The sequence below is a fragment of the Pseudomonas sp. B34(2017) genome, assembly GCF_002112915.1.
Lineage (GTDB): Bacteria > Pseudomonadota > Gammaproteobacteria > Pseudomonadales > Pseudomonadaceae > Aquipseudomonas > Aquipseudomonas pharyngis.
The window spans coordinates 509,702-564,156 of sequence record NZ_NEJA01000003.1; the positions used below are offsets into that span (position 1 = coordinate 509,702).

Sequence of the window (54,455 nt, forward strand, 5' to 3'; positions counted from 1 at the left end):
CACCGATGTAGCTGTACAGGTCCAGCACGCGTTTGCCTTTGGCGTAAGGGGCCAGGCGCGCGCGGTTCATGCGGTGATCGTAGAACCAGCCGGTTTTCTGACCTTGAACCACTGGCGCTTCGAATTTCACGCCGTTCTCTTCCAGAGCCACCCACTCCGGCACCACGCCGAATACGGTTTCGGTGTAACGCTCGAGGCCTTCGGCATCGCGGGCGGCGGAGTCGTTCTTGAACAGGATGCCGCTTGGCTTGAGCACTTGGGTCAGCGCCGCGATCACGTCATCTTTATGGGTTTCCATGGTCGCCGAGGCGAGCTGGACCACGAGGATGTCGCCGAAACGGTCGACCACCAGGCCTGGCAGCAGATCGGAATCGCCGTAGACCAGACGATAGAACGGCTTGTCGAACAGGCGCTCGCGCAGCGACAGGGCCACGTTCAAGCGATGCACCAGCAGCGACTTGTCCAGCGCCAGCTTGATGTCGCGCGACAGCAGGCGCGCGCAGATCAGGTTGTTCGGGCTCATCGCAACGATGCCCAGCGGCTTGCCGCCGGCGGCTTCGAGAATCGCCTGGTCGCCGGCCTTGAAGCCGTGCAACGGGGTCGCGGCCACGTCGATTTCGTTGCTGTAGATCCACAGGTGACCGGCGCGCAGGCGACGGTCGGCGTTGGCTTTGAGGCGCAAGCTAGGCAGGGACATGACGTCGCTCCGGAAAAAAGAGCGGGAGTATACCGTGTTGCGCCTTATGCCGGGTCTGGCGTGCGATGAAACGCGGCAGACCTCGCCACGAGCAGGCCCGCCCCGCGTCTGTGGGCCTGAGCCCTATGCCGACAGCGCGTCGATCAGTGCGCCGCTGAACGCCGGAATATCGTCCGGTTGGCGGCTGCTGATCAGGTTGCCGTCCTTGACCACCTCCTGATCGACCCAGTTTGCTCCCGCGTTGACCAGATCGTCCTTGACCGTCTTGTAGCTGGTCATGGTCTTGCCATTGACCAGTCCTGCCGAAATCAGCAGCCAGCTGCCATGGCAGATCACCGCGATCGGTTTGCCGGCGGAGGTGCCGGTCTTGACCAGGTGCTGGGCGTCCTGGTCGATGCGGATGGTGTCAGAATTCTGCACACCGCCAGGGAGTACCACGGCGTCGTATTGATCGATGCTAGCGCCCTGGAAGGTCTGGTCGACCTTGAAGTCGCCCGCCGGTTTGTCATGGTTCCAGCCTTTGACCTTGCCGGCTTCGGCAGAAAGGATGTCGACCTGCGCGCCAGCCTGCTCCAGTGCCTGTTTCGGGCCGGTCAGCTCGACCTGCTCGAATCCATCGGTTACCAGAAAAGCGACGCGCTTGCCGCTGAGAGAAGTGGCCATCGATAAGCTCCTGAGTCTGTTGAAATGACTGCCCGAGGCAGACAGTGATCTGTTCCGGGCGCTACAGATTCCGAAGGCTTGTGAAGAATGAAAGTTCCAGGGAATTGCCCACTGGTGTGTTGTCGGTAGGTTTTTAGGGGTTAGAATCGCCGCCTGTCCCAGAGTGTGTACTTATGTCCCAAGAGCTGACCACCGAACAGATTCAACAGTCCCTGCAGGGCATCAGTGTGCCCGCGCAGCCGCAGATCATGGTGGATCTGCAAATGGAGCAGTACATGCCCGACCCGGACCTTGAGACGATCGCCAAGCTGATCTCCCAGGATCCCGGCCTGTCCGGCTCGCTGCTGAAAATCGTCAATTCGCCCTATTACGGCCTGAGCAACAAGATCACTTCGATCAAGCGCGCGGTGAACCTGCTGGGCAGCCGCTCGATCATCAATCTGATCAACGCGATGTCGATCAAGGGCGAGATGAACGACGACACCATCGTCACCCTCAACCGTTTCTGGGACACCGCCCAGGACGTGGCCATGACCTGCCTGACCCTGGCCAAACGCGTCGGCACCGAGGCGAGCGACGAGGCTTATGCCTTGGGCCTGTTCCATGACTGCGGCGTGCCGCTGATGCTTCAGCGTTTCCCGGACTACATGACGACGCTCGAAACGGCTTACGCCAACGCGGGTGCCGAGCGCCGGGTCGTGGACACCGAGAACGATGTCTACAACACCAATCACTCGGTGGTCGGTTATTACACCGCCAAGTCCTGGCGCTTGCCGGAGCATGTCAGCGCGGCCATCGCCAACCACCACAATGCCCTGGCGATCTTCAGCGACGAGACTTCGCGTAACAGTCAGATGAAAAACCTGCTGGCGATCCTGAAAATGGCCGAGCACATCTGCGCGTCGTACCGGGTGCTGGGCAACCAGACCGAAGACTTCGAATGGCAGGCTGTCGGCCCGCTGGTGCTCGAATACATCGGCCTCTCGGATTACGACTTCGAAACGTTGAAGCAGACCATCCGCGAACTTGGCGCGCACTGATTTAAAAAGACCCTTGATTCGAGACACTCATGCCTGAATTGCCGGAAGTCGAAACCACCCGCCGCGGTATTGCCCCGCACCTGGAAGGCCAGCGTGTCAGCCGGGTGATCGTGCGTGACCGGCGTTTGCGCTGGCCGATTCCCGAAGACCTTGATGTGCGGCTGTCCGGGCAGCGCATCGTGCTGGTCGAGCGGCGCGCCAAGTATCTGTTGATCAACGCCGAAGTCGGCACGCTGATCAGCCACTTGGGCATGTCGGGAAACCTGCGGCTGGTTGAGGTCGGGATGCCGGCGGCCAAGCATGAGCATGTCGATATCGAACTGGAGTCGGGCCTGGCCCTGCGCTACACCGATCCGCGGCGCTTCGGGGCGATGCTCTGGAGCAACGATCCGCTCAATCACGAATTGCTGATCCGTCTGGGTCCGGAGCCGTTGACCGATCTGTTCGATGGCGAGCGGCTGTATCAGTTGTCGCGCGGGCGATCGATGGCGGTCAAGCCGTTCATCATGGACAACGCGGTGGTGGTGGGGGTCGGCAATATCTACGCGACCGAAGCGCTGTTCGCCGCCGGCATCGATCCGCGCCGCGAAGCCAAGGGCATTTCCCGGGCGCGTTACCTGAAGCTGGCGATCGAGATCAAACGCATCCTCGCTGCCGCCATCGAGCGCGGCGGCACCACGTTGCGCGATTTCATTGGTGGCGATGGGCAGCCGGGGTATTTCCAGCAGGAACTGTTTGTCTACGGTCGCGGTGGCGAGCACTGCAAGGTCTGTGGCACGGGCCTGCGGGAAATGAAGCTCGGCCAGCGCGCCAGCGTCTGGTGTCCGCGCTGCCAGAGCTGAGCAAGGCATCCGAAAAAGTCCTACGGTCTATAGTGAGATGTCTCACTGTTCAGCCCGAAGGATCGTGCCATGAAGTCCTTGCAAACCCTCATCGCCGCACTGCTGCTGTGCTTCAGTCTGACCGTTCAGGCCACCGAAGGCGGCAGCGGTGATCCGCGTTACGCCATCCAGAATCCACCGGCCTACGCCATGCTCGGCGATCTGCTGATTGCCCGACCATTGCTGGTGGTGGCGACGGTGATCGGCGCCGGGGCATTTGTCGTGTCGTTGCCGTTCACCGCGCTGGGTGGCGGGATTGGCGATGCGGGAGAGGCGCTGGTGGTGGCGCCGGCGAAAGCGGCGTTCGTGCGATGCCTGGGTTGCACAGGGGAGGGGTTCGAGCAGCGTGAATGACGCGATCGCAGCCGGGAGCTGCGATCGGATTCAGTGGCTCAAGCCTTGCCGGTGATCTTGCGGTACTTCTCCATCAACTGTTCTTCAGTCTCCGGATGGGCTTCGTCCAGTGGAATGCAATCCACCGGGCAGACCTGCTGGCACTGCGGCTCGTCGTAGTGGCCGACGCACTGGGTGCACAGGTTCGGGTCGATCACGTAGATCTCTTCGCCTTGGGAAATGGCGGCGTTCGGGCACTCGGGTTCGCAGACGTCGCAGTTGATGCAATCGTCGGTGATGATCAGGGACATGCTAACTCCAGCCGGGGCGGGGAGCCCGGGCGCTATGAATCAATGCGCGCAATTGTGCCGCATTGGCGCCCGTAGTGCACGCGGGCGCCGTTTGAACGGTCGTTACTTCTTGAAGCGCAGGGTCAGGGCTTCGGCCACCGCCGGGTGGACGAACTTGCTGATATCGCCGCCCAGGGCGGCGATTTCCCGCACCAGAGTCGAGGAAATGAACGAATAACGTTCGGACGGGGTGAGAAACAGGCTCTCCACATCCGGCGCCAACTGGCGGTTCATGTTGGCCAGCTGGAATTCGTATTCGAAGTCCGATACCGCGCGCAGGCCACGCAGGAACACGTTGGCGTTCTGCTCTTTGGCGAAATGTGCCAGCAGCGTCGAGAAGCCGACCACTTCCACGTTCGGCAGGTGTTTGGTGACCTCGCGGGCCAGCTCGACCCGTTGTTCCAGCGGGAACAGCGGATTCTTCTTGGGGCTGGCGGCGACGGCAATGATCACGTGGTCGAACAGGCGCGAGGCGCGTTCGACCAGATCGCCATGGCCCTTGGTAATAGGGTCGAAGGTACCTGGGTACAACACTCGGTTCATCGCGTCGTCCTGGCGGGAATCCGTTGGGGAGTCGGATGGTATCGCAGCCGTCCCGGTCGGGAAAGTCGCCTGTTGGGTAAGAAAGCACTATAGACGATCGGAATTTTCGTCTTTTTCACGGGTTTCTCAACCGTTCGCCGAGGGATGTCGCCAGTTGCGCTGTCAGACCGTACACCGACAACTGCGGGTTGGCGCCGATGCTGGTGGGGAACAGCGAGCCGTCATGGATCGACAGATTGCTCAGTTGATGATGGCGGCCGAGGCTGTCGGTGACCGCGGTTTTCGGGTCCTCGCCCATCGCGCAACCGCCCATGACGTGGGCGCTGCCCAGACGGGTGCGATACAGCTCCAGACTCAGGCTGTCGATCAACGAGCGGGCCTCGGCCAGGCTGTTCACGTAGCGCGCATCGGCGTGCATCGGCATCACCGCTTTGGCGCCACCGGCGAACTGGATCTCGGCCATGCTGTGGAAGGATCGGCGCAAGCCTTCCCAGGTGTAAGGCGACACCTGATAGTCGAGCACCGGCGAGCCGTCACCGCGCAGCTCGACGCTGCCGCCCGGGCTGTCCGGGTGAAAACCGTCACGCAGCAGGGCCAGCATCGCGTGGGTGTGCGGCAGGTCCGCCATGTGTTGCGCGCTTTCCTGACCGAAACCACCGAGCAACGTGGCGGCCAGCGCCGGGTGCAGCGGTGGCACTTCGAGTTTGTAGGCCATCGGGCCAGTGGTGCCGTCCTTCCACTGGAAATGATCTGAATAGATCGACTGCGGCGCGCCGTAGAACGGGTTGATGACTTCGTCGAAACGCCCGGCGGACATGTTCACCAGATGCAGGAAGGTGCGCTTGCCCAGCCGTTGGTGCGGATCCGGTGCATCCGAGCGCATCAGCAGCGCCGGGCTGTTGATCCCGCCGCCGGCCAGCACGTAATGCCGCGCCTTGACGGTAATGTTGCGTCCAGTCGGCTCGACGCAACGTTCGTCCATCGCCATGCATTGCAGGCCGGTGATCTTGTCGCCGCTGATCAAAAGCTTTTCGGCCCGGGCCAGATACAGCAGCTCGCCGCCCTTTTCCAAAGTCGCCGGAATGGTCGTGACCATCATCGATTGCTTGGCGTTGGTCGGGCAGCCCATGCCGCAGTAGCCGAGGTTCCAGCAGCCACGCACGTTGCGCGGGATCACGTGCCAGCTGTAGCCGAGCTGTTCGCAGCCTTTGCGGATCACGTCGTTGTTGGCGTTGGGCGGCACCATCCACGGGGCGACGCCGAGTCGCTGCTCCATTTTTTCGAACCACGGCGCCATGTCGGCGGGGCTGTGGCCTTTGACGTTGTGTTCCCTGGCCCAGTGTTCGAGGGTCGGTTCGGGGGTGCGAAAACTCGATGTCCAGTTGATCAGGGTCGTGCCGCCGACCGCGCGGCCCTGAAGGATGGTGATCGCGCCGTCCTTGCTCATGCGGCCGATGCCTTCCTGATAGAGGCTGCTGTAGGCCTGGTCCTCCAGCAGTTTGAAATCGCTGCTGGTCTTGAGCGGGCCTTCTTCGATCAGCAGAACTTTATAGCCGGCGGCGCTGAGGATTTCCGCCGTGGTCCCGCCGCCGGCGCCGCTGCCGATGATGGCGACATCGGCTTCCAGAGTCAGGTCATCGGTGAGTTGCGCGCCGTTGTAGGTTTTCCAGCCACGGGCAAGGCCTTCGCGAAACGGGTCGGGTACGGGCATCGATCAGGTTCTCTTATTATTGTTATGCGTGGGTCGCCAGGCTCAAACGGCGGGCGGACCGGGGTAACCACAATGGGCCCAGGATTCGGCGCGGGTGTACCAGGCCATCATCACCATTTGCAGCAATGAGCTGTGGCCCATGCGCAGCAGGCTCAGGGAGCTGTTTTCCCAGCGCTCGAGGAAGTGGCGGATCGCCTCGGGGCTGGCGTTTTCCCAACTGCCCCAGATTCCGGTCAATGGCCCGCGCGTCACCGCCATGCCCAGCACGTCGAACAGTTGTCGCGTGAGCTTGAGCATTTCCGGCGACAGGTGATCGAGGCTGTAGTCCAGCGACTTGAGCGTTCCGTCGACAGCAGCGGGCATCTTTTCCACAGCAACGGCGCCCTCCAGCATCACTGGAATCAGCGCGCGCAGAAACAGCAGATCGCCGCTGCGCAACGTGGCGAATCCATTGGCCGATACGCTCGACGAACAGCCGCTGAGGCTGGCACCAAGGCCAGCGGTGGCGAGGAAAGCCGTGGCGCCGAGGCTGAATTTCAGCAGGCCACGGCGCGACAGGGCAGGTGTTTCGGTCAGGCTTGGGTGCATTATTGTTATTACCCGGCGGTGACGTTAGCGAATGAACAGTTTCTGGATCAGTTTCTGAATGGGTTTACCGTAAGGCGGGTAGATCAGCTTCGCCGCGTTGAAGCGTTGTTTGACCAGCACACCCTTGGCCTTGCTGAACGTCAGGAAACCTTCGTGTCCGTGGTAATGGCCCATGCCCGACGGGCCGATGCCGCCGAACGGCATGTCGTCCTGCGCCACATGCAGCAGCGTGTCGTTGAGGCAGACGCCACCGGAATGGGTTTCGCTGAGCACGCGCTTCTGTTCGTGCTTGTCGTAGCCGAAGTAGTAAAGAGCCAGAGGACGTGGCCGCTGATTGATGTAAGCAAATGCCTGATCCAGATCCTGATACGGCACGATCGGCAACAGCGGGCCGAAGATCTCGTCCTGCATCACCGTCATCTCGTCGCTGACATTCAGCAGCAGGCTGTGCGGCATGCGCCGGCCCTGGCCCTGGTCGAACAGCGGAATCAGCAGCGCGCCTTTGCTGGTGGCGTCGCTGAGGTAGCTGTTGAGCCGCGCCAGTTGGCGCTCGTTGATGATGGCGGTGTAGTCCGGGTTGTCGGCGAGTGTCGGATAAAACCCGCGCACGGCTTGGCGATAGGCTTCGACGAAGCCGCCGATGCGCTCTTCCGGGACCAGCACGTAGTCCGGGGCCACGCAGGTCTGGCCGGCGTTGAGGGTCTTGCCGAAAGCGATGCGCTCGGCGGCGTCCTTGAGCGGCACGTCGCGGGAGACGATGGCCGGGGACTTGCCGCCCAGTTCCAGGGTCACCGGCGTCAGGTTTTCTGCCGCTGCGCGCATCACATGCTTGCCGACGCTGGTGGAGCCGGTGAACAGCAGGTGGTCGAAGCGCATTTTCGAAAACGCCACGCCGACATCGGCCTCGCCGAGCACCACGCACACCAGATCCTCGGGGAAAATCCGCGCCAGCAGTTCCTTGAGCAGCAGGCCGGTGGCAGGGGTCGATTCGCTGAGCTTGAGCATCACCCGATTGCCGGCCGCAAGGGCGCCGGTCAGCGGGCCGATGGCCAGGAACAGCGGGTAGTTCCACGGCACGATGACGCCCACCACGCCCAGCGGCTGGTACACGACTTTCGCCGACGCGGGCTGGAAAGCAACGCCGACTTTGCGTTTTGAAGGTTTCATCCACTGACTGATGTGCTGGCTGGCGTAGTGAATGCCGTGCAGGCTCGGCATCAGTTCGGCGAGCAGGGTTTCATCGGCGCTGCGGTGGCTGAAGTCGGAGCTGATGGCGTCGATCAGGGCCTGCCGCTCGCTGCTCAGCAAATCGCGCAGGGCTTTGAGCCATTGCTGGCGCTGGGCCGCAGGCGGCATCGGGTTGGCGGCGTAGGCGGCACGCTGCGCGTCAAACAGCCGGTTAAGCTCTTCCAGCGGCTGTTGCAGCGTTTGCAGGTAGGCAATATCGGCAGTCATCGGCGGCTCCGGAGTTGTTGTTGTGAGGAGCTTTTTAGAGTCTATGCTCTAGAAAGTCAAATGGCTTCCTTGCGCATCCTGGTTTTATCCCGTTCCGGTTAGGCCGTAAGATGCCCCCCAACGCACTCTGAATTAAAGCTCAAGCCATGGCCCCACGGATCAAAACCAGCGAGCGCATCGTGCAGAACAGCCTCGAGCTGTTCAATCAGCAGGGCGAGCGCAGCATCAGCACCAATCACATCGCCGCCCACATGGAGATATCTCCGGGCAATCTGTACTACCACTTCCCCAACAAGCAGGCGATCATCGCCGTGCTGTTCAGTGAGTACGAAAGCCTGGTGGACAGCTTCCTGCGTCCGCCTCAGGGCCGTGCTGCGACGGTCGAAGACAAGCGCTTCTATCTCAAGGAGCTGCTGTCGGCAATGTGGCGCTACCGTTTCCTGCACCGCGATCTCGAGCATCTGCTCGACAGCGATCCTGAGCTGGCCGGGCGCTACCGGCGCTTCTCCCAGCGCTGCGTGATCCAGGGCGCGGCGATCTATGAAGGGTTCGTTGCCGCCGGCATCCTGAAAATGGATCGGGTGCAGATCGAATCCCTGACCCTCAACGCGTGGATCATTCTCACCTCGTGGGTGCGCTTCCTGTGCACGACCCGGGAAAATTCCAACTACCTCAGCGAACAGGCCATCAAACGTGGCGTGTATCAGGTGCTGGTGCTGGAAGCAGGGTTCGTCACCGAGCAGGCCCGCGATGAGGTCAATGCCTTGTTCGAAGAGTTTTACGTGCCGCTGGCCCAGGCCCTCGAAGAAAGACCCTAATCCCATTTCCACACTGGAGTCGTTCGCTATGCCGATTGCGCAACTGATCAGCCCGACCGCACTGGATGCCCGCAAGGCGCAACCGGGGCTGGTGATTCTCGATTGCCGTTTTGCCCTCGAAGACCCGGATTACGGCCAGCGCAGCTATGCCGAGGGGCACATCGCCGGGGCACATTTCGCTGATCTTGAGCGCGACCTCAGCGGCCCAGTGACCAAGGGTGTCACCGGACGCCATCCGCTGCCGGAGCCGGTGGCGCTGATCGAACGCCTGCAAGCGTTCGGCATCAACAATGACAGTGACGTGGTTCTGTATGACGACGGTCCCGGTGCCTATGCGGCACGGGCCTGGTGGTTGCTGGCGTGGCTGGGCAAACGCGACGGCGTGTTCATTCTCGATGGCGGGCTCAAGGCCTGGCATGCGGCTGGGCTGCCGTTGAGTCTCGATCCACCGTCAGCGGCCCGGGGCAACTTCAGCGGCCAGCCGGACATGAGCCTGCTGCTCAGCGCCGAGCAATTGCAACAGCGCCTCGGCCAGCCGGCCCTGACCCTGCTCGATGCCCGTGCCTTGCCGCGTTTCAAGGGTGAAGTGGAACCGATCGACCCGATCGCCGGGCACATCCCCGGCGCACAATGCGCGGCGTTTACCGACAACCTGGGCAGCGACGGGCGTTTCCTGCCGGCCGATCAGCTCAAGCAGCGTTTCGCCGCGAAACTCGGCGGGCGTTCGCCGAATGATCTGGTGGCTTACTGCGGCTCCGGGGTGACGGCGTGTCACAACCTGTTTGCCCTGTGTCTGGCGGGTTACCCGTTGGGTTCGCTGTATGCCGGATCGTGGAGCGAGTGGATCAACGATCCTGCGCGCGGTATCGCCACCGGCGAGTAAACGCTCAGCGATCCAGCCGCGCGCTGCGATAGGCTGCGGGGCCTACGCCGTAAACCTGTTTGAACTGCCGGCTCAGATGGCTCTGGTCGGCAAATCCCAGCTGCGTGGCGACTTCCACCGGCAGGCAGCCGCTCTGCAACAAGCCGCGCGCGCAGGCGATTCGCTGCTGCATCAGCCAGCTGTGCGGCGGCATGCCGGTGGCGCGGCGGAACACCCGGGCGAAGTGGAAGGGCGAGAGGTTCACCGCCGCCGCCAGTTCTTCCAGCGAGGGCGGCGCCGCCAATTGCGCGTGCAGCAACTCCTTGGCCATTGCCACCGCGCGATGCTCCTTGCCGGGATTGCCGTTGATCTGCACCGCCGCGTGACGCTGCAACAGCAACATCATCATCTCGCGCCACACCGTTTGCTGTTGCAGTGCGGTGGCGGGGCTTTCGAGCAAGCGGTGCAACTGACAGAACCCGCTGACCAGGTCCGGATCGCGATACAACGTCGCACCGAAGGCCGGCATCGGTGCGGTCGGCAGTTCCAGTTCATTCAACAGCGCGACGATCTGCCCGGTGTCGGGATAAAACGCCCGGTACAGCCAGCCGTCCTCGGTGCCCTTGTGGCCGTTATGCACTTCGTCCGGATTGATCAGCACCAGCGTGCCGCTGCCCGCCAGGTGTTCGGCGCCGCGATAACGGTAGCGCTGGGCGCCGGCCATGATCATGCCGATCACATAACCGTCGTGGACGTGCGGGGCGAAACGATGCTCGATGTAGCGCGCGGTCAACAGCTCGACCCCGGCCAGGGGCGCGGCTTGCCAGAAGCGGATCGACTCGCCCTGATCGCTCATGACCTCACCCGCGCCCCGCGTCGGCCAGCCACTGCGGAATCCGTCGTTCCAGGTAATAACCCGGCTGACGGAGCGTGCCGTCGACGAAACCTACATGCCCGCCCTTGTTCTGCAATTCGAACTGGGTCGTGGCCGACAATTCACTGGCCGAAGGCAGGCTGTGGGGAAACACGAACGGATCGTCCGCTGCCTGAATGATCAGGGTCGGTGTGCGGATCTCGCCGAGAAAATAGCGGCTCGACGCGCGGCGATAGTAATCCTCGGCATCGACGAAACCGTGCAGCGGCGCGGTCACCCGGCCATCGAAATCCCAGAAGGTGCGCATGTTTTCCAGTGAGCCGAGGGCGGCCAGTGCGGCGAGACCGTCCTCGCGTCCGTCGTGCTGGAACTGGCGCTGCTTGTTCTTGATGTAGGCGACCATCTCGCGCATGAAGTGCGCCTGATAGACCTTCGAGAAGCCCTGGCCGATACGGTCGGCACATTGATCGAGGCGAAACGGCACCGACACCGCCACCGCGCCGAGCACGCCGCTGGCGCTGCCGGTTTCCCCCAGATGCTTGAGCAACACATTGCCGCCGAGGGAATAGCCGACCGCATACAGCGGCGCCAATGGCCGCTTGGCTTTCAGATGGCGGATGGTTTCGGCGAGGTCTTCGCTGGCCCCGGAATGGTAGCTGCGGGGCAACAGATTCGGCTCGCCGGAGCAGCCGCGCCAGTTCAGCGCAACACTGGCCCAGCCTTGCGCGGCGAGGGCTGCCTGGATTCCGGCGACGTAAGGCGAATTGGAAGAACCGGTCAGCCCGTGCAGCACCAGCACTAGAGGCGCGTCGGCGCTGTGCGGGCCGTGCCAGTCGAGGTCGAGGAAGTCGCCGTCGTCCAGCCACAGCCGTTCGCGCTGGCGATCAAGGTGCACGGTTTTACGCCATAGCGGCCCCCACAAGGTTTGCAGGTGTGGATTGCCGAGGCCGAAGGCGGGTGTGAAGCGAAATCCGGGTTCTGAAGGAGAAAGAGGTGCGCGCACAGTAAATCTCGACGGTGTCATGCATGAAGTGGTCGCCACACAAAGGGCTGCCACTTCAAGGGAGATCTAACTTGCCACAAAGCCTGCATCAGCGCGACACGAATGCCCGGACGGCTCGACGGTCGGGACAGTGGCCGGTTGCGGCAGCGGCAGTTGGGGTACCGTCGGGCCCACGGTCACTACCCGCCACTGATCGTCAGGCAGATGTTTGTCCACTGCCATTCTGATCTGCTCCAGCGTCAGGCTCTGCACCTGTTGCGCGAAGAAATCCAGGTCGAGCGGCAAGTGATGACGGTTGATCTCGGTCAGGCGCGCGAGAATCTGCTCGTTGCTGGCACTGTCTGTGATGTTGGCGTTGGCCAGTCGGCGTTTGAAGTGATCGAGTTCCTCCTGCGAGGGGCCATCACGCCGGAAATTGCTGAGCATCGATTTCACCAGTGCCACCGTTTCATTCGCGAATTGGGGGCTGGTCTGCAGAGCGATTGATGTCAGTCCGCCACCTGCCCAGTCTTTGGTGCGAATGCTGACGCCGTATACCAGGCCTCGTTTGTTGCGCAGTTCTGTCATCAGGCGGGAGTTCGCACCACTGCCGAAAATCAGCGTCCCGGCATACAGCGCAATGAAATCCTCGTGTTGGCGCGACAGGCTGGGTTGCCCAAGCAATACGTGAGTCTGTTCTTGTGTGCGCTCGACATGGTGATGCATTTCAGTGCCGAACGCTTTGGGCGGTTCGACTGCGGGCAGTGCAACGATGGGCGCGGGTAGCGCGTTGGCGATTTGCAGGCTGATGGCCTGTGCCTGTTCGACGGAAAGGTCTCCCACCAACGTAATTTGTGTCTGGCTTGCCGAGTGGGTTTGTCGGTGGAACGTTTGAACGGCCTGACGGGTGATCGAGGTCATGTCGGCATCGGTTCCGTAGATCGAGCGGGCGTAGGGCGTGTCCGGAGCCAGCAGCTCCTGAAGGCGTTGCCTGGCAATGTCCGCAGGTTGTTGCTGTTGTGCCAGCTGCAAGCCACGAAGCTCGCTCTTGACCCTCAGCAGCGCTTCATCGGAAAGGGAGGGCTGCCCCAGCATTTGCGTAAACAGTTGCAGCGCCGGGGCGCTTTTGTCTGGATCGCTGAGGCTGCGCAACGTGAACGTGGCACGCTCCTGATCCAGAACCATACCGACTTTCGCACCCAGCCCGTCAAAGACTTCGGCGATCGCTGCATGGTCATTCTTGCCGCTCACCCCCTCGTTGAACAGGCTGAATGTCAACGCTGCCAGGCCGGGGTTGTCGCCATCGTGTGCACTGCCGGCGGCGAAACTGACGTGAACATCGAACATCGGCAACTCCGTCGTACGGATGAATAACGTTTTGATGTCCGTCGTGGTTTTCCAGCCCTTGATGGTCAATGGGCGTGGCGTCTGTCGGGACGTGTCTGTTTCCGACAGCGATTGCAATCGTGATTTGGGAAAACCGGCTGGCGCAGTATCGGCAGCAACCGGACTGGCAGACAGCCAGAGGATGAATGCAAAACCGGCCATGGCAGACCGAAAGAGGTGCGCAGATTTATCCATGTTTTTTCTCCGCAAGCACGTGGGCTGTGCTGAGGCGTTCGCGGATCAGGTACTTTTCAGCGACCTGGCGGAGGTCCTCGGGGGTCACTTTCTTGAGCTCGGCGATCTCCTGATCGAGCAATTGCCACGACAGGCCAGCGCTCTCGAGGGCGGCTATATGTATGGCAGTGTTCATGATCGAATCCCGGGCAAAAACTCTCTGGGCGATCAGTTGGGTCCGTGCGCGTTCCAGTTCTTCGGGAGAGGGGGGCGTGGTGCGCAGTTCTTCGAGCAGATCCCAGACGCGTATTTGTGCGGTTTCCGGGCTGGTGGGTTGTGAGCTGTCGAGGCGGGTGCTCAATGTCAGAAGAGTATCGCCGCGACTGTAAAGGTCGTAGCTGGCGCTGACATGGCTGAATACATGTTCCTTGTGTTGCAGGTGTTTTTGCAGGCGAGCGCTCTGGGAGCCTGCCAGCAACATTTCCATCAGGCGCAGCGCATGCGCAGTCCGGTATGTATCTGCCGTAGCCAGGCTGGGAACGTTGAACGCCATGATCAACTGCGAGGCGGGCACCGGTTGGTTGAGGATGAGGCGGCGTTCGCCTGGCTGCGGCAATTCGCGCGGTTTTACGGTTTGGGTGGGGGGCGACTGGCGAGGCCGCCGAAGTAGCGTTGAGCCAGAGGTTGAACGTAATCGAGGGTGACGTCGCCGACGACAACCAATGTGGCATTGCCAGGGGCATAGCGTGACTCATACCAGTCGCGCAACTGAGCGGTGTTCAAGGTGCGCAGGTCGTTCATCCAGCCGATGACGGGGGTCCGATAGCTGCTGGAGGGATAGGCCAGGCTTTCCAGACGCTCCATTGCAGTGTCCAGGGGACTGTCTTCCACACTCAAGCGGCGCTCTTCTTGAATGACATTTATCTCGGAAGCGAAATCTTCAGGTTTGAGGTGAGCAGTCGACATCAGGTCGGCCATCAGTTCGAATGCGACCCCAAGATAAGGCTTGGGCAAAGTCTGGTGGTAGGCAGTGACGTCTTTGCCGGTAAAGGCATTTTCCGATGCCCCCAGGGATTCCAGTATGGCGGATGCCTCGCCCGGACAGGTCTTGCTGCTGCCCTTGTAAAGCATGTGTTCCAGCGCGTGTGACAGTCCGGTCTGGCCCGGTGCTTCGTCAGCCGATCCGACCTTGAACCACAGTTGGGAAGTGACCAGCGGGGCCCGGTGATCCTCGCGGACGATGACCTTCAGGCCGTTGTCCAGCAGAAACTCATGGGTGGTCGGTGGTGGGGCGGCCAGCGCCAACAGCGGGGCCAGGGCCAGGCAAGGCAGCATCCTGCTGCACAAAGTGTCCATAAATGATGGGTCCTCAATGGATTACTGAAATGGCGTAATCCACTGTGGAGATTTTGCGCGGGCGGCGTGCGGTAGTTATCTACCGCGCGCCAGATTCGGCGTTCGCCAGACGATTGTCAGAGAGAGGGCAGGCCCCGTTGCCATAACGCGTAGTACACCCGCCCGGATTTTTGCTCGCGGTGCAGGCGCCAGTTGCCCGGCAGGCCGAGGGTCGATGGCGCGGTTTCGCTTTCAGTGTAGATCCACGAATCGTCGGCCAGCCATTGGCGCTCTTCCAGCAGCGTGCACACGGCGGGCAGCAGGTTCTGATTGAACGGCGGGTCGAGGAACACCAGGTCGAACGCAGTGGCGGTCTGGGTTTCCAGATATCGCAGCGCATCGGCGGTCTGTACGTGACCGTTGGTGCAGCGCAGCGTGCCGAGGTGTTCTTTCAGGCTGGACACCGCGACATGGCTGGCATCCAGCGCCTGACCCATGGCCGCGCCACGGGACAGCGCTTCCAGAAACAGCGCGCCGCTGCCGGCGAACGGGTCGAGCACCTTGGCCCCGGCAACGTACGGCGCGAGCCAGTTGAACAGGGTTTCGCGCACCCGGTCCGGCGTCGGACGCAGGCCCGGCGCATCAGGAAAGCTCAGCTTTCGGCTGCGCCATTCGCCGCCGATGATGCGCAACTGGTTCACACCGTTGTGCAGTTTTTGTACAGGTTTCTTTGGACTGGCCATTAATGCTCCGGAACCCCGAGCGGCTGCTCGGCAGGTTTATCAGATGGGGCCGGTAACGGCTTTTGCGGCACGGTCGGGCCAGCGCTGACGATGACCAGTTTATCCGTGCTCAAGTGTTTGTTGAGGACGTCGCGAACCTGCTCGACCGTCAGGCTCTGGGACTGACGCATGAAGTCGTCCAGATAACTCAGCGGCAGGTTGTAGAAGCCCATGGCGCCGAGCTGGCCAACGATATCGGCATTGCTCGCGGTGGACAGCGGGAAGCTGCCGGCCAGTTCGCGCTTGGCGTCGTCGAGTTCTTTCTGGGTCGGGCCGGTCTTGAGGTAGTCGGCGAGCACGTCCTGCACCAGTTTCAGGGTGCCTTCGCTCATTTCCGCTCGGGTCTGCAGGTTGATCATGAACGGGCCGCGCGCCTGCATCGGGCTGAATGCCGAATACACGCCGTAGGTCAGGCCGCGCTTCTCGCGCACTTCGCTCATCAGCCGGGTGCCGAAACCGCCACCGCCGAGGATCTGGTTGCCCATCGACAGCGCGGCGTAATCCGGGTCGTCACGGTCGATGCCCAGTTGCGCGATCATCAGGTTGGTCTGCTTCGACGGAAATTCGATGTGGCCGATGCCGGGTTTCGGCTCGGTCGGTTGCTCGACCTTCGCCAGCGCCGGGCCTTTTGGCAGTGCGGCGGACACCTGATTGGCGATCGCCTCGGCTTCGCTACGGGACAGATCGCCCACCAGCGCGATCACCACGTTGCCGGCTGCATAGGCCTTGGCGTGGAACTCACGCAGTTGCGCCAGCGTGATCTTCGGCACGCTTTGCGCATTGCCGTCGCTGGCGTGGGCGTACGGGTGATCGCCGTAGAGGCGCTTCATCAGCTCCAGGCTGGCGAGTTTGCCGGGGTTCTGTTTCTGGTATTCGAAACCGGCGAGCATCTGGTTCTTGATGCGCGCGAAGGAGTCAGCCGGGAAGGTAGGTTTGCCCACTACTTCCGAGAACAGCTTCAGCGCTGGCTCGCGCTTGTCGGCGGCACTCAGACTGCGCAGCGACGCGATGGCCATGTCTTTATAGGCGCCGTTGCCGAAATCCGCGCCCAGGCCTTCAAAGCCCTGAGCGATGGCACCGACATCCTTGCCCGCCACGCCTTCGTTGAGCATGGCGTTGGTCAGCAGGGCCAGGCCCGGCGCGTTGCCGTCCTGACTGCTGCCGGCGGAAAAGATCAGGCGCATGTCGAACATCGGCAGTTCGCGGGCTTCGACGAACAGCACCTTGGCGCCTTCGGCGGTGTTCCAGGTCTGCACGTCGAGCTTGCGGCTGGCCGGGGCCTTGCCGTCTAGCTCGGCCAGCGATTGCAGTTTCTGGCTGGACTTGGCGTTATCCAGCGCTTCGCTGGCCTTGGTGTTGTCGCTTGGCACCAGGTAGAACGCAGCGGAGCCGATGATGGCCACGGCGATCAGGCCGAGCAGCAGGCGTGGGGTTTTGCGCTCACTCATGAGTCGTCTCCAGTGGCAGGACGTGGGCGACGCTGAGACGTTCGCGGGTGAAATACAGCTTGGCGGCGTTCTGGATGTCTTGCGGGGTGACGCTTTCCAGATCGGCCAGTTCGGTGTCCATCAGCTTCCACGACAGACCGACGGTCTCCAGCTGGCCGATGGCGGTGGCCTGGCTGGTGATCGAATCACGCTCGAAAACCAGGCCGGCGATGACCTGCGCGCGTACGCGCTCCAGTTCTTCGGCGGACGGCGCGGTGGTTTTCAGCTGTTCCAGCAGTTTCCACAGACCGGCTTCAGCCTGAGCCATGGTCTTTTTCTTCTGGGTGTTCGGCGTGGCCGACAGGGTGAACAGGCTGTCACCGCGAGTGTAGGCGTCGTAGCTCGACGAACCGCCGGACACCAGCTCTTCACCGCGCTCCAGTTGGGTCGGGATGCGGCCGCTGTAGCCGCCGTCCAGCAGGGCCGAAATCAGGCGCAAGGCGTTGACCGAGCGTTTGTCTTCGGCGGTGGCGATGCTCGGGACGTTGAAACCGAGCATCAGGCTCGGCAATTGGGTCTGCACGTGCAGGGTGATCTGGCGTTCACCGGGCTCGGCCAGTTCCAGCGGTTTTTTCGCCGGCGGCACGTCACGTTTCGGGATCGGCCCGAAGTAGCGCTGGGCGAGGGTCTTCACCTCGTCCGGGGTCACGTCGCCGACTACCACCAGCGTGGCGTTGTTCGGCACGTACCAGGACTGATACCAATGGCGCAGCTCTTCGACTTTCATCCGCTCAAGGTCAGCCATCCAGCCGATGGTCGGCGTGTGGTAACCGCTGGCCGGGTAGGCCATGGCCTTGTAGCGCTCGAAGGCCTTGGCCATCGGCTTGTCGTCGGTGCGCAGGCGGCGCTCTTCCTTGATGACTTCGATTTCCTTGGCGAATTCGTCGGCCGGCAGGCGCAGATTGGCCATGCGGTCGGCTTCCAGTTCGAAGGCTACGCCCAGACGGTCGCGGGCCAGCACCTGGTAATAAGCGGTGAAGTCGTCGCTGGTGAAGGCGTTCTCTTCGGCGCCGAGATCGCGCAGGATCAGCGAGGCTTCGCCGGGACCGACTTTCTCGCTGCCCTTGAACATCATGTGCTCGAGGGCGTGGGACAGACCGGTCTGGCCCGGGGTTTCGTAGCTGGAACCGACCTTGTACCAGACCTGCGACACCACCACTGGCGCGCGATGGTCTTCGCGCACGACGACCTTCAAACCGTTGTCGAGAGTGAATTCATGGGTCGGTTGCGGATCGGCCGCCAGGGCCGAAAGGGGCAGGCAGACTGTGCTGAGCAGCAGGCCTGCGGCGCGGCGGGCTAGAGCATTCATTCGTTTTTAAACCTGTTGGGCTGCCCGCTTGGTCTTAGCGTCGGCGGGCGAGAGGGTGCTAGGATACTGATCCGTTTTACCGGCGACCACGCCTATCCGGTTTTGAAACCTGATCAGGTTGTATGGGTTTGCGGCAGAAGGCTTTGGTTTATCAGCTAAACTTCGCTTTTTCGCCGATTTTGCCGGCCAGTCCTTTATTAAAACGATTCTTTTGAGGTGCCGTTGGTGCCTCGACAAAATGTTGCGCGTGAACAAGCTGGGTGAAACACAGTCTGTTCTGCATCGAATATTTATTTGCCGGGGCGCCCCTGTGGCGCGTCGCTACCGTGAGATAGCCGTCCTCCATGTTTGGTTCCAACGACGACAAGAAGACCCCAGCTGCGGCTGGCGAGAAGAAAAGCCTGTTCGGATGGCTGCGCAAGAAACCGCAGGAACCCGTCGTCGAACAGCCGACTGCCATTCCTGAGCCAGCCCCTGCGCCCGCTCCCGCAATAGAAGAAGCGCCGGCGCCGGTTGTGCTGCCGATCGCCGAGCCGGTGCTGCAACCGGTGGTCGAGGCCGAGCCTGAAGCGCCGGCTGCCGCCGAATTGCCGCTGTCCCCGGCCAGCGAGCCGTGGCTGAGCTTACCGGTGGCGGAAGAGCCGGTGGCGCTGGTTGAAGAGGCTGCGCCGCACGTTACACCGCCGATTCCTGCACCGGTTGCGTTCGCCCCCGAACCTGTTCAGGCGCCGGTGGTGGAAGCTGCTCCGGTCATTCCAGAACCTGTGGTTGCTGCCCCGGTTGCTCCGGTTGCTCCGATTGTTGAAGCGCCCGAGCCTGCACCTGCACCTGCACCTGCACCTGCACCTGCACCTGCACCGGTCGCCGTAGCGCCAGTCGCTCCTGTGGAAATCCAGGCTGAAACCCCGGTAGAAGCCCCGCGCACCGAAGAAACCAAGGCCGGCTTCTTCGCCCGTCTCAAGCAGGGCCTGTCCAAGACCAGTGCCAGCATCGGCGAGGGCATGGCCAGCCTGTTCCTCGGCAAGAAAGCCATCGATGACGATCTGCTCGACGATCTCGAAACCCGCCTGCTGACGGCCGACGTCGGCGTCGAGGCGACTTCGGTGATCATCCAGCGCCTGACCCAGAAGGTCGCGCGTAAAGAGCTGGCCGATTCCGACGCCCTGTACAAATCCCTGCAGGCCGAGTTGGCCGCAATGCTCAAACCGGTCGAGCAGCCGCTGAAGATCGCTTCCCAGAACAAGCCATTCGTGATTCTGGTGGTTGGCGTCAACGGCGCCGGCAAGACCACCACCATCGGCAAACTGGCGAAGAAACTGCAACTGGAAGGCAAGAAAGTCATGCTCGCTGCCGGTGACACCTTCCGTGCCGCGGCTGTCGAGCAGTTGCAGGTCTGGGGCGAGCGCAACAAGATTCCGGTGATCGCCCAGCACACGGGCGCGGACTCGGCTTCGGTGATCTTCGACGCCGTGCAGGCCGCCAAGGCCCGTGGCATTGATGTGCTGATCGCCGACACCGCCGGTCGTCTGCACACCAAAGACAACCTGATGGAAGAACTGAAAAAGGTTCGCCGGGTGATCGGCAAGCTCGACGCCGACGCGCCGCACGAAGTGCTGCTGGTGCTCGACGCCGGCACCGGCCAGAACGCCATCAACCAGGCCAAGCAATTCAACCAGACCGTCGAACTGACCGGCCTGGCGCTGACCAAGCTCGACGGCACCGCCAAGGGCGGGGTGATTTTCGCCCTGGCCAAGCAGTTCGGCCTGCCGATCCGCTATATCGGCGTCGGTGAAGGCATCGACGATCTGCGTACCTTTGAAGCCGAACCCTTTGTCCAGGCACTGTTTGCCGAGCGGGAGCGTTCATGATTCGTTTCGAACAGGTCGGTAAGCGCTACCCGAACGGTCACGTCGGCTTGCATGAGCTGAGCTTTCGAGTCCGTCGCGGCGAGTTCCTGTTTGTCACCGGCCACTCCGGTGCCGGTAAATCCACGTTGTTGCGCCTGCTGCTGGCGATGGAACGTCCGACCAGTGGCAAGCTGCTGTTGGCCGGGCAAGACCTGAGCACCATCAGCAATGCACAGATTCCGTTCCTGCGTCGGCAGATCGGCGTGGTGTTCCAGAACCATCAACTGCTGTTCGATCGCACGGTGTTCAACAACGTCGCGCTGCCGTTGCAGATTCTCGGGCTGTCCAAGGTCGAAATCGCCAAACGTGTCGATTCGGCGCTGGAGCGCGTGGCGCTGTCGGACAAGGCCGAGCTGTATCCGGGCGACCTGTCGACCGGTCAGCAACAGCGCGTCGGCATTGCCCGCGCCATCGTTCACCGTCCGGCCCTGCTGCTGGCGGACGAACCGACCGGTAACCTCGACCCGCGTCTGGCGGCCGAGATCATGGGCGTGTTCGAAGACATCAACCGTCTGGGCACCAGCGTGCTGATCGCCAGTCACGACCTGGCGCTGATCGCGCGCATGCGCCATCGCATGCTGACCCTGCAACGCGGCCGATTGATCGGCGACGGGGAGGCCGGCGTATGAGTGCGACACGTAGTCCGAAGGTTTCCGAGCGTGTGGCCCCGAAGGCCGCCGATCCGCAACCGCCAAAGAAGAAAAAGCACGACGATGACGACGGCCCGGACTTCGCCACGCTGTTCCGTGCCTGGATCGAAAGCCATCGCGCCAGCTGGATCGACAGCCTGCGCCGTCTCGGCAAGCAGCCGATCGGCAGCTTCTTCACCTGCATGGTGATGGCGGTTGCGCTGAGTCTGCCGATGGGTCTTTCGCTGTTGCTGAGCAATGTCGAGCGCCTGGGCGGTTCGTGGCAGCGTGCGGCGCAGATTTCGCTGTACCTGGAGCTTGAGGCGAGCCCGGCTCAGGGCGAAGCATTGCGCGACCAGATCAAAGGTATGCCGGGCGTAGCTGATGCTGAATATGTCGGCCGCGACCAGGCGCTGGAAGAGTTCCAGCAGCAGTCGGGACTGGGCGAAGCCCTGCGCGAACTGCCGGAAAACCCGCTGCCGGGTGTGGTGCTGGTGACGCCGAACGAGGTCGACAAGTCGACCCTGGAAGCATTAAGACAAAAACTTTCCGAGCTGCCCAAGGTACAACAGGCGCAACTTGATCTAGTCTGGGTCGAGCGTCTGGCCGCCATCCTCAAGCTCGGCGACCGTTTCGTGTTCGGTCTGACGGTGTTGCTGGTTTCCGCATTACTTTTGGTGATAGGCAATACCATTCGTCTTCATATTGAAAACCGCCGCACCGAGATAGAAGTGATTAAACTCGTCGGCGGCACCGACAGCTATGTGCGTCGTCCTTTCCTTTATATGGGCGCGTTGTATGGCTTCGGTGCGGGGCTGCTGTCCTGGGGTGTATTGGCGTTCGGCCTGAACTGGCTGAACGATGCGGTGGTCGGGCTGGCCGGCTTGTACGGCAGCGATTTCGCACTGGCCGGCGTGCCAGTTGCCGACGGTCTGTCGCTCTTGCTTGGCGCGGTGCTGTTGGGTTATATCGGTGCATGGATTGCAGTCGCACGTCATCTCAGGGAGCTGGCGCCGAAGTAGAATCTTTTTTGCGCGTGATTGACCTTTCAGTGGTTAAGGAAACTTTCATTTGAGTTTCCGGTCAATTTTTCGCAATGCTGAATAGCATGAGTATGTAAGTCGGAGGTTTTTCCGTATGTCCAATTCTTTGCAACCTGCGTATGCATTGGTTCCAGGCGCAAACCTGGAAGCCTACGTGCACACCGTCAACAGCATTCCATTGCTGACGCCGGAGCAGGAGCGTGAACTGGCCGAGAGTCTCTACTATGAGCAGGATCTGGGGGCGGCTCGGCAGATGGTGCTCGCCCACCTGCGGTTTGTCGTACACATCGCCCGTAGCTATTCCGGCTACGGTCTGGCTCAGGCTGACCTGATCCAGGAAGGTAACGTCGGCCTGATGAAGGCCGTGAAGCGTTTCAACCCGGAAATGGGCGTGCGTCTGGTGTCCTTCGCGGTGCACTGGATCAAGGCCGAGATTCACGAGTTCATCCTGCGCAACTGGCGGATCGTGAAAGTCGCGACCACCAAGGCCCAGCGCAAGCTGTTCTTCAACCTGCGCAGCCAGAAGAAACGTCTGGCCTGGCTGAACAACGAGGAAGTCCACCGTGTGGCGGAAAGCCTCGGCGTCGAACCGCGTGAAGTGCGTGAGATGGAAAGTCGCCTGACCGGCCATGACATGGCCTTCGACCCGGCTGCGGAAGCAGACGACGACAGCGCTTTCCAGTCGCCGGCCAATTATCTGGAAGACCACCGGTACGACCCGGCGCGTCAACTGGAAGATGCCGACTGGAGCGACAACTCCAATCACAACCTGCACGAAGCGCTGGAAGTGCTGGACGAACGCAGCCGCGACATCCTCTACCAGCGCTGGCTGGCAGAAGAGAAAGCCACGCTGCACGACCTGGCGCAGAAGTACAACGTGTCGGCCGAGCGGATCCGTCAGCTCGAGAAGAGCGCGATGAACAAGCTCAAGTTGTCGATTGCCGCATAACCGGTAGTCCGGCAATAAAAAAACGCCCCGATCAGTGATGATCGGGGCGTTTTTGTTTGCCTGTCAGAACGTCATTGGGCCCAGGGCGCGCGGCGCGAATCATTCAGTGTCAGCAGGTAGCTGTCGCCACCCAACTGGCTCATTTGCTGGCGAATCCAGCCGGCTCGGCGCGACACGTAAGCGGTCGGATGACTGGCGCTCCAGACCCGGGGATTCGGCAGCACAGCCGCCAGATAACTCGCCTGCTGCCGGGACAGCGACCTGGCGCCTACGCCAAAGTGATGCCTTGCCGCCGCTTCGGCGCCAAACACGCCGTCATCCCACTCGACGCTGTTCAGGTACACCTCAAGAATCCGTTGCTTGGGCCAGAACACTTCGATCAGCGCGGTAAACCACGCCTCCAGGCCCTTGCGCAGATAACTGCGGCCGGACCACAAAAACAGGTTCTTCGACACTTGCTGGCTCAAGGTGCTGGCACCACGGATCGAACCGCCGAGTTCGTTGTGGGCCAGTGCTGCCTTGATCGCACTCAGGTCAAAACCCCAATGCTCGGGGAATTTCTGGTCTTCGCCGGCAATCACCGCGACCTTCAGGTCATCGGAGATCTCGTCCCACGGCTTCCAGGTGCGTTGCAGATCGATCGGCTCGCCGTCGACCCAGGACTCTATCTTGCGCTCGACCATCAGCGCCGTGAACGGTGGCGGCACGAAGCGAAACACCAACACCAGCAATACGCTGCCGCCCGCGAACCAGAGCAGGGCCTTCGTGAAACGACGGAGAAATAAACGCAGCATAGAGATGGCTTGGCCGAACCGGTTGAGCGGGCCATTATACAGACCCTGCCGATCGAGTCTGACTGGAGTTCTACATGCTGCGTAGCTTTCTGATGCTGGCTGCCTTCTTTGGTTTCACCGGTGTCGGCCTCGGCGCGTTCGCCGCCCATGGCTTGAAAAATCGCCTGACACCCGAATACCTGGCGATCTTCCACACCGGCGTTACCTATCAACTGGTGCATGCGCTGGCGCTGTTTGGCGTGGCACTGCTGGCCACGCAGCTACAGGGGCGGCTGGTCGCCTGGGCCGGCATCTCGTTCAGCGTCGGCATCCTGCTGTTTTCCGGCAGCCTGTACCTGCTGACCACCCTCGGCATCGGCAAGCTCGGCATCATCACCCCGTTCGGCGGCCTGGCATTCCTGATCGGCTGGCTGTGCCTCGGACTCGCCGCCTGGCGCCTGCACCCAACCGCTTGACGCTTGGTGCTGACCTTTAGGTCATGATCGGGCTAGAATGCCACCCCCTAAAAAGTGATGGCGGCGTTGCGCATGCGCATTCAGTTGAACGGTGAATCCTTTGAACTGCCCGACGGTGAAACCGTTGCGGCCCTGCTGACCCGTCTGGATCTGACCGGACGCCGCGTCGCGGTCGAACTCAATCTGGATATCGTCCCGCGCAGCCAGCATGCCGACACCACTTTGAACGACGGCGACAACGTCGAAGTCGTGCACGCGATCGGCGGCGGCTAGTCGCCAGGCCTGCATGGGCCGAGAATTCTGCAAGACCCTCACCCCAACAGAGGATTCCCCATGAGCATCGTTCGTAGCGACAAGCCTTTCGTTCTGGCCGGTCGTACTTACCAGTCGCGTTTGCTGGTCGGTACCGGCAAGTACCGTGACATGGAAGAAACCCGCCTGGCCATCGAAGCCTCGGGTGCCGAGATCGTCACCTTCGCCGTGCGCCGCACCAACCTGGGCCAGATCGAAGGCGAGCCGAACCTGCTCGAAGTGCTGTCGCCGGATCGCTACACCTTCCTGCCGAACACCGCCGGTTGCTACGACGCGGTCGAGGCCGTGCGCACCTGCCGCCTGGCCCGTGAACTGCTCGATGGCCACAACCTGGTGAAGCTGGAAGTGCTGGCCGACCAGAAAACCCTGTTTCCCAACGTGATCGAAACCCTCAAGGCCGCCGAAGTGCTGGTCAAGGAAGGCTTCGACGTGATGGTTTACACCAGCGACGACCCGATCATCGCCCGGCAACTGGCGGAAATCGGCTGCATCGCGGTGATGCCGCTGGCCGGTCTGATCGGTTCGGGCCTGGGGATCTGCAACCCGTACAACCTGCAGATCATCCTCGAAGAAGCCAAGATCCCGGTGCTGGTGGATGCCGGTGTCGGCACCGCTTCCGACGCCACCATCTCCATGGAGCTGGGCTGTGACGCGGTGCTGATGAACTCGGCCATCGCCCACGCCCAGCAGCCGATCATGATGGCCGAAGCCATGAAACACGCGATCGTCGCGGGCCGTCTGGCCTATCTCGCCGGCCGCATGCCGAAAAAACTCTATGCCAGCGCCTCTTCGCCGCTGGATGGTCTGATCAAGTAAGAGCTATTGATGACTGAATCGAACGACACGCCAATCCAGACGGAAGAAGGCGACGAGCGCCAACACCGCCGCATCAAGAGTTTTGTGATGCGCGCCGGGCGCATGACCGAAGGCCAGCAGCGCGGCCTGGATCAGGGCGCGCCGAAGTTCGTCCTGCCGCTGGCCGATGCGCCGGTGGATTACGACCAGGTGTTCGGCCGTTCCGCGCCGCGTTCGCTGGAGATCGGTTTCGGCATGGGCCACTCGCTGCTGGAAATGGCCGCCGCTGCGCCGGAACAGGATTTCATCGGTGTCGAGGTTCACCGTCCGGGTGTCGGCGCGCTGCTCAACGGCGTGCTGACTCAGGGCCTGACCAACCTGCGGGTCTACGATTGCGACGCGATCGAAGTGCTCAACCGCTGCATCGCCGACAACAGCCTCGATCGCCTGATGTTGTTCTTCCCGGATCCGTGGCACAAGAGCCGCCACCACAAGCGCCGCATCGTTCAGGCGTCCTTCGCTGAACTGGTGCGCAGCAAGCTGAAAGTCGGCGGCATTCTGCACATGGCCACCGACTGGGAGCCGTACGCCGAATACATGCTGGAAGTGATGAACGTCGCCCCGGGCTATCGCAACCTCGCCGAAGACGGCAAGTGCGTGCCACGCCCGGCCGAACGCCCGATCACCAAGTTCGAACGCCGCGGCGAACGTCTTGGGCATGGTGTGTGGGATCTGAAGTTCGAAAAGCAGTCGTAAGTACTGCGCAGTGATCGTTCCCACGTCGAGGCGTCGAACCGTCTGCGTGGGAATGCCTCGATGGACGCTCCGCGTCCGCTTCAGGGACGCAGAGCGTCCCGGGCTGCATTCCCACGCGGAGCGTGGGAACGAGCACGTTGGAGATCAGCGGCGGTCAGCGACCACGCCAATCAACACCAGTACCACCAACAACACCGGCGCCAGGCTGTAGTTGTTGAACTGGCTCAAGCCCTTCACCACCCAGGGTGTGGCGTAGATCAGCGCCGCGCCGCTGCCGATCAGACACAGCAGGGCCATCAGCGGCACGCGCAGGGCGCCGGCGATGCTGCCGAGGCGTTGTTCGACCCAGCCCTTGAAGTCGGCGCCGAAAAGCACCAGCAGACAGCCCACCAGGGCCAGAGCGATTTCCGAGAGGTTGCTGCGGCTCCAGCGGGACACGGTGGCGAGCAGGTCGAGAATCAAATCCATGTTTTTTCCTTAGGGCTGCCGTTGGGCGTTGGGCGTTGGGCTCAGCTCAGAAATTTCTGCAGCAAGTCGTTGAGGAACAGTTGTCCGCGCTCGGTGGCCGCCAGACGTGACGGTTCGACCTGCAACAGACCGCTTTGTTCGGCCTCGCGCCGGTGTTCGTCGAGGCTCTCCAGCGGCAGACCGGTGCGCTCCGGGTACAGGCGTGATTCGACGCCGGCGGTCAGGCGCAGGGCGTTCATCAGGAATTCGAACGGCATCTCGTCGTTGGTCAGGGCTTTCTCGCCGGCCTGGAAGCTTTTGGCCGGATTGAGGTAGTCCTTCGGCAAACGGGTCTTCCAGGTGCGCACGATGCGCCCGTCCGGATGGCTGAGCTTGCCGTGAGCGCCGGCGCCGATGCCGATGAAGTCGCCGAAGCTCCAGTAATTCAGGTTATGCCGCGCCGGGCGACCCGGTTGGGCATAGGCCGAAACTTCGTACTGCGCGTAACCGTGCTCGGCCAGTAGCGCCTGTCCGGCTTCTTGAATGTCCCACAGCGTGTCGTCTTCCGGCAGCACTGGCGGCTGGTTCCAGAACACGGTGTTCGGCTCCAGTGTCAGCTGATACCAGGAAATGTGCGTCGGCTTCAGGGCGATGGCCTGGCGCAGGTCGCTCAGAGCATCGTCCAGCGACTGGTCCGGCAAACCGTGCATCAAGTCGAGGTTGAAGTTATCGAACCCGGCCTGGCGCGCCATGCCGGCGGCGCGTACCGCTTCGTCGCCGTTGTGGATACGGCCGAGGGCCTTGAGCTTTTCCTGCTGGAAGCTCTGGATGCCGATCGACAGGCGATTGATCCCCAGTTTGCGGTAGGCGACGAACTTCTCTTGCTCGAAGGTCCCGGGGTTGGCTTCCAGGGTGATTTCGATGTCGTCGGCAAATGGAATGCGCTGTTTCACACCTTCCAGCAAGCGGCCAAGCGCTTCGGCGCTGAACAGGCTCGGCGTGCCGCCGCCAAAGAAGATCGAACCCAACTCGCGGCCATACACCGCGTGCAGATCCTGATCGAGGTCGGCGAGCATCGCGTCGACGTATTCCTGCTCCGGCAGCACCGGGCTGGCGGTGTGGGAGTTGAAGTCGCAATAGGGGCATTTGCGCACACACCACGGGATGTGGATGTACAGCGCCAGGGGCGGCAGCGTCGGCAACGGCGCCCGAGGCGAGGAGGCGGCGCCGCCGATAATGAGCGACGACGCGGAGGAACTATCGGTCATTTCAAGCCCAGACGCTGGCGCAGCAGATCCATTGCACGGGCGCGGTGGCTGATCTGGTTCTTGTCGCTCGGGCTCAGCTCGGCGCTGGACACGTTACGCTCCGGCACCCAGAACAGCGGGTCGTAGCCGAAACCGTGCTCGCCACTGGCGGCGGTCAGAATGCGCCCGTGCCACAGACCTTCGCAGAGGATCGGCAGTGGATCGTCGGCGTGACGCACCAGCGCCAGCACGCAGACGAACTGCGCGCCGCGCTCGGCTTCAGGCACGTCCTTCAAGGCGTCGAGCAGTTTGGCGTTGTTCGCCGCATCGCCCTTGCCGTCGGCGTAGCGCGCCGAGTAGATGCCCGGCGCACCGCCGAGGAAATCCACCGCCAGGCCCGAATCGTCGGCCAGCGCCGGCAGCCCGGAAATGCGCGCAGCATTGCGGGCCTTGAGGATCGCGTTCTCGACGAACGACAGACCGGTTTCTTCCGGCTCCACGCTGCTGAATTCGCCGATCGAGCGCAGTTGCACCGAGTCGCCGAGCATGGCCTGGAGTTCCTTGAGTTTGCCGGCGTTATGGCTGGCCAGTACGAGTTGCTTGAGATTGATCATTGGCCAGGGAAAAGCTCTTGGTTGAAATTGAGGGTGTTGATCTTGTCGCCGGTCTGCACCTTGATTTCAAAGGTGCGGGTTTCCTGCTGCTCCACCGGGTACTGGGCGATGTAGTAGATCGCGCCCTGTTCGGTGATCTGGCGGAAAGTCAGCGGCACGCTCTGGCTGGTCAGGTCCTTGACGGTGCCGGTGACCTGGGCGATCAGCGGCTTGCCGTCCTTGATCACCGAGACATTGATCACACCCTGGTTCTTGCTGCGGATCAGCTCGGCAGCCTTGGCGATGTCCGGCGTCAGGAAGGTCGAGTTGAAGGTGTTGTAATGCACGGTGACATCACCGAACACTTCCTTGCGTTCGCCCTTGATGGCATCGGCGGCCACGGCCGACAGGCTCAGGCAGGCGGCCAATAGCGCGGTAATCAAGCGTCCCATGTTCGTTCTCCTCGCAATGTCGTGGTTCAGACCGCGATTCTGTGATCCGCAAGCCCCGGGCTGCTGACGCGGTAGATACCGATCTCACCTAACAGATTAGGCCATAGCTTACTGGCCCACCCGTGGCGGTGCTGTTGATCCACGGCAAGCCGATCAATGACCTTCGCCTCACGTTCGCGACAAAGTTCTTCAAAGTCTTCGAAGGTGCAGAAGTGGATGTTCGGCGTGTTGTACCAGGTGTACGGCAGGAATTCCGACACCGGCATCCGGCCCTTGCTCGCCAGGTACCAGCGGCAGCGCCAGTGACCGAAGTTGGGGAAGGTGATGATGCACTGGCGACCGACCCGCAGCATTTCGTCGAGGATCTTGTCCGGGTAATGCACGGCTTGCAGGGCCTGGGTCATCACCACGATGTCGAAGCTGTTGCTGGCGAAGTTGCCCAGGCCCTTGTCCAGGTCCTGCTCGATGACGTTGATGCCCTTGGCCACGCACTCGGCGATGTTGTCCGGGTCGTTTTCCAGGCCATAGCCGGTGACCTGCTTGTGGTCGCGCAGCCAGGTCAGCAACTCGCCGTCACCGCAACCGAGGTCGAGCACGCGGCTGCCGGCGGGGATCCATTCCTGGATGATTTCCAGATCAGCTCTCATGGCTTTCTCACAACGTAATGCGGTTCATGTAATTGCCGAACGCCTGCAAATAACGCGGGATCGGAATCAGGAAGGCGTCGTGGCCTTGCGGCGCGTCGATTTCCAGGTAGCTGACGTCCTTGCGCGCGGCCATTAGCGCATCCACCAGTTCCCGCGAGCGGGCCGGGGAGAAGCGCCAGTCGGTGGTGAACGACATCACGCAGAACCTGGCTTTTGCACCTTCGAAGGTTTTCGCCAGGTTATCGTTGAAGTTCGCTGCCGGATCGAAGTAGTCCAGCGCCTTGGTCATCAACAGATAGGTGTTGGCATCGAAGCGCCCGGAGAACTCTTCGCCCTGATAGCGCAGGTAGCTTTCGACCTGGAACTCGACGCTGTGGAAGTCGTAGTTGAGCTTTTCGCTCTTCAGGCCACGGCCGAATTTCTCGCCCATGGAGTCGTCGGACAGGTAGGTGATGTGCCCGACCATCCGCGCCAGCATCAGGCCGCGCTTGGGGATCACGCCGTGTTCCTGGAACGAGCCGCCGTGGAATTCCGGGTCGGTGAGGATCGCCTGGCGCGCCACTTCGTTGAAGGCGATGTTCTGCGCCGACAGCTTGGGGGCCGAGGCGATGGCCAGGCAGTGGCGCACGCGATCCGGATACGTGATGGTCCATTGCAGCGCCTGCATGCCGCCGAGGCTGCCACCGATCACCGCGGCCCACTGGCTGATGCCGAGCAGGTCAGCCAGACGTGCCTGGCTGTGCACCCAGTCTTCCACGGTCAGTACCGGGAAGTCGGCGCCGAACGGCTTGCCGGTTTCCGGATTGAGGCTGCTCGGGCCGGTGGAGCCGTTGCAACCGCCGAGGTTGTTCAGGCTGACCACGAAGAACTTGTTGGTGTCGATCGGCTTGCCGGGGCCGATGCAGCTGTCCCACCAACCGGGCTTGCGGTCGTCGACGCTGTGGTAACCCGCAGCGTGGTGGTGGCCGGACAGGGCGTGGCAGATCAGCACGGCGTTGCTCGCTTGCGCGTTCAGCGTGCCGTAGGTTTCGTAGATCAGGTCATAATCGGCCAGCGAACGGCCGCAGGCCAGGGCCAGCGGTTCGCTGAAGTGCGCCGTTTGCGGCGTCACCAGACCAACAGAATCGGGGGGAAAGGCAGCTGGCATCGACCCTGCTCTCGTTGAAATGAGGCGTAAGTCTAAAGACCGGTGGGGTTAGCGGCAAGCAACGATCAGGCCTGATTTGCGCTCGTTCCCACGCTCCGCGTGGGAACGCCTCATTGGACGCTCCGCGTCCGCTTCGGCGGGGGACGCGGAGCGTCCCGGGATGCATTCCCACGCGGACGGTTCGACGCCTCGACGTGGGAACGATCAGCTGACTAGTCCGGGCAGATCCGGCAACTTCTTCGGCGAGCAGATCTTCACCCGCTTCTGCCGGTTCAACTCACCGCTGAGCAAACTGACCTGGCTCTTGGAAACCCCAAAAGCCTTGGCCAGAAATCCCATCAGATAAGCATTGGCCTTGCCCTCGACCGGCGGCGCCGTCAGGCGGATCTTCAGGCGATCGCCGTGCAGCCCGCAGAAGTCATCGCTGCGGGCGGCCGGTTGCAGGTGACACTCCAGAATCAGGTCGTCACCGTCCCAGCGAAACCAGCTCACATCAGCAGGCGCAGGATTTCCGGCATCATCGTCATCGCCGCGAGGTTGTTGATCACCAGCATGTCGATCAGCTTCAGCACGAGGAAGGCGAAGATCGGCGACAGGTCCAGACCGCCGAGGTTCGGCAGGATGCGGCGGAACGGCGCAAGGGCCGGCTCACAGATCTGGTTCACCAGCTCGGCGCCCGGATTGTGGCTGCCCGGTGCGACCCAGGACAGGATGATGCTGATGATCATGGCCCAGAAGAAAATCTTCAGGAACAGCGCCGTTACGCCGATCAGCGACCAGATCAGCAGTTGCAGCGGGTTGCCGGTGGTGCCGTAGGTCAGCAGCAGGGTCAGCGCCATCAGCGCCAGTTGCACGAGGATCGCCAGCACCAGCGACGACATGTCGAGGCCGAACAGGCTCGGGATGATCCGGCGCAGTGGCTTGAGCAGCGGCTGGGTGGCCTTGACCACGAACTGGCACAGCGGGTTGTAGAAGTTCGCCCGCACCAGTTGCAGGACGAAGCGCAGCAGCACGATCAGCAGGTACAGGCTGCCGAGGGTTTGCAGCACGTAGACCGCTGCGGTATTCAATCCAATCATGTAAGGCTCCTTATTTGCCCAGTTGTTCGGCCATTTCGGCCGAGCGGTGCGCGGCGGCGCCGAGTGCTTTTTCCACCAGGGCTTCGAAGCCGCTGGCCTGGAACGATTTGATCGCAGCTTCCGTGGTGCCGGCCGGCGAGGTCACGCGGCGGCGCAGTTCGGCCGCGTCGACGTCGCTGGACACCGCCATGTGCGCGGCGCCCAGCGCGGTCTGCAAGGTCAGTTGCTCGGCGGTTTCCTTCGGCAGGCCGAGTTTGACGCCGGCGGCGGTCATGGCTTCGATCAGCAGGAAGAAGTACGCCGGGCCGGAACCGGAAACGGCGGTGACCGCGTCCAGTTGCTGCTCTTCGTTCAGCCACAGGGCGATGCCCACGGCGGACAGCAGTTCTTCAGCCTGTTGGCGTTGTTCGGTGCTCACTGCGCCGGTGGCGTACAGGCCGCTCACGCCCTGACGCAGCAGTGCCGGGGTGTTCGGCATGCAGCGCACGATCGGCTGCTCACCCAGCCATGCAGTCATGCTGGCGCAGGTGATGCCAGCGGCAATGGAGACCACCAGTTGATTCGGTTTCAGGCTCGGGCGAATCGCTTCGCACACAAGCTTCATGGCTTGTGGCTTGACCGCCAGCACGACAACGTCAGCGCCGTCGATGGCCTGGGCGTTGTCGGCGAAGGTTTCGATGCCGTGTTCGGCGCTGACTTTGGCGCGGGTTTCTTCGCCCGGATCGCTGGCGCGAATCCGTGCAGCTTCCAGACCCTTGGCCCGCAGGCCGCCGATCAGGCTGGCGGCCATGTTGCCGGCACCGATAAAGGCAATACGTGTGTTGCTCATGTCAGGTCCTTATCTGGAAATGCTCAAGATTGGGAATAGTCGCGGGCGCCGAACAGGGCCGTACCGATACGGACCCAGGTCGCGCCCTGGGCAATGGCCGACTCGAGGTCGTGGCTCATGCCCATGGAAAGTGTGTCGAGCGGCAGATCGAGGCTGGCCTGCAACTTCTGAACGGCAGCGAATGCAGCGTCTTGCTCGGCGCGATCTTCGGTCGGCTCGGGAATTGCCATCAACCCGCGCAGCTTCAGGCGCGGCAGGGCGCTGATGGCCTGGGCCAGGGCCGGCAGGTCTTGCGGCGTGCAGCCGGACTTGCTGGCTTCACCGCTGACGTTGACCTGAATGCAGATGTTCAGTGGCGGCAGATCCGCCGGGCGTTGTTCGGACAGGCGTTGGGCGATTTTCAAGCGATCCACGGAGTGCACCCAGGCGAAATGCTCGGCAATCGAGCGGGTCTTGTTCGACTGAATGGGGCCGATGAAGTGCCAGATCAAGGGCAGGTCGGCCAGTTCGAGCTGCTTGCCCAAGGCCTCTTGCAGGTAGTTCTCGCCAAAGTCGCGCAGGCCGGCGGCGTACGCTTCGCGCAGGGCTTGTGCCGGTTTGGTCTTGCTCACGGCCAGTAGCTGGACGCTGTTTTCATCGCGTCCGGCGGCAGCGGTGGCGGCATGAATACGCGAACTAACCTGGAGAATGTTGTCTGCTATCGTGGACATCAAGAGGCGCCAGCGGTCTGAAGGTTCGCGGCATTCTACTGGAATTGAGGGACGCTATGGATATCACTGAACTGCTGGCCTTCAGCGCCAAACAGGGCGCTTCCGACCTGCACCTGTCGGCCGGTCTGCCGCCGATGATCCGCGTGGATGGCGATGTGCGGCGGATCAATCTGCCGGCGCTGGACCACAAGCAGGTGCACGAGCTGATCTACGACATCATGAACGACACCCAGCGGGTGGACTTCGAGAAACATCTGGAAACCGACTTTTCCTTCGAAGTCCCCGGCGTGGCGCGCTTCCGGGTCAACGCCTTCAACCAGAACCGGGGCGCCGGGGCGGTTTTCCGGACCATCCCGTCAAAAGTGCTGACCATGGAAGACCTGGCCATGGGCGACGTCTTTCGCAAGATCACCGATGCGCCGCGCGGGCTGGTGCTGGTGACCGGACCGACCGGCTCCGGCAAGTCCACGACATTGGCGGCGATGATCGATTACCTCAACACCCATCGTCATCACCATATCCTGACCATTGAAGATCCGATCGAATTTGTCCACGAATCGCGTAAATGCCTGATCAATCAGCGCGAAGTCCATCGTGATACCCGCAGTTTCGCCACCGCATTGCGCTCAGCGCTGCGCGAAGACCCGGATGTGATCCTAGTGGGCGAGATGCGCGATCTGGAAACCATCCGCCTGGCGCTCACCGCGGCCGAGACCGGGCACCTGGTGTTCGGCACCTTGCACACCACGTCGGCAGCCAAGACCATCGACCGGGTGGTGGATGTGTTCCCCGGGGACGAAAAATCCATGGTGCGCTCGATGCTGTCGGAGTCGTTGCTGGCGGTAGTCTCGCAGACGCTGATCAAGAAGATCGGCGGCGGTCGGGTGGCGGCGCACGAGATCATGCTGGGCACGTCGGCGATCCGTAACCTGATCCGCGAGGACAAGGTGGCGCAGATGTATTCGGCGATACAGACCGGTGGCTCGCTGGGAATGCAGACACTCGACATGTGCCTGAAGGATCTGGTGACCAAAGGCTTGATCAGCCGCGAACATGCGCGGGAGAAAGCGCGCACGCCAGATAACTTCTAGGCAAAAAAAATCGCAGCCCGTGGGCTGCGATTTTTCGTTCTGATCGTTCCCACGCTCTGCGTGGGAATGCAGCCCGGGACGCTCCGCGTCCCAAAGCGGACGCAGAGCGTGCGGACAAGCTAGCTTCAGCGCTGAACGACGCGCATTTGCCCCTGTTCCTTCGGCAATACGCGCTTGGCCACCACGTAATGCTTTTCCCAGTACGGCTTGTTCAGTGTGTCGATGCTCACCGCTTTGCCGCGCCGTGGTGCATGGATGAAACGGTCGTTGCCCAGGTAGATGGCGACGTGATTGACCCGACGGCTCTTGATGTTGAAGAAAATCAGGTCGCCCGGCTTCAGGTCCTTGCGTTCGACTTTCTCGCCGTGACCGCTGGCCATGGCGTTCGAGGTGCGTGGCAGGTCGAACGTGGCGTCGTTGAACGCGTATTTCACCAGACCGCTGCAGTCGAAGCCTTTACTCGGGCTGCTGCCGCCCCAACGGTAAGGCGTACCGAGGACGTTTACCGCGCGACTGAGGACATTGCTGCTTTCCTTGGTCGCCATCGGTGGCACCAGCTTGCTGCGGCCGGTGCTGCTCAGCGTGGTGTGTTTGACCTGTTTGCCTTTGTTCGAAGGAGCAGAGGCATGGGATTTAGGGGTGAAACCGTTAACGTTGGGAAGACGTTGCTCACGATTGGTGGCGTGGGCGGCCAGTGGCATTAATAGGCAAATAGTTAGCCATGTCTTGAAAAATGGACGCATTAGGCAGGGCTCTTGATGTGTTAGCGCGCAACTTTATAACAGCTTTTTTGTCACTTCCGAGGCCGTTGGTCGATTCAATCCGATGCCAACGGAACCAAATAAGCGGCAAAAAGACGCAATTGTCGGACAGAAGTCCGGTGCTATAAGGCTTTGACGGGACACACGGTAGCATTTGCCATACGTCGGCTACCTGTAAAAAAGTCACAAAGAATTAAAGAATATTTATCTATCGCGTGTATCGAGGTCTTAATGAACGGCTATCAGCTGCCCCGTGTGAAGGAAAAAGACACCCACAGCAAGGTGATCGGTTACCTGTTGTGGATTTTCGGTTTCACAGGCTCCCACCGCTTCTATTACGGCAAGCCGGTGACCGGCACGATCTGGTTTTTCACTTTCGGGTTGCTGGGGATCGGCTGGCTGATCGACGTGTTCCTGATCCCGGCGATGGATCGCGAAGCCGACCTGCGTTTCGCCGCGGGTCCTATCGAGTACAACGTGGCGTGGATTCTGCTGACCTTCCTCGGCGCGCTCGGCGTGCACCGGATGTATCAGGGCAAGTGGATCAGCGGGGTGGTGTACCTGCTGACCGGCGGGTTGTTCTTTCTTGGGGTGCTGTATGACTTCTGGACGCTGAACGATCAGGTGTCGGTGCGTAATGCCGAAGGGCGGGGCGCATTTCAGTAAGTGATGGCGAGGGAGCTGGCTCCCTCGCCATTTTTTTTACGCCTGGTGACTGATCCGGCCATCCACCAAGGTGTAACGCACCACACCCGGCAGGCTATGGCCGAGGAACGGGCAGTTCTCGCCTTTCGACAGCCAGGTTTCGCCGGCAACGGTCGAGGCCTTCGGATCGAACAGCACGATATCCGCCGCACCCCCCACCGCCAGTTTGCCCGCCGGCAGGCGCAGGGCCTCGGCCGGGCCGGCGCTCAGGCGGGCCAGCAGGGTCGGCAAGTCCAGCAGACCATCCTCGACCAGGGTCATCGCCAGCGGCAGCAACAGCTCGACGCTGCTGATGCCCGGTTCGGTCGCGCCGAACGGTGCCAGTTTGGCATCGCGTTCATGGGGCTGGTGATGGCTGGAAATCGCCGAAACCACGCCGGACTTCACCGCTTCACGCAGACCATCGCGGTCGGCGCGGGTGCGCAGCGGCGGTTGCACGTGATACAGGCTGCTGAAGTCGATCAGCGCTTCGTCCGTCAGGATCAGCTGATACAGGGCGACATCCGCCGTGACTTTCAGACCACGGGCCTGGGCCTGAGCGATCAGGGCCACGCCGCGAGCGCTGGTCAGTTGGCTGAAGTGCGCACGCACGCCGGTTTGCTCGACCAGCAACAGATCACGGGCCAGGGCCACGGTTTCAGCGGTTTCCGGGATGCCTGGCAGGCCGAGGAAGCTGGCGGTGGCGCCTTCGTGGGCCAGGCCGCCGTCGGCGAGGTCGTGATCCTGCGAGTTGAAGATCACCGTCAGGTCGAAGGTCGCCGCGTAATCCAGCGCCCGGCACAGGGTGCGGGTGTTGCGGAAGCTTTCGAGGCCGTTGCCGAACGCTACGCAACCGGCGTCACGCAGGGCAACCAGTTCTGCGAGCTGTTCGCCATCCAGACCTTTGCTCAGCGCGCCGATCGGGAACACCTTGGTGTTGCCGGCCTCGCGGGCGCGGTCGAGGATCAGTTCGGCCACGGCGGAGGTGTCGAGTACCGGTTTGGTTTTCGGCGGGCAGCACAGGCTGGTTACGCCACCGGCCGCCGCAGCGCGGGTTTCGCTGGCGATGGTGCCTTTGCGACTGTAGCCCGGCTCGCGCAGGGCGACGTTGAGGTCGACCAGCCCCGGAGCGGCCACCAGGCCTTGGGCGTCGATGGTTTCGACGGCGGTGAAACCGGCCGGTGCCGCGCCGAGGGCGACGATCTTGCAGGCTTCAACATGAATATCGGTGATTTGATCCAGGCCGCTGCTTGGATCGATGACGCGGGCGCCGAGAATGCTGAGCTTCACTGGGCGTTCTCCTGCTCGAATTGACGTTGCGCCGTTTGCCCGCTCATGGCCATGGACAGCACGGCCATACGGATTGCGATGCCGTAGGTGACTTGATTGAGGATCACCGAGTGCGGGCCGTCGGCCACCGCCGACTCGATCTCCACGCCACGGTTGATCGGTCCCGGGTGCATGACGATGCAATCGGGCTTGGCGCCGGCCAGGCGCGCGGTGGTCAGGCCGAAGAGGCGGTAGAACTCGCCTTCGCTCGGTAGCAGGCCGCCGGTCATGCGCTCACGCTGCAGACGCAGCATGATCACCACGTCGACGTCTTTCAGGCCTTCGGTCATGTCGGTGTAGACCTTCACGCCGTACTGCTCGATGCCGATCGGCAGCAGGGTTTTCGGCGCGATCACGCGGATGTCCGGGCAACCGAGGGTCTTCAGGGCGAGCATGTTCGAGCGCGCCACCCGCGAGTGCAGGATGTCGCCGACGATGGCCACCGAGAGGTTCTCGAAGCCGCCCTTGTGGCGGCGGATGGTCAGCATGTCGAGCATGCCCTGGGTCGGGTGGGCGTGCCGGCCGTCGCCGCCGTTGATGATCGCCACTTGCGGGCAGACATGTTCGGCGATGAAGTGCGCAGCGCCGGAGTCACCGTGGCGCACGACGAACATGTCGGCGGCCATGGCCTCAAGGTTGCGCAGGGTATCGAGCAGGGTTTCGCCCTTGCTGGCCGACGAGGTCGACACGTTCAGGGTGATCACGTCCGCCGACAGCCGCTGGGCCGCGAGTTCGAAGGTGGTGCGGGTGCGGGTCGAGTTTTCGAAGAACACGTTGCACACGGTCTTGCCGCGCAGCAACGGGACCTTCTTCACGGCCCGGGCACCGACTTCGAGGAACGAGTCGGCGGTGTCGAGGATTTCCGTCAGCAACTCGCGGCGCAGGCCGTCGAGCGAGAGGAAGTGGCGCAGCTGGCCCTGATCATTGAGCTGCAGCGGGCGCTTGGTATCTAGAGGCGTCATCGCGAGGGGGACTCTCAATAGGGCGGATTAAAGGGCAAGGTCTTGCAGTTCGAGGGCCAGCTCCGGCCCGGACAGCTTGACCCGCTCGTGGGCGGCCAGCGACAGCGTCGCGCCGACCACGTTGGGGCGGATCGGCAATTCGCCGGCGTCCAGGTCCAGCAGGCAGACCAGCGTCACGCTGGCCGGGCGGCCGTAGTCGAACAGTTCGTTCATGGCGGCGCGGATGGTCCGGCCGCTCATCAGTACGTCGTCGATCAGCACCAGATGCTGGCCTTCGATTTCGAAGGGCAGGGCGGACGGACGCACTTGCGGGTGCAGGCCGTTCTGGCTGAAGTCGTCGCGGTAGAAGGAAACATCCAGCGTGCCCAATGGCGCATCGCTGCCCAGCTCTTTGAGCAGGGCCTGGGCGACCCAGACGCCGCCGGTGCGGATGCCGATGTAACGCGGTTCGCTGATATCACGCTGGGCAAGGTGCGCCTTGAGGCGGGTCGCCATCTGGCTGATCAGATCGGCGGGATTGGGCAGGCTCATGGTTGCTCCTTCTCGGGGTCGAGCCGGTTCTCGCGAACCGGGGCTCGGGTTGTAACCAAAAGAAAAGCGCCGTAGCGCTTGTCAGGATTCAAATAGTGCGGTGTTTTCGTCGAGCCAGCCTTGCAGCAGCAGGGCGGCGGCGATGGCGTCCACCGGGTTGTCGCGGTAGCTGCCTTTCTGTCCGCCGCGCACCAGTCGCTCGCCCTTGGCTTCGAAGGTCGTCAGGCGTTCATCGTGGGTATAGAAAGGCAGGTTGAAGCGGCCGTTGAGGCGGCGGGCGAATTTCTCGGCGCGGGCGCACATCTCGCTTGGGGTGCCGTCCATGTTCAGCGGCAGGCCGACCACCACGGCGTCGGGTTTCCATTCCTTTATCAGGGCTTCGACCTGATTCCAGTCCGGCACACCGTTTTGCGCCTTCAAGGTGCACAGTTCGCGGGCCTGGCCGGTAATCACCTGGCCGACCGCTACGCCGATCTGTTTGGTGCCGTAGTCGAAGCCGAGGATCAGGCGCAGGGCCATCAGGCGTGTCCTGCCTGGCTGGTCAGCAGGCTGAGGTTGATCCCCAAGTGCTTGGCCGCTGCTTCCAGGCGCAGTTCACTGCTGGTGTTGAACAGGATGTCGGCGTCGTACGGACAGGTCAGCCAGGCATTGTCGGCCAACTCGGCCTCCAGCTGACCGGCTTCCCAACCGGCATAACCGAGGGTGATCACGCTTTTGGCCGGGCCCACGCCGTCGGCGATGGCGAACAGCACGTCCTGCGAGGTGGACAGGGCCAGATCGCCTTCCAGCTCGACAGTCGCCTGGAACGTCTTGCCCGCCGGGTGCAGGACAAAACCGCGATCGGTCTGCACCGGGCCGCCGATGAAGATCGGCACATGCTGGCACAGCGCTGGCGGGTCGATGTCAGGGCGCAGTTGTTCGAGGATGTCGGCCAGATTCAGCTCTTGCGGTCGGTTGACCACCAGCCCCATGGCGCCATTGGCCGTGTGCTCGACGATGTAGGTCAAGGTGTGGGCAAAGTTCGGGTCGGCCATGTGTGGCATGGCGATCAGGAAGTGATGCTTGAGGTAGCTGGGGCTGACGTTTTTCATGTGCGCTAGTGTGGCGTTCGGGGGGCGAACTGACAAGCTGGAGCGGGCAAAAGATCGACTCAGTTACTGGACAGCCGGTCACCCCGGGCGAATTTCCAGGTGCGGATGATTTCCAGCCGGTCGATGTCCGACAGGTCCCCCGTAAACGGTGCAAACGGTGCCGCCAGGCGCACGATGCGCTGTGCTGCCTGATCCAGCAGCGGCTGGCCGGAAGACTCCAGCACCAGCACTTCGTACAGCGAGCCATCGCGGTTGATCGACACCATCAGGCGCAGATTGCCGTAGATCTGCTTGCGCCGGGCTTCATCGGGGTAATTGAGGTTGCCGATGCGCTCGACCTTCTTGCGCCATTCATCCTTGTACCAGGCGCCCTTGTCGCGCATGGTCGACGCGGCGCTGAGGCGGTGGATACGCGGGCGCTTGGCGTACAGCTGTTGTTCGTTGGCCAGTTCGGCTTCAAGGCTGGCGATGTCGCTGGAGAGCTGCGAGCTGTCGAAGGTCGGGGCGTCGACCTTCGGTTTGGTCTCGGTCCTGTCTTCTTCTTTCTTGGTCGGCGCCTTTTTCGGTTTCGGCGCGACGGTGGTCACCGCCGCTTTCGGTGCGGCTTCCTGCACCTCCGGCTTGGCGGCCGGTGGCGGGGTGACTTTCTTGACTTCGTTTGCCTGGAACGGCGCGACCTCGGTGGTCTTGGGGATCGCCTTCTTGTCGAGGGTGCCGCTGCCTTCCTGGTTTTCCTGGGCGAGGAAATCAGCCTTCGCCGGCTTCTTTTCGCTCTTGAAGGTAGCGAGGGTGATTTCCAGGGTTTTGCTGATCTGCTTGGGCTCGACCATGGTGAAACCCACGCCGAGCAACAGCGCCAGATGGATCAGCGCCGCGAGAAACAGGGTAAATCCGAGGCGATCGACCGGGCGCACGCCTTTATGGGCGAGTTCAGCGGGCAGATCGGACGGAAGTGTCATTCGAGAAAAACCAACATCGCGTTTTTACGGGCTCGGCATGATAACGCAATGTTGGTTTTTAGCTGCAAGCTTGAAGTCTCAAGCGACAAGCTGCACACCACTGGCTTTAAGCTTGCGGCTTGCGGCTCGACGCTTGCAGCTTGCCTTCGATCGCATCCATCAGCATCCCGCCGATGTCGGTGCCGAAGGCATTGTCGATTTCGCGGATGCAGGTCGGGCTGGTGACGTTGATTTCGGTCAGGTGCTCGCCGATCACGTCCAGGCCGACGAACAGCAGGCCTTTTTCGCGCAAGGTCGGGCCGACCTGGGCCGCGATCCAGCGATCCTTGTCGGTCAGCGGACGGGCTTCGCCACGACCGCCGGCCGCGAGGTTGCCACGGGTTTCGCCTTGGGCCGGAATCCGCGCCAGGCAGTAATCCACCGGCTCGCCGTCGATCATCAGGATGCGCTTGTCGCCGTCCTTGATCGCCGGCAGGTAGGCCTGGCCCATGATCTGCTGGGCGCCGAGGGCGGTCAGGGTTTCCAGAATTACCGACAGGTTCGGGTCGCCGGCGCGGTGACGGAAGATCGAAGTACCGCCCATGCCGTCCAGCGGCTTGAGGATCACGTCGCCATGTTTGGCGGCAAATTCACGCAGCACGTCGGCGCGGCGGCTGACCACGGTCGGCGGCGTGCACTGCGGGAACAGCGTGGCGAACAGTTTTTCATTGCAGTCGCGCAGGCTCTGCGGCTTGTTGACCACCAGCACCCCGGCAGACTCGGCCTGTTCGAGCAGGTAGGTGGAGTAGACGAACTCCATGTCGAACGGCGGATCCTTGCGCATCAGGATCACGTTCAGGTCGCTGAGCAGCGAATCCTGTTCGGCGCCCAGTTCGAACCATTTTTCCGGGTTGGCGAAGACTTTCAGCGGCTTCATCCGCGCCCGTGCCTGGCCTTCACCCTGATAAAGGTCTTTCTGTTCCATATAGAACAGTTCCCAGCCGCGCTTCTGCGCCGCCAGCAGCATGGCCAGCGAGCTATCCTTCTTATAGGAAATGCTGGCGATAGGGTCCATGACAATCCCGACGCGAACGCTCATTGGGTTTTCCTCGAAAATTGGCTACCGGATCGGTATGAAAAAAGTGCCGCCAGAGTGGCGCCGGGCGGGTTTTCGGTCAAGGAAAAACCCGTCGATAGATTGGATCAGGAGACTGTGCTAAAAAGGCTGCCATGTCGTGCTGGCCCTTGAACATCAAGGGTTTCCAGCCATCAGTCATCGCAAAACGGACAAATTGATTCGCAAAGGCGACGGTAGAGCCCCCTTATGGAACAGCAGTCCAGCGCCTTGAAGGTCATGGTGATCGACGACTCGAAAACGATTCGTCGCACCGCCGAGACCCTGTTGAAAAATGCAGGGTGCGAAGTCATCACCGCGATCGACGGTTTTGACGCCCTGGCGAAGATCGCCGACCACCATCCCGGGATCATCTTTGTCGACATCATGATGCCGCGTCTGGATGGTTATCAGACCTGCGCTTTAATCAAGAACAACAACGCGTTCAAGGGCACGCCGGTGATCATGCTGTCGTCCCGGGACGGGCTGTTCGACAAGGCCAAGGGGCGGATTGTCGGTTCCGATCAATTTTTGACCAAGCCTTTCAGCAAGGAAGAACTGCTCGACGCGATTTCGGCCCATGTTCCGGGCTTCGCTGCCGCTTTGCCGCAGTAAGACACGCACAGAGACGCTCGGCCAGCGGGCCCGGTGTCGACAAGAAAAATGGGGAAGACCATGGCACGTATCCTGATCGTCGACGATTCGCCGACCGAAATGTACAAACTCACCGGCATGCTGGAAAAGCACGGGCACGAAGTGCTGAAAGCCGAAAACGGCGCCGACGGCGTGGCCCTGGCCCGTCAGGAAAAACCCGACGCGGTGTTGATGGATATCGTCATGCCCGGCCTCAACGGCTTCCAGGCCACCCGTCAGTTGACCAAGGATGCGGAAACCAGCCACATCCCGGTGATCATCATCACCACCAAGGATCAGGAGACCGACAAGGTCTGGGGCACCCGCCAGGGCGCCAGGGACTACCTGACCAAACCGGTCGATGAAGACACGCTGATCAAGACCCTGAACAACGTGCTGGCCGGTTGATCGCGCCGTCATGAGCGAATCGCTGACCGCGTTCGAACTGTTGTGGCAGATCGACCAGTGCTGTCGCCTGCTGGCGGCGGACCTGCCATCCCAACCGGCGCGCCAGGATCGCTGGAGCGGCATCGGCTTTCGTCTGGGCGAGCACTGGTACGTCACGCCGATGGGCGAAGTCAGCGAAGTGCTGCCCGAACTGCGTGTCACGCAGTTGCCGGGCGTCAAACCGTGGGTCAAGGGCGTGGCCAACCTGCGCGGACGGCTGCTGCCGGTCATGGACCTGTGCGGCTTTTTCGGCCATGAACTGTCACCGATGCGCAAGCAGCGGCGGGTATTGGTGGTAGAGCATCAGGACGTGTTTGCCGGGTTGCTGGTCGATGAAGTCTTCGGCCTGCAGCACTTCGAGCAGGACAGTTTCGAATCCGTCTCGATCAGTAAACGGCAGGGCTCCAAAGGCGAGTTCATCAAGGGCTATTTCCGGCGCGAGCAGAACTGGCGGGTGTTCAGCCTGTTTGCGCTGGCGCAGTCACCGAGTTTCATGCACGTCGCGGTTTAACAGGCGAGGACCGATGATCAAAGCAAAAACAGGCAAGCCCGCAGAAGGCTCGCGCAGCCGCTCGCAGATCATCGTGCTGTTCATCGCACTGATCGTGTTCATCATGCTGCTGTTCGCCAACTTCGCTTACCTCAACACCCAGGCCAACTACGACAAGCAGTACATCGGCCACGCCGGCGAGCTGCGGGTGCTGTCGCAGCGGATCGCCAAAAACGCCACCGAGGCTGCCGCCGGCAAAGCCGCCGCGTTCAAGCTGCTCAGCGATGCGCGCAATGATTTTGCTCAGCGCTGGGGTTACCTCAAGAAGGGCGACCCGAGCACCGGCCTGCCGCCGGCGCCATCCGTCGTGCGCCCGGAAATGCGCGCCGTGCAGCTGGACTGGGAACGCCTGCTGAAAAACACCGACGCGATTCTCTCCAGCGAACAGACCGTGCTGTCCCTGCATCAAGTGGCCGCGACTCTGGCCGAAACCGTGCCGCAGTTGCAGATCGAATACGAGAAGGTCGTGGAAATCCTCCTGCAACGGGGTGCGCCGGCGGCGCAGGTGGCGATGGCCCAGCGTCAGTCGCTGCTGGCCGAACGGATTCTCGGTGCGGTGAACACCGTACTCTCGGGCGATGAAAACTCCCAGCAGGCTGCCGACGCGTTCGGTCGCGATGCCGCACGCTTCGGCCAGGTGCTCAACGGCATGTTGCAAGGCAACCCGGCGCTGAAAGTCAGCCAGGTCGAAGACCGCGATGCCCGCGCTCGCTTGAGCGAGATTTCCGAGCTGTTCCAGTTCGTCTCGGGTTCCGTGGATGAAATCCTCGAAACCTCGCCGGAGCTGTTCAAGGTCCGTGAGTCGGCCACCAATATCTTCAGCCTGTCGCAGACCCTGCTCGACGAAGCCTCGCACCTGGCCAGCCGTTTCGAAAACCTTGCCGGCGGGCGCAACACCGACACCATCGGCGGCTACGTACTGGGCCTGCTGGCGCTGGCCTCGATCATCCTGATCGGCCTGGTCATGGTCCGGGAAACCAACCGCCAGTTGCGCGAGACCGCAGAAAAGAACGAACGCAACCAGAACGCGATCATGCGCCTGCTCGACGAGATCGAAGACCTCGCCGACGGCGACCTGACCGTGACCGCCTCGGTGACCGAAGACTTCACCGGGACCATCGCCGATTCGATCAACTATTCCGTCGACCAGTTGCGCGATCTGGTCGCCACCATCAACCTCACCGCCGGCCAGGTCGCCGCTGCGGTGCAGGAAACCCAGGCCACCGCCATGCATCTGGCTCAGGCCTCGGAGCATCAGGCCCAGCAGATTTCCGAAGCCTCGACCGCGATCAGCGACATGGCCCAGTCCATCGATCAGGTATCGGCCAACGCCGCCGAATCCTCGGCGGTGGCCGAGCGTTCGGTGGAGATCGCCAACAAGGGCAACGAGGTGGTGCACAACACCATCCACGGTATGGACAACATTCGCGAACAGATCCAGGACACCGCCAAGCGCATCAAGCGCCTGGGCGAGTCGTCCCAGGAAATCGGCGACATCGTCAGCCTGATCGATGACATTGCCGACCAGACCAACATCCTCGCCCTCAACGCGGCAATTCAGGCGTCGATGGCCGGTGATGCCGGGCGCGGTTTTGCCGTGGTGGCCGACGAAGTGCAGCGGCTGGCCGAGCGCTCCTCCGCCGCGACCCGACAGATCGAAACGCTGGTGCGGGCGATCCAGACCGACACCAACGAAGCCGTGATTTCCATGGAGCAGACCACCACCGAAGTGGTGCGCGGCGCGCGGCTGGCGCAGGATGCCGGTGTGGCCCTGGAAGAAATCGAAGGCGTGTCCAAGACCCTCGCGGCGCTGATCCAGAGCATTTCCAACGCGGCGCAGCAGCAAACGTCTTCGGCCGGGCAGATTTCCCTGACGATGAACGTGATCCAGCAGATCACCTCGCAGACCTCGTCCGGTTCCACGGCCACCGCCGAGAGCATCGGCAACCTGGCGAAAATGGCCAGCCAGTTGCGCCGCTCGGTTTCCGGGTTCACCTTGCCGGCGGCGCCAGCGCCCGTCTCGGACAAGGCGTGAGGCCTGCGGGCGAGGCAATGTCGAGCGGAGTGGTTATGGGTGACCGGCACGATTACGTGGCCCTCGAATGGGTCAAGGGTGAAATCGCCGAGACGCTGAGGCAGGCGCATCAGGCCATCGAAGCCGTGCTCGACGATCCGCAGTCCGTGCCCGGGCTGGACGAATGCCTGGCCTGCATCCATCAGGTACACGGCAGCCTGCAGATGGTCGAGTTCTACGGTGCGGCGCTGCTGGCCGAAGAGATGGAACATCTGGTCGAAGCGTTGCAGAACGACCGCGTCAGCCACCGCGACGAAGCGCTGCACTTGCTGTTGCAGGCGCTGGGCCAATTGCCGACCTACCTCGACCGGGTGCAGGGCGCCCGCCGTGACCTGCCGCTGGTGGTGCTGCCGCTGATTAACGACTTGCGCAGCGCCCGGGGCGAAAGCCTGCTGTCGGAAACCAGCCTGTTCAGCCCGCAGTTGCCCGAGCTGGCGCCGCTGGGGGAGGAAACTCTGGCGCTGCTGGAGCCGGCAGAGCTGCCGAATGTGTTGCGCAAATTGCGTCAGATGCTGCAAATGGCGCTGGTCGGATTGCTCCGCGAACAGGATGACCAGACGCACCTCGGTTATCTGGCCAAGGTCTTCACCCGCCTCGAAGCGTTGAGCGGTAACTCGCCGCTGAGCCCGTTGTGGCAGGTCGCGTCGGCGCTGGTCGAGGGCATGCGTGAAGGGCGGATCGCCAACAGTCCGGCCCTGCGCAGCCTGTTCAAGGACGCCGACAAGGAACTCAAGCGCCTGCTCGAACAGGGCATGCCCGGCCTCAACCAGCCGCCACCGCCTGAACTGCTGAAAAGCCTGCTGTTTTATATCGCCAAAGCCGAACATCCCACCGGGCAGATGCTGACCATGAAAGATCGCTACTCCCTGGACGACGCGCTGCCCGACAGCGCGATGGTCGACGAAGAACGCGCGCGTCTGGCCGGCCCCGACCGCGATGCCATGCGCTCGGTGCTCGCGGCGCTGTGCGAAGAGCTGGTGCGGGTCAAGGAACGCCTCGACCTGTTCGTGCGCAGCGACCGCCAGCACGCCTCGGACCTGGACAGCCTGCTGGCGCCGCTGCGGCAGATCGCCGACACCCTGGCGGTGCTCGGTTTCGGCCAGCCGCGCAAGGTGATCATCGATCAACTGGCGGTGGTGCTCAGTCTCGCCCAGGGTCAGCGCGAACCGAACGACGCCACGCTGATGGACGTCGCCGGCGCCTTGCTCTACGTCGAGGCGACGCTGGCCGGGATGGTCGGTACGGTGGAGCCGGAGAGCCCGGATGACTCGCGGCTGCCGACCACCGACCTGACGCAGATTCATCAGATCGTGATCAAGGAAGCGCGCATCTGTCTGCAACAGGCCAAGGACATGATCGTCGACTACATCGACGCCGACTGGGACCGCCAGCAACTGCAAAGCCTGCCGGCGCTGCTGACCCAGGTGCGCGGCGCGCTGGCGATGATTCCGCTGGCGCGGGCGGCCAGCCTGCTCGAAGCCTGCAACGGATTTATCCGCGAGCACCTGTTGCTCGACCCGCACGAGCCGGGGTGGCAGCAACTCGACAGCCTCGCCGACGCCATCACCAGCCTCGAGTATTACCTCGAGCGCCTGACCGACGACCCGCAGGCACCGAGCGAACACTTGCTGGATATCGCGCAGAAAAGCCTCGCCAGTCTCGGCTTCTTTCCTGACGAACAGCCCGGCGAGCCGCATGTGCCGGTGCTCGACGACGTGCTCAGCCCCAGCGAAGCGCTGGTGATGCAGGATTTGCAGGAGCTGGACGACCCGCAGATCGTGCAGTCGTTGGCCGAAGTGCTGGCCAGCCCGGTGTCGGCGGTCAACCCGCCGGCGCTGACCACGCCGGGCAGCCTGCTGCCGCCACCGGCCGATGAAGAACCGGTGGACGACGAGCTGCGCGAAGTGTTCCTCGAAGAGACCGGGGAAGTGCTCGAGGTGCTGAGCGAATACCTGCCGCGCTGGTCTGCCGCGCCCGATGACCGCGCCGCCCTGAGTGAACTGCGCCGCGCCTTCCACACCCTCAAGGGCAGCGGCCGGATGGTGCGCGCGCTGGTCCTCGGCGAGCTGGCCTGGGCGGTGGAAAACCTGCTCAACCGCGTGCTGGAACACAGTGTCGAACCCGGCCCGGCGGTGCGCCAGTTACTCGCCGACACGCTGCTGCTGTTGCCGGACCTGATCGGCGAATTCGCCACCAATGGCCAGCGTCAGCGCCACGATGTCGATCAACTGGCGGCCCGCGCCCATGCGCTGGCCAAGGGCGACACACCGCTGCCTGCCGAAGACGTGGAAGACGTCGCGGCCCTCGATCCGCTGTTGTTGGAGATCTTCCGCAACGAAGCCGAAACCCACCTCGCCAGCCTCAACCGTTTTCTCGATCAGGCTGCCGAGCATGTGCCGTTGCAGGCCAGCGACGAGTTGCAGCGAGCCCTGCACACCCTCAAGGGCAGCGCCTCGATGGCGGGGGTGTCACCGATTGCCGAACTGGCGGCGCCGCTGGATAAACTGGCCCGGGAATTCAAGGCCCATCAACTGGCGCTGGACCTCGACGAAGTGGAACTGCTGCTCGAAGCCGAGGGCCTGTTTCGCGTCGGTCTGCGTCAGCTCAAACACGATCCGCTGGCGCCGATTGTCGGCGCGCAGTCGCTGATCAAACGCACTGAAACCTTGCTCGGCGAGCGCCTGGAATCGATCCTCAGCGCCCCCAGCAGCGCCTTGCGGGTCAAACGCGATCCGCAACTGATCAACAACTTTCTGGCCCAGGGCATGGACATCCTGCTCGATGCCGAAAGCCTCTTGCAGCGCTGGCAGCAGCACCCCGGCGAACGTCAGGAACTCAGCGCGCTGCTGGATGAGCTGACCACCCTGGGCGAGGGCGCGCATCTGGCGGATCTGCTGCCGGTGGATGTGCTGTGTGAAGCCTTGCTCGATCTATACGGCGCTGTCGAAGAAAGCAGCCTGGCGGTCAGCGAGCGGTTTTTCCATGAGGCGCAGCAGGCTCATGAAGCGCTGATCAACATGCTCGACGAACTGGCCGCCGGCCAGGAAATTACCCCGCAACCGCAGCGCATCCGCGCCTTGCACGAGTTGCTCGACGAGAGCCTCGATCCGTCGGCCATGGGCCTGATCCGCAGCGACGGCAGCCGCACCCTGAGCATCCGTGAACTGGGCAGCGCCACCGCCGAACTGCAGCAACACAGCATCGACAGCGGGGCGGACGACGAGATCGTCGAGATCTTCCTCGAAGAGGCGGTGGACATTCTCGACAGCGCCGGCCAAGCCTTGCAGCGCTGGCTGAAAGATCCGGAAAACGGCGCGCCGCTGTCGTCGTTGCAACGGGATTTGCACACGCTCAAGGGCGGCGCGCGGATGGCCGAGGTGGCGGCCGTCGGTGATCTGGCCCATGAGCTGGAAGGCCTTTACCAAGGGCTGGTGGATCGTCGGTACAGCCACAGCGAAGCTCTGGATCGATTGCTGCGCCAGAGCCACGAGCGCCTGGCGCTGTTCCTCGAACAGTTGCACCGGCACCAGCCGCTGGATCCGGCGCAGGACCTGATCGAGGCGATCCGCCGCTTTCGCCAGGGCCCGAGCGCCAGTCCTGAGACGCCGACCGCTTCCGCCACACAGGATGGCCCCGGACACGATCCGGAGCTGCTGGAGATCTTCCTCGAGGAAGGTTTCGACATCATCGAAAACTCCGGCGCCGCGTTGCTGCGCTGGCAGGCCGAACCCGGCAATCGCCAGGAAGTGGAAACCCTGCTGCGCGATCTGCACACCCTCAAGGGCGGCGCGCGGATGGTGGAAATCGGCCCGATCGGCGACCTCGCTCATGAGCTGGAAAACCTCTACGAAAGCCTGTCTGCCGGCACCCTGCAGGGCAGCGCCGAACTGTTCGCGCTGTTGCAGCGCGGCCATGACCGCTTGGCGCAGATGCTCGACGCGGTGCGCGCCGGTCAGCCGTGTCCGCCGGCGGACCGGCTGATCAGCGCGATCCAGAATTTCAGCCATCCCGTGTTGGTGCAAACCCCGGCGCCCGTGCCGCCGGTTGCGGTCAAGGCCGAGCCTGCGGCCCCGGCGCCCGAGACCGGGGCGGACATGGTCAAGGTCTCCGCCGAACTGCTCGACGAGCTGGTCAACCTCGCTGGCGAAACCTCGATTTTCCGTGGGCGCATCGAGCAGCAAGTCAACGATGCGCAGACCGCCCTGCACGAGATGGAAACCACCATCGAGCGTATGCGCGACCAGTTGCGCCGGCTCGACACCGAAACCCAGGGGCGGATCCTCAGTCGTCAGCAAGTGGATGCCGAACGCCTCGGCTACGAAGATTTCGACCCGCTGGAAATGGACCGCCATTCGCAGTTGCAGCAGCTGTCACGGGCGCTGTTCGAATCCGCTTCCGACTTGCTGGACTTGAAGGAAACCCTCGACCGGCGCACCCACGACGCGGAGAACCTGTTGCAGCAGCAGGGCCGGATCAACACCGAGTTGCAGGAAGGCCTGATGCGCACGCGCATGGTGCCGTTCGAGCGCATGTTGCCGCGTCTGAAACGCATCGTCCGACAGGTCGCCGAAGAGCTGGGCAAGGACGTGGCGTTCAGCGTCGGCAACGCCGAAGGCGAGATGGACCGCAATGTCCTCGAACGCATGGCGGCGCCGCTGGAACACATGCTGCGCAATGCCGTCGACCATGGCCTGGAGTCCGCCGACGTCCGACTGGCGGCGGGCAAACCGGCGCAAGGGCAGATCAGCCTCGACCTGTCCCGCGAGGGCGGCGACATCGTGTTCGACATCCGCGACGATGGCGCCGGTGTGCCGCTGGATGCCGTGCGGCGCAAGGCGATCAAGCGCGGTCTGCTGGCGCCGGACGCCGACATCAGCGACCGCGAAGTGTTGCAGTTCATCCTCCAGCCAGGCTTTTCCACGGCCGAGAAAATCACCCAGATTTCCGGGCGCGGCGTGGGCATGGACGTGGTGCACGAAGAAGTCCGGCAACTTGGCGGCACCATGAGCATCGATTCGGTGCCGGGGCAGGGCGTGCATTTTCGCATTCGCCTGCCGTTCACCGTATCGGTCAACCGTGCGCTGATGGTGCAGTGTGGCGAGGATCAATACGCGATTCCGCTGAACACCATCGACGGCATCGTCCGCGTGCTGCCGAATGAACTGGACGGGCATTTCCGCCTCGATCCGCCGACTTATCAGTACGGCGGCCAGCGTTATGAGCTGTGCTACTTGGGCGAGCTACTGAAAACCGCGCCACGGCCGAAGCTGTCCGGCCAGAGCCTGCCGGTGCCGGTGTTGCTGGTACAGTGCGGCGACCGGCACATCGCCGTGCAGGTCGACACGATGGCCGGCACCCGCGAGATCGTGGTCAAGAGCCTCGGCCCGCAGTTCGCATCGGTGCAGAGCGTGTCCGGGGCGACGATTCTCGGCGATGGCCGGGTGGTGCTGATTCTCGACCTGCTGGCACCGATCCGCGCGATGCAGGCGCGATTGCCGCAGCGTCCGGCCGGCCATGAAATGGAGAGCGAACCGCACAAGCCGTTGCTGGTGATGGTGGTCGACGATTCGGTCACGGTGCGCAAGGTCACCAGCCGCCTGCTCGAACGTCATGGCATGAACGTGCTGACCGCCAAGGACGGGGTCGATGCCATGCTGCTGCTGGAAGAACACATGCCGGACCTGATGCTGCTCGACATCGAAATGCCGCGCATGGATGGCTTCGAAGTGGCGACCCAGGTGCGCCAGGACGAGCGCCTGCAACATCTGCCGATCATCATGATCACCTCGCGCACCGGGCAGAAACACCGCGACCGCGCGATGGCCATCGGCGTCAACGACTACCTCGGCAAGCCGTACCAGGAATCGGTGCTGCTCGAAAGCATCGCCCTGTGGAGCAAAAAACATGCATGAACGCCAGCACAATCAACGCGCCAGCCAGCTCACCGGGCTGCTGCTGCCGCTGGCGGATCGCAACCTGATCCTGCCCAACGTCGCCGTCGCCGAGCTGATCGACTACCAGTCCAGCGCCTTCGATCTCGACACACCGCCGTGGTATCTCGGTCGGGTGACCTGGCGTGAGCGGCAGATTCCGCTGCTGAGTTTCGAGTCGGCGTGCGGCAACAAGATCGTCATCGGCGAACGGGCACGGATCGTCATCCTCAATGCCCTCGGCGGGCGGCCGGAGTTGAAGTTCATCGCGCTGCTGGTGCAGGGGATTCCGCGCTCGTACAAGCTCGACAGCCAGTTGAGTTATGTCGACGTGCCGCTGTGTGCGCTGGAGCAGGCGGCGGTGCAGGTCGGGGAGCAGGTGGCGAAGGTGCCGGATTTGTTGGCATTGGAGAAATTGTTGGTGGATGCGGGGCTCGTTCACTGATCATTACGCTCACCGTAACGGTTCGCCGCCGCGCTTGATTGATGCCCCTCGATCACACTCCTAAGGTAGCTCCACGACAGCGAACCCCGTGGAGTGAGCATGACAACAACCAATTCCCCCGACTCGCGCTGGACGCGGCGGCGTGACGAGAAGCAGCGGCGCCTCGACAAGGTGCGCGGGCTGGCCGACGGTGCGGTGTTGCCCACCGACAGAATCGTCGCGGCGCTTGAGGCGCTGATCCTGCCCGGCGACCGTGTGGTGCTGGAGGGCAACAACCAGAAGCAGGCGGATTTCCTTTCCCGCGCCCTGGCCAAGGCCGATCCAGAAAAACTCCACGACCTGCACATGATCATGCCCAGCGTCGGCCGTTCCGAGCATCTGGACCTGTTTGAACGCGGCATCGCCCGCAAGCTCGATTTCTCCTTCGCCGGCACCCAGAGCCTGCGCATCAGCCAGTTGCTCGAAGACGGTCTGCTGGAAATCGGCGCGATCCACACCTACATCGAACTCTACGCCCGGCTGGTGGTGGACCTGATTCCCAATGTCGTGCTCTCGGCCGGGTTCATGGCTGACCGGGCCGGCAACATCTACACCGGCCCGAGCACCGAAGACACCCCGGCGCTGATCGAACCGGCAGCCTTCAGCGATGGCATCGTCATCGTCCAGGTCAATCAACTGGTGGACGACGTCAGCGAACTGCCGCGCGTGGACATTCCGGCTTCGTGGGTGGACTTCGTGGTGGTGGCGGACAAGCCGTTCTACATCGAACCGCTGTTCACCCGCGACCCTCGGCACATCAAGCCTGTGCACGTGCTGATGGCGATGATGGCGATCCGCGGGATCTACGAAAAACACAACGTGCAGTCGCTGAACCACGGCATCGGTTTCAACACCGCGGCCATTGAACTGATCCTGCCGACCTACGGCGAATCCCTCGGCCTCAAGGGCAAGATCTGCCGCAACTGGACCCTCAACCCGCACCCAACCCTGATCCCGGCCATCGAAAGCGGTTGGGTCGAAAGCGTGCATTGCTTCGGCACCGAACTGGGCATGGAAAACTACATCGCCGCCCGGCCTGATGTGTTCTTCACCGGCCGTGACGGCTCGCTGCGTTCCAACCGGATGTTCTGCCAACTGGCCGGGCAATACGCGGTGGACCTGTTCATCGGCGCGACCCTGCAAGTCGATGGCGATGGCCATTCCTCCACTGTCACCCGAGGCCGTCTCGCCGGTTTCGGCGGCGCACCGAACATGGGCCACGACCCGCGCGGCCGCCGTCACGGCACCCCGGCGTGGCTCGATATGCGCCATGACGATTCGCAGCAGCCGATGCTCGAGCGCGGCAAGAAACTCGTGGTGCAGATGGTCGAGACGTTCCAGGAGGGCGGCAAACCGACCTTCGTCGAAACCCTCGACGCGGTGGAGGTCGCGAAAAAAAGCGGCATGCCGCTGGCGCCGATCATGATCTACGGCGACGACGTCACCCACCTGCTGACCGAAGAGGGCATCGCCTACCTGTACAAGGCGCGTTCGCTGGAAGAGCGTCAGGCGATGATTGCAGCGGTGGCCGGCGTCACCGCCATCGGCCTGCGGCACAACCCGAAAGACACCGAACGCATGCGCCGCGAAGGCCTGATTGCCTTGCCCGAAGACCTCGGCATCCGTCGTACCGACGCCACCCGCGAATTGCTGGCGGCGAAAAGCGTGGCCGATCTGGTCGAGTGGTCCGGCGGCCTCTACAACCCGCCCGCCAAGTTCAGGAGTTGGTAATGCACGCACTCAACCTGCAACCCAAAACCATCACCCTCGCGGAACGGCTGGCGGACCTGGCCGTGGACGCGCTGATCGACGAAGCCGACCTGTCGCCGAAACCGGCGCTGGTCGACCGTCGCGGCAACGGTGCCCACACCGATCTGCACCTGGGATTGATGCATGCCTCGGCATTGGCGCTGTGGCCGGCGTTCAAGGAAATGGCCGAAGCGGCACTTGAGTTCGGCGAGATCGGCTTTCCCCTGCGCGAAGCCATTGGCCGCATCGGCCGGGAAGGCGAGCAAGCGATGCTCGCCACCACCAATGGCGTGAACACCCATCGCGGGGCGATCTGGGCGCTGGGCCTGCTGGTCACGGCTGCTGCGCTGGACACGAAATCCACCAGCGCCAGCGCCGTGACTCTGCGCGCTGCGCGTCTGGCATTGCTCGATGACCGTTATGCGCCGCGTCCGCTGAGTCATGGCGCCCAAGTCGCCCAACGCTACGGCGCTCGCGGTGCCCGCGAAGAAGCACAACTTGGTTTCCCGTCGGTAGTGCAACGCGGCCTGCCGCAGCTCAAACGCAGCCGCGCCGCCGGCCATGGCGAACAGAACGCCCGGCTCGACGCCTTGCTCGCAATCATGACCGACCTCGTCGACACCTGCGTCCTCTATCGCGCTGGCGAACCGGGCCTGCACGCCATGCAACACGGCGCCCAGACAGTGCTCGACGCCGGTGGCAGCGCCAGCCTCACCGGTCGCCGCCGCCTGCACGAACTGGATCAACAACTCATCGCATTGAATGCCTCGCCCGGTGGCGCCGCCGACTTGCTCGCCGCCAGCCTGCTGCTCGATCGAATCGAGCGCGACGGCATCCTTCAGGGAGCGTTTTGATGGAAACCTTATCCTTTGAATTCCCCGCCGGGCAGCCGCCACGCGGTCGGGCGCTGGTCGGTTGTGTCGGTTCGGGCGATCTGGAAGTGCTGATCGAACCGGGCCTGGCCGGCAAGCTGACGATCAACGTGCAGACTTCGGTCAACGGTGCCGAGCAGCGCTGGCAGCATCT

The 54,455-nt window shown here is 62.6% G+C and carries 57 protein-coding genes and 1 pseudogene (2 of these 58 running past the window's edge); 24 read left to right on the forward strand and 34 right to left on the reverse strand.

Annotated features, from left to right (window positions below; all coding sequences use genetic code 11):
- Positions 1–697, reverse strand: the 5' portion of a protein-coding gene (locus tag CAF80_RS11990) for a class I SAM-dependent rRNA methyltransferase (protein WP_085667381.1). The gene continues 500 nt to the left of window position 1, outside the view; 697 of the gene's 1,197 nt are visible here — the first part of the coding sequence; it begins with the start codon at positions 695–697; its stop codon lies beyond the left edge, outside the window.
- Between the two features lie 123 nt (positions 698–820).
- A complete protein-coding gene (locus CAF80_RS11995) occupies positions 821–1,360 on the reverse strand; it encodes a type 1 glutamine amidotransferase domain-containing protein (protein ID WP_085667382.1) in 540 nt (179 codons plus the stop codon).
- Between the two features lie 227 nt (positions 1,361–1,587).
- On the opposite strand from CAF80_RS11995, the gene CAF80_RS12000 reads away from it, so the two are divergent.
- The 3 genes from CAF80_RS12000 to CAF80_RS12010 all read left to right on the forward strand — a co-directional run bounded on the left by CAF80_RS12000 (position 1,588) and on the right by CAF80_RS12010 (position 3,635).
- Complete coding sequence (locus CAF80_RS12000; RefSeq protein WP_163976907.1) at positions 1,588–2,400, forward strand: HDOD domain-containing protein; 813 nt, start codon at positions 1,588–1,590, stop codon at positions 2,398–2,400.
- Positions 2,401–2,429: 29 nt separating this feature from the next.
- Positions 2,430–3,242: a bifunctional DNA-formamidopyrimidine glycosylase/DNA-(apurinic or apyrimidinic site) lyase gene (mutM, locus tag CAF80_RS12005; RefSeq protein ID WP_011336398.1), complete on the forward strand. Its 813-nt coding sequence runs from the start codon at positions 2,430–2,432 to the stop codon at positions 3,240–3,242.
- Positions 3,243–3,311: 69 nt separating this feature from the next.
- Positions 3,312–3,635: a multidrug transporter gene (locus CAF80_RS12010; RefSeq protein ID WP_074690137.1), complete on the forward strand. Its 324-nt coding sequence runs from the start codon at positions 3,312–3,314 to the stop codon at positions 3,633–3,635.
- A gap of 38 nt (positions 3,636–3,673) precedes the next feature.
- Here CAF80_RS12010 and CAF80_RS12015 read toward each other — a convergent pair whose 3' ends face one another.
- The 5 genes from CAF80_RS12015 to CAF80_RS12035 all read right to left on the reverse strand — a co-directional run bounded on the left by CAF80_RS12015 (position 3,674) and on the right by CAF80_RS12035 (position 8,261).
- Positions 3,674–3,925, reverse strand: coding sequence for a YfhL family 4Fe-4S dicluster ferredoxin (locus CAF80_RS12015; RefSeq protein WP_003195146.1), 252 nt, complete (start codon positions 3,923–3,925; stop codon positions 3,674–3,676).
- Positions 3,926–4,027: 102 nt separating this feature from the next.
- The gene (gene coaD / locus CAF80_RS12020; RefSeq protein WP_007953414.1) at positions 4,028–4,507 is read right to left on the reverse strand and encodes a pantetheine-phosphate adenylyltransferase; all 480 of its coding nucleotides are present in this window, start codon (positions 4,505–4,507) and stop codon (positions 4,028–4,030) included.
- Positions 4,508–4,622: 115 nt separating this feature from the next.
- Positions 4,623–6,218 (reverse strand): GMC family oxidoreductase, encoded by a 1,596-nt coding sequence (locus tag CAF80_RS12025; protein WP_074690139.1) that lies wholly within the window; start codon positions 6,216–6,218, stop codon positions 4,623–4,625.
- A gap of 42 nt (positions 6,219–6,260) precedes the next feature.
- Positions 6,261–6,806 carry a twin-arginine translocation pathway signal protein gene (locus tag CAF80_RS12030; protein WP_074690140.1) on the reverse strand — a complete coding sequence of 182 codons (546 nt, stop codon included), beginning with the start codon at positions 6,804–6,806 and terminating at the stop codon, positions 6,261–6,263.
- Positions 6,807–6,830: 24 nt separating this feature from the next.
- The gene (locus tag CAF80_RS12035) at positions 6,831–8,261 is read right to left on the reverse strand and encodes a coniferyl aldehyde dehydrogenase (RefSeq protein WP_074690142.1); all 1,431 of its coding nucleotides are present in this window, start codon (positions 8,259–8,261) and stop codon (positions 6,831–6,833) included.
- 146 nt (positions 8,262–8,407) lie between these two features.
- Between CAF80_RS12035 and CAF80_RS12040 the strand changes: the two genes are divergently transcribed.
- Together CAF80_RS12040 and CAF80_RS12045 are read left to right on the forward strand one after the other, a co-directional pair.
- Positions 8,408–9,079, forward strand: a complete 672-nt coding sequence (locus CAF80_RS12040; RefSeq protein ID WP_039767914.1) for a TetR/AcrR family transcriptional regulator — start codon at positions 8,408–8,410, stop codon at positions 9,077–9,079.
- Positions 9,080–9,107: 28 nt separating this feature from the next.
- The gene (locus CAF80_RS12045; protein WP_039767915.1) at positions 9,108–9,962 is read left to right on the forward strand and encodes a sulfurtransferase; all 855 of its coding nucleotides are present in this window, start codon (positions 9,108–9,110) and stop codon (positions 9,960–9,962) included.
- Positions 9,963–9,966: 4 nt separating this feature from the next.
- Here CAF80_RS12045 and CAF80_RS12050 read toward each other — a convergent pair whose 3' ends face one another.
- From CAF80_RS12050 to CAF80_RS28870, 8 genes and pseudogenes are all read right to left on the reverse strand, one after another.
- On the reverse strand, positions 9,967–10,797 hold the full coding sequence (locus CAF80_RS12050; protein WP_074690144.1) for an AraC family transcriptional regulator: 831 nt from the start codon (positions 10,795–10,797) through the stop codon (positions 9,967–9,969).
- Between the two features lie 4 nt (positions 10,798–10,801).
- Positions 10,802–11,839, reverse strand: a complete 1,038-nt coding sequence (locus tag CAF80_RS12055) for a hydrolase (RefSeq protein ID WP_052266540.1) — start codon at positions 11,837–11,839, stop codon at positions 10,802–10,804.
- A 45-nt stretch (positions 11,840–11,884) separates the two neighbouring features.
- Positions 11,885–13,378, reverse strand: coding sequence for a pitrilysin family protein (locus CAF80_RS12060; protein ID WP_256578150.1), 1,494 nt, complete (start codon positions 13,376–13,378; stop codon positions 11,885–11,887).
- Positions 13,371–14,713 (reverse strand): annotated as a pseudogene (locus CAF80_RS12065) (M16 family metallopeptidase). Before CAF80_RS12065 ends, CAF80_RS12060 begins: the two are co-directional and overlap by 8 nt.
- Positions 14,714–14,829: 116 nt before the next feature.
- Positions 14,830–15,435: a 16S rRNA (guanine(966)-N(2))-methyltransferase RsmD gene (gene rsmD, locus CAF80_RS12070; RefSeq protein ID WP_039767919.1), complete on the reverse strand. Its 606-nt coding sequence runs from the start codon at positions 15,433–15,435 to the stop codon at positions 14,830–14,832.
- Positions 15,435–16,922 (reverse strand): pitrilysin family protein, encoded by a 1,488-nt coding sequence (locus CAF80_RS12075; RefSeq protein ID WP_039767920.1) that lies wholly within the window; start codon positions 16,920–16,922, stop codon positions 15,435–15,437. The genes rsmD and CAF80_RS12075 overlap by 1 nt, the downstream gene beginning before the upstream one ends.
- Positions 16,915–18,270 (reverse strand): pitrilysin family protein, encoded by a 1,356-nt coding sequence (locus tag CAF80_RS12080; protein ID WP_064600101.1) that lies wholly within the window; start codon positions 18,268–18,270, stop codon positions 16,915–16,917. Before CAF80_RS12080 ends, CAF80_RS12075 begins: the two co-directional genes overlap by 8 nt.
- Before the next feature lie 151 nt (positions 18,271–18,421).
- A complete protein-coding gene (locus CAF80_RS28870; protein WP_039767922.1) occupies positions 18,422–18,616 on the reverse strand; it encodes a hypothetical protein in 195 nt (64 codons plus the stop codon).
- On the opposite strand from CAF80_RS28870, the gene ftsY reads away from it, so the two are divergent.
- The 4 genes from ftsY (at position 18,615) to rpoH (ending at position 22,798) form a co-directional block, all read left to right on the forward strand.
- Complete coding sequence (gene ftsY / locus CAF80_RS12090; RefSeq protein WP_085667384.1) at positions 18,615–20,138, forward strand: signal recognition particle-docking protein FtsY; 1,524 nt, start codon at positions 18,615–18,617, stop codon at positions 20,136–20,138. The two genes, CAF80_RS28870 and ftsY, sit on opposite strands and share 2 nt — an antisense overlap.
- Entirely contained in the window at positions 20,135–20,806 is a 672-nt protein-coding gene (gene ftsE / locus CAF80_RS12095) for a cell division ATP-binding protein FtsE (protein ID WP_007953396.1), read from the forward strand. The genes ftsY and ftsE overlap by 4 nt, the downstream gene beginning before the upstream one ends.
- Complete coding sequence (gene ftsX / locus CAF80_RS12100) at positions 20,803–21,828, forward strand: permease-like cell division protein FtsX (protein WP_007953395.1); 1,026 nt, start codon at positions 20,803–20,805, stop codon at positions 21,826–21,828. The genes ftsE and ftsX overlap by 4 nt, the downstream gene beginning before the upstream one ends.
- 115 nt (positions 21,829–21,943) lie before the next feature.
- On the forward strand, positions 21,944–22,798 hold the full coding sequence (rpoH, locus tag CAF80_RS12105) for an RNA polymerase sigma factor RpoH (RefSeq protein ID WP_007953393.1): 855 nt from the start codon (positions 21,944–21,946) through the stop codon (positions 22,796–22,798).
- A gap of 71 nt (positions 22,799–22,869) precedes the next feature.
- Here rpoH and mtgA read toward each other — a convergent pair whose 3' ends face one another.
- On the reverse strand, positions 22,870–23,592 hold the full coding sequence (mtgA, locus tag CAF80_RS12110) for a monofunctional biosynthetic peptidoglycan transglycosylase (protein WP_085611980.1): 723 nt from the start codon (positions 23,590–23,592) through the stop codon (positions 22,870–22,872).
- Positions 23,593–23,666: 74 nt separating this feature from the next.
- Between mtgA and CAF80_RS12115 the strand changes: the two genes are divergently transcribed.
- The 4 genes from CAF80_RS12115 (at position 23,667) to trmB (ending at position 25,910) form a co-directional block, all read left to right on the forward strand.
- The gene (locus CAF80_RS12115) at positions 23,667–24,047 is read left to right on the forward strand and encodes a DUF423 domain-containing protein (RefSeq protein WP_039767925.1); all 381 of its coding nucleotides are present in this window, start codon (positions 23,667–23,669) and stop codon (positions 24,045–24,047) included.
- Positions 24,048–24,119: 72 nt separating this feature from the next.
- Positions 24,120–24,320 carry a sulfur carrier protein ThiS gene (gene thiS / locus CAF80_RS12120; RefSeq protein WP_007953386.1) on the forward strand — a complete coding sequence of 67 codons (201 nt, stop codon included), beginning with the start codon at positions 24,120–24,122 and terminating at the stop codon, positions 24,318–24,320.
- Positions 24,321–24,380: 60 nt separating this feature from the next.
- On the forward strand, positions 24,381–25,175 hold the full coding sequence (locus CAF80_RS12125) for a thiazole synthase (protein WP_007953385.1): 795 nt from the start codon (positions 24,381–24,383) through the stop codon (positions 25,173–25,175).
- Between the two features lie 9 nt (positions 25,176–25,184).
- Positions 25,185–25,910, forward strand: coding sequence for a tRNA (guanosine(46)-N7)-methyltransferase TrmB (trmB, locus tag CAF80_RS12130; protein WP_039767926.1), 726 nt, complete (start codon positions 25,185–25,187; stop codon positions 25,908–25,910).
- A gap of 144 nt (positions 25,911–26,054) precedes the next feature.
- On the opposite strand, the gene CAF80_RS12140 is transcribed toward trmB, so the two are convergent.
- From CAF80_RS12140 to CAF80_RS12185, 10 genes are all read right to left on the reverse strand, one after another.
- Complete coding sequence (locus CAF80_RS12140; protein ID WP_074690154.1) at positions 26,055–26,378, reverse strand: DUF3392 domain-containing protein; 324 nt, start codon at positions 26,376–26,378, stop codon at positions 26,055–26,057.
- A 41-nt stretch (positions 26,379–26,419) separates the two neighbouring features.
- Positions 26,420–27,625 carry a radical SAM family heme chaperone HemW gene (gene hemW, locus CAF80_RS12145; protein ID WP_074690156.1) on the reverse strand — a complete coding sequence of 402 codons (1,206 nt, stop codon included), beginning with the start codon at positions 27,623–27,625 and terminating at the stop codon, positions 26,420–26,422.
- The gene (rdgB, locus tag CAF80_RS12150) at positions 27,622–28,218 is read right to left on the reverse strand and encodes an RdgB/HAM1 family non-canonical purine NTP pyrophosphatase (RefSeq protein ID WP_011336379.1); all 597 of its coding nucleotides are present in this window, start codon (positions 28,216–28,218) and stop codon (positions 27,622–27,624) included. Before rdgB ends, hemW begins: the two co-directional genes overlap by 4 nt.
- The gene (locus CAF80_RS12155; protein ID WP_011336378.1) at positions 28,215–28,649 is read right to left on the reverse strand and encodes a DUF4426 domain-containing protein; all 435 of its coding nucleotides are present in this window, start codon (positions 28,647–28,649) and stop codon (positions 28,215–28,217) included. Before CAF80_RS12155 ends, rdgB begins: the two co-directional genes overlap by 4 nt.
- Before the next feature lie 26 nt (positions 28,650–28,675).
- Positions 28,676–29,296, reverse strand: a complete 621-nt coding sequence (metW, locus tag CAF80_RS12160) for a methionine biosynthesis protein MetW (protein WP_011336377.1) — start codon at positions 29,294–29,296, stop codon at positions 28,676–28,678.
- 7 nt (positions 29,297–29,303) lie between these two features.
- A complete protein-coding gene (locus CAF80_RS12165) occupies positions 29,304–30,443 on the reverse strand; it encodes a homoserine O-acetyltransferase (protein ID WP_074690158.1) in 1,140 nt (379 codons plus the stop codon).
- Between the two features lie 204 nt (positions 30,444–30,647).
- Positions 30,648–30,935, reverse strand: coding sequence for a DUF167 domain-containing protein (locus CAF80_RS12170; protein WP_039767931.1), 288 nt, complete (start codon positions 30,933–30,935; stop codon positions 30,648–30,650).
- Positions 30,932–31,522 carry a YggT family protein gene (locus CAF80_RS12175; protein ID WP_011336374.1) on the reverse strand — a complete coding sequence of 197 codons (591 nt, stop codon included), beginning with the start codon at positions 31,520–31,522 and terminating at the stop codon, positions 30,932–30,934. Before CAF80_RS12175 ends, CAF80_RS12170 begins: the two co-directional genes overlap by 4 nt.
- Positions 31,523–31,532: 10 nt before the next feature.
- Complete coding sequence (gene proC, locus CAF80_RS12180; protein WP_085667385.1) at positions 31,533–32,351, reverse strand: pyrroline-5-carboxylate reductase; 819 nt, start codon at positions 32,349–32,351, stop codon at positions 31,533–31,535.
- 23 nt (positions 32,352–32,374) lie between these two features.
- Complete coding sequence (locus CAF80_RS12185; RefSeq protein ID WP_085667386.1) at positions 32,375–33,061, reverse strand: YggS family pyridoxal phosphate-dependent enzyme; 687 nt, start codon at positions 33,059–33,061, stop codon at positions 32,375–32,377.
- A gap of 56 nt (positions 33,062–33,117) precedes the next feature.
- Between CAF80_RS12185 and CAF80_RS12190 the strand changes: the two genes are divergently transcribed.
- Complete coding sequence (locus tag CAF80_RS12190; RefSeq protein WP_039767934.1) at positions 33,118–34,152, forward strand: type IV pilus twitching motility protein PilT; 1,035 nt, start codon at positions 33,118–33,120, stop codon at positions 34,150–34,152.
- Between the two features lie 125 nt (positions 34,153–34,277).
- On the opposite strand, the gene CAF80_RS12195 is transcribed toward CAF80_RS12190, so the two are convergent.
- Entirely contained in the window at positions 34,278–34,895 is a 618-nt protein-coding gene (locus CAF80_RS12195; protein ID WP_039767935.1) for a C40 family peptidase, read from the reverse strand.
- 249 nt (positions 34,896–35,144) lie between these two features.
- Here CAF80_RS12195 and CAF80_RS12200 point away from each other — a divergent pair, with 249 nt between their 5' ends.
- Positions 35,145–35,579, forward strand: a complete 435-nt coding sequence (locus CAF80_RS12200; protein ID WP_007953343.1) for a TM2 domain-containing protein — start codon at positions 35,145–35,147, stop codon at positions 35,577–35,579.
- 36 nt (positions 35,580–35,615) lie between these two features.
- Here the strand turns inward: CAF80_RS12200 and CAF80_RS12205 are convergent, their stop codons facing one another.
- The 7 genes from CAF80_RS12205 to gshB all read right to left on the reverse strand — a co-directional run bounded on the left by CAF80_RS12205 (position 35,616) and on the right by gshB (position 41,547).
- Positions 35,616–36,887, reverse strand: coding sequence for a dihydroorotase (locus tag CAF80_RS12205; protein WP_039767936.1), 1,272 nt, complete (start codon positions 36,885–36,887; stop codon positions 35,616–35,618).
- Positions 36,884–37,888, reverse strand: a complete 1,005-nt coding sequence (locus CAF80_RS12210) for an aspartate carbamoyltransferase catalytic subunit (RefSeq protein ID WP_007913665.1) — start codon at positions 37,886–37,888, stop codon at positions 36,884–36,886. Before CAF80_RS12210 ends, CAF80_RS12205 begins: the two co-directional genes overlap by 4 nt.
- A 27-nt stretch (positions 37,889–37,915) precedes the next feature.
- A complete protein-coding gene (pyrR, locus tag CAF80_RS12215; protein ID WP_039767937.1) occupies positions 37,916–38,419 on the reverse strand; it encodes a bifunctional pyr operon transcriptional regulator/uracil phosphoribosyltransferase PyrR in 504 nt (167 codons plus the stop codon).
- A gap of 81 nt (positions 38,420–38,500) precedes the next feature.
- Entirely contained in the window at positions 38,501–38,938 is a 438-nt protein-coding gene (gene ruvX / locus CAF80_RS12220; protein WP_007953334.1) for a Holliday junction resolvase RuvX, read from the reverse strand.
- Positions 38,938–39,510, reverse strand: coding sequence for a YqgE/AlgH family protein (locus tag CAF80_RS12225; RefSeq protein ID WP_039767938.1), 573 nt, complete (start codon positions 39,508–39,510; stop codon positions 38,938–38,940). Before CAF80_RS12225 ends, ruvX begins: the two co-directional genes overlap by 1 nt.
- A gap of 59 nt (positions 39,511–39,569) precedes the next feature.
- Entirely contained in the window at positions 39,570–40,469 is a 900-nt protein-coding gene (locus CAF80_RS12230; RefSeq protein ID WP_085667387.1) for an energy transducer TonB, read from the reverse strand.
- A gap of 106 nt (positions 40,470–40,575) precedes the next feature.
- Entirely contained in the window at positions 40,576–41,547 is a 972-nt protein-coding gene (gene gshB / locus CAF80_RS12235; protein WP_039767940.1) for a glutathione synthase, read from the reverse strand.
- 225 nt (positions 41,548–41,772) lie between these two features.
- On the opposite strand from gshB, the gene pilG reads away from it, so the two are divergent.
- From pilG to CAF80_RS12280, 9 genes are all read left to right on the forward strand, one after another.
- Positions 41,773–42,177: a twitching motility response regulator PilG gene (gene pilG, locus CAF80_RS12240; protein WP_007953330.1), complete on the forward strand. Its 405-nt coding sequence runs from the start codon at positions 41,773–41,775 to the stop codon at positions 42,175–42,177.
- A 60-nt stretch (positions 42,178–42,237) separates the two neighbouring features.
- The gene (pilH, locus tag CAF80_RS12245; RefSeq protein WP_011336365.1) at positions 42,238–42,603 is read left to right on the forward strand and encodes a twitching motility response regulator PilH; all 366 of its coding nucleotides are present in this window, start codon (positions 42,238–42,240) and stop codon (positions 42,601–42,603) included.
- A gap of 10 nt (positions 42,604–42,613) precedes the next feature.
- Complete coding sequence (locus CAF80_RS12250) at positions 42,614–43,153, forward strand: chemotaxis protein CheW (protein ID WP_074690168.1); 540 nt, start codon at positions 42,614–42,616, stop codon at positions 43,151–43,153.
- A gap of 13 nt (positions 43,154–43,166) precedes the next feature.
- Positions 43,167–45,227, forward strand: coding sequence for a methyl-accepting chemotaxis protein (locus CAF80_RS12255; RefSeq protein WP_039767943.1), 2,061 nt, complete (start codon positions 43,167–43,169; stop codon positions 45,225–45,227).
- 35 nt (positions 45,228–45,262) lie between these two features.
- Positions 45,263–51,178, forward strand: coding sequence for an Hpt domain-containing protein (locus tag CAF80_RS12260; protein WP_074690170.1), 5,916 nt, complete (start codon positions 45,263–45,265; stop codon positions 51,176–51,178).
- Entirely contained in the window at positions 51,171–51,641 is a 471-nt protein-coding gene (locus CAF80_RS12265; protein ID WP_039767945.1) for a chemotaxis protein CheW, read from the forward strand. The genes CAF80_RS12260 and CAF80_RS12265 overlap by 8 nt, the downstream gene beginning before the upstream one ends.
- A 99-nt stretch (positions 51,642–51,740) precedes the next feature.
- Positions 51,741–53,411, forward strand: a complete 1,671-nt coding sequence (mdcA, locus tag CAF80_RS12270; protein WP_039767946.1) for a malonate decarboxylase subunit alpha — start codon at positions 51,741–51,743, stop codon at positions 53,409–53,411.
- On the forward strand, positions 53,411–54,283 hold the full coding sequence (locus CAF80_RS12275) for a triphosphoribosyl-dephospho-CoA synthase (protein ID WP_074690174.1): 873 nt from the start codon (positions 53,411–53,413) through the stop codon (positions 54,281–54,283). Before mdcA ends, CAF80_RS12275 begins: the two co-directional genes overlap by 1 nt.
- Positions 54,283–54,455, forward strand: partial view of a malonate decarboxylase subunit delta gene (locus CAF80_RS12280; protein WP_039767948.1) — the 5' portion only. Its footprint extends 127 nt past the window's final position; the window shows 173 of its 300 coding nt (coding positions 1–173); its start codon is at positions 54,283–54,285; the stop codon falls past the right edge of the window. The genes CAF80_RS12275 and CAF80_RS12280 overlap by 1 nt, the downstream gene beginning before the upstream one ends.

What these genes read in the sequence shown, in the direction of transcription:
- CAF80_RS11995 (WP_085667382.1), bottom strand. Translation starts at nt 1,360, where the DNA reads ATGGCCACTTCTCTCAGCGGCAAGCGCGTCGCTTTTCTGGTAACCGAT.
- mutM (WP_011336398.1), top strand. Translation starts at nt 2,430, where the DNA reads ATGCCTGAATTGCCGGAAGTCGAAACCACCCGCCGCGGTATTGCCCCG.
- CAF80_RS12010 (WP_074690137.1), top strand. Translation starts at nt 3,312, where the DNA reads ATGAAGTCCTTGCAAACCCTCATCGCCGCACTGCTGCTGTGCTTCAGT.
- CAF80_RS12015 (WP_003195146.1), bottom strand. Translation starts at nt 3,925, where the DNA reads ATGTCCCTGATCATCACCGACGATTGCATCAACTGCGACGTCTGCGAA.
- coaD (WP_007953414.1), bottom strand. Translation starts at nt 4,507, where the DNA reads ATGAACCGAGTGTTGTACCCAGGTACCTTCGACCCTATTACCAAGGGC.
- CAF80_RS12025 (WP_074690139.1), bottom strand. Translation starts at nt 6,218, where the DNA reads ATGCCCGTACCCGACCCGTTTCGCGAAGGCCTTGCCCGTGGCTGGAAA.
- CAF80_RS12030 (WP_074690140.1), bottom strand. Translation starts at nt 6,806, where the DNA reads ATGCACCCAAGCCTGACCGAAACACCTGCCCTGTCGCGCCGTGGCCTG.
- CAF80_RS12035 (WP_074690142.1), bottom strand. Translation starts at nt 8,261, where the DNA reads ATGACTGCCGATATTGCCTACCTGCAAACGCTGCAACAGCCGCTGGAA.
- CAF80_RS12040 (WP_039767914.1), top strand. Translation starts at nt 8,408, where the DNA reads ATGGCCCCACGGATCAAAACCAGCGAGCGCATCGTGCAGAACAGCCTC.
- CAF80_RS12045 (WP_039767915.1), top strand. Translation starts at nt 9,108, where the DNA reads ATGCCGATTGCGCAACTGATCAGCCCGACCGCACTGGATGCCCGCAAG.
- CAF80_RS12050 (WP_074690144.1), bottom strand. Translation starts at nt 10,797, where the DNA reads ATGAGCGATCAGGGCGAGTCGATCCGCTTCTGGCAAGCCGCGCCCCTG.
- CAF80_RS12055 (WP_052266540.1), bottom strand. Translation starts at nt 11,839, where the DNA reads ATGACACCGTCGAGATTTACTGTGCGCGCACCTCTTTCTCCTTCAGAA.
- CAF80_RS12060 (WP_256578150.1), bottom strand. Translation starts at nt 13,378, where the DNA reads ATGGATAAATCTGCGCACCTCTTTCGGTCTGCCATGGCCGGTTTTGCA.
- rsmD (WP_039767919.1), bottom strand. Translation starts at nt 15,435, where the DNA reads ATGGCCAGTCCAAAGAAACCTGTACAAAAACTGCACAACGGTGTGAAC.
- CAF80_RS12075 (WP_039767920.1), bottom strand. Translation starts at nt 16,922, where the DNA reads ATGAGTGAGCGCAAAACCCCACGCCTGCTGCTCGGCCTGATCGCCGTG.
- CAF80_RS12080 (WP_064600101.1), bottom strand. Translation starts at nt 18,270, where the DNA reads ATGAATGCTCTAGCCCGCCGCGCCGCAGGCCTGCTGCTCAGCACAGTC.
- ftsY (WP_085667384.1), top strand. Translation starts at nt 18,615, where the DNA reads ATGTTTGGTTCCAACGACGACAAGAAGACCCCAGCTGCGGCTGGCGAG.
- CAF80_RS28870 (WP_039767922.1), bottom strand. Translation starts at nt 18,616, where the DNA reads ATGGAGGACGGCTATCTCACGGTAGCGACGCGCCACAGGGGCGCCCCG.
- ftsE (WP_007953396.1), top strand. Translation starts at nt 20,135, where the DNA reads ATGATTCGTTTCGAACAGGTCGGTAAGCGCTACCCGAACGGTCACGTC.
- ftsX (WP_007953395.1), top strand. Translation starts at nt 20,803, where the DNA reads ATGAGTGCGACACGTAGTCCGAAGGTTTCCGAGCGTGTGGCCCCGAAG.
- rpoH (WP_007953393.1), top strand. Translation starts at nt 21,944, where the DNA reads ATGTCCAATTCTTTGCAACCTGCGTATGCATTGGTTCCAGGCGCAAAC.
- mtgA (WP_085611980.1), bottom strand. Translation starts at nt 23,592, where the DNA reads ATGCTGCGTTTATTTCTCCGTCGTTTCACGAAGGCCCTGCTCTGGTTC.
- CAF80_RS12115 (WP_039767925.1), top strand. Translation starts at nt 23,667, where the DNA reads ATGCTGCGTAGCTTTCTGATGCTGGCTGCCTTCTTTGGTTTCACCGGT.
- thiS (WP_007953386.1), top strand. Translation starts at nt 24,120, where the DNA reads ATGCGCATTCAGTTGAACGGTGAATCCTTTGAACTGCCCGACGGTGAA.
- CAF80_RS12125 (WP_007953385.1), top strand. Translation starts at nt 24,381, where the DNA reads ATGAGCATCGTTCGTAGCGACAAGCCTTTCGTTCTGGCCGGTCGTACT.
- trmB (WP_039767926.1), top strand. Translation starts at nt 25,185, where the DNA reads ATGACTGAATCGAACGACACGCCAATCCAGACGGAAGAAGGCGACGAG.
- CAF80_RS12140 (WP_074690154.1), bottom strand. Translation starts at nt 26,378, where the DNA reads ATGGATTTGATTCTCGACCTGCTCGCCACCGTGTCCCGCTGGAGCCGC.
- hemW (WP_074690156.1), bottom strand. Translation starts at nt 27,625, where the DNA reads ATGACCGATAGTTCCTCCGCGTCGTCGCTCATTATCGGCGGCGCCGCC.
- rdgB (WP_011336379.1), bottom strand. Translation starts at nt 28,218, where the DNA reads ATGATCAATCTCAAGCAACTCGTACTGGCCAGCCATAACGCCGGCAAA.
- CAF80_RS12155 (WP_011336378.1), bottom strand. Translation starts at nt 28,649, where the DNA reads ATGGGACGCTTGATTACCGCGCTATTGGCCGCCTGCCTGAGCCTGTCG.
- metW (WP_011336377.1), bottom strand. Translation starts at nt 29,296, where the DNA reads ATGAGAGCTGATCTGGAAATCATCCAGGAATGGATCCCCGCCGGCAGC.
- CAF80_RS12165 (WP_074690158.1), bottom strand. Translation starts at nt 30,443, where the DNA reads ATGCCAGCTGCCTTTCCCCCCGATTCTGTTGGTCTGGTGACGCCGCAA.
- CAF80_RS12175 (WP_011336374.1), bottom strand. Translation starts at nt 31,522, where the DNA reads ATGATTGGATTGAATACCGCAGCGGTCTACGTGCTGCAAACCCTCGGC.
- proC (WP_085667385.1), bottom strand. Translation starts at nt 32,351, where the DNA reads ATGAGCAACACACGTATTGCCTTTATCGGTGCCGGCAACATGGCCGCC.
- CAF80_RS12185 (WP_085667386.1), bottom strand. Translation starts at nt 33,061, where the DNA reads ATGTCCACGATAGCAGACAACATTCTCCAGGTTAGTTCGCGTATTCAT.
- CAF80_RS12190 (WP_039767934.1), top strand. Translation starts at nt 33,118, where the DNA reads ATGGATATCACTGAACTGCTGGCCTTCAGCGCCAAACAGGGCGCTTCC.
- CAF80_RS12195 (WP_039767935.1), bottom strand. Translation starts at nt 34,895, where the DNA reads ATGCGTCCATTTTTCAAGACATGGCTAACTATTTGCCTATTAATGCCA.
- CAF80_RS12200 (WP_007953343.1), top strand. Translation starts at nt 35,145, where the DNA reads ATGAACGGCTATCAGCTGCCCCGTGTGAAGGAAAAAGACACCCACAGC.
- CAF80_RS12210 (WP_007913665.1), bottom strand. Translation starts at nt 37,888, where the DNA reads ATGACGCCTCTAGATACCAAGCGCCCGCTGCAGCTCAATGATCAGGGC.
- pyrR (WP_039767937.1), bottom strand. Translation starts at nt 38,419, where the DNA reads ATGAGCCTGCCCAATCCCGCCGATCTGATCAGCCAGATGGCGACCCGC.
- ruvX (WP_007953334.1), bottom strand. Translation starts at nt 38,938, where the DNA reads ATGGCCCTGCGCCTGATCCTCGGCTTCGACTACGGCACCAAACAGATC.
- CAF80_RS12225 (WP_039767938.1), bottom strand. Translation starts at nt 39,510, where the DNA reads ATGAAAAACGTCAGCCCCAGCTACCTCAAGCATCACTTCCTGATCGCC.
- CAF80_RS12230 (WP_085667387.1), bottom strand. Translation starts at nt 40,469, where the DNA reads ATGACACTTCCGTCCGATCTGCCCGCTGAACTCGCCCATAAAGGCGTG.
- gshB (WP_039767940.1), bottom strand. Translation starts at nt 41,547, where the DNA reads ATGAGCGTTCGCGTCGGGATTGTCATGGACCCTATCGCCAGCATTTCC.
- pilG (WP_007953330.1), top strand. Translation starts at nt 41,773, where the DNA reads ATGGAACAGCAGTCCAGCGCCTTGAAGGTCATGGTGATCGACGACTCG.
- pilH (WP_011336365.1), top strand. Translation starts at nt 42,238, where the DNA reads ATGGCACGTATCCTGATCGTCGACGATTCGCCGACCGAAATGTACAAA.
- CAF80_RS12250 (WP_074690168.1), top strand. Translation starts at nt 42,614, where the DNA reads ATGAGCGAATCGCTGACCGCGTTCGAACTGTTGTGGCAGATCGACCAG.
- CAF80_RS12255 (WP_039767943.1), top strand. Translation starts at nt 43,167, where the DNA reads ATGATCAAAGCAAAAACAGGCAAGCCCGCAGAAGGCTCGCGCAGCCGC.
- CAF80_RS12260 (WP_074690170.1), top strand. Translation starts at nt 45,263, where the DNA reads ATGGGTGACCGGCACGATTACGTGGCCCTCGAATGGGTCAAGGGTGAA.
- CAF80_RS12265 (WP_039767945.1), top strand. Translation starts at nt 51,171, where the DNA reads ATGCATGAACGCCAGCACAATCAACGCGCCAGCCAGCTCACCGGGCTG.
- mdcA (WP_039767946.1), top strand. Translation starts at nt 51,741, where the DNA reads ATGACAACAACCAATTCCCCCGACTCGCGCTGGACGCGGCGGCGTGAC.
- CAF80_RS12275 (WP_074690174.1), top strand. Translation starts at nt 53,411, where the DNA reads ATGCACGCACTCAACCTGCAACCCAAAACCATCACCCTCGCGGAACGG.